This is a genomic window from Enterococcus sp. GC34, from assembly GCF_040886645.1.
Classification (GTDB): Bacteria; Bacillota; Bacilli; order Lactobacillales; family Enterococcaceae; genus Enterococcus; species Enterococcus faecalis.
The window spans coordinates 57,672-115,342 of the sequence record NZ_JBFOEF010000003.1; the positions used below are offsets into that span (position 1 = coordinate 57,672).

The 57,671-nt window shown below is 38.5% G+C and carries 51 protein-coding genes and 1 riboswitch (1 of these 52 only partly in view); of the genes, 7 read left to right on the top strand and 44 right to left on the bottom strand.

Annotated features, from left to right (window positions below; genetic code table 11):
* Positions 1-1,200: the 3' portion of a Ktr system potassium uptake protein D gene (locus AB3I72_RS03980; RefSeq protein WP_002385738.1), read on the top strand. Its footprint begins 216 nt before the window's first position; 1,200 of the gene's 1,416 nt are visible here — the last part of the coding sequence; its start codon lies beyond the left edge, outside the window; the stop codon is at positions 1,198-1,200.
* A 36-nt stretch (positions 1,201-1,236) separates the two neighbouring features.
* On the opposite strand, the gene nifJ is transcribed toward AB3I72_RS03980, so the two are convergent.
* From nifJ to ssnA, 23 genes are all read right to left on the bottom strand, one after another.
* Positions 1,237-4,770 carry a pyruvate:ferredoxin (flavodoxin) oxidoreductase gene (gene nifJ / locus AB3I72_RS03985; RefSeq protein WP_061101093.1) on the bottom strand — a complete coding sequence of 1,178 codons (3,534 nt, stop codon included), beginning with the start codon at positions 4,768-4,770 and terminating at the stop codon, positions 1,237-1,239.
* A gap of 20 nt (positions 4,771-4,790) precedes the next feature.
* A complete protein-coding gene (gene gltA / locus AB3I72_RS03990) occupies positions 4,791-6,209 on the bottom strand; it encodes an NADPH-dependent glutamate synthase (protein WP_368023597.1) in 1,419 nt (472 codons plus the stop codon).
* Positions 6,202-7,059, bottom strand: a complete 858-nt coding sequence (locus AB3I72_RS03995; RefSeq protein WP_368023637.1) for a sulfide/dihydroorotate dehydrogenase-like FAD/NAD-binding protein — start codon at positions 7,057-7,059, stop codon at positions 6,202-6,204. Before AB3I72_RS03995 ends, gltA begins: the two co-directional genes overlap by 8 nt.
* A gap of 37 nt (positions 7,060-7,096) precedes the next feature.
* Positions 7,097-7,561, bottom strand: coding sequence for a flavodoxin (locus AB3I72_RS04000; protein WP_368023598.1), 465 nt, complete (start codon positions 7,559-7,561; stop codon positions 7,097-7,099).
* Between the two features lie 235 nt (positions 7,562-7,796).
* Complete coding sequence (gene yqeB, locus AB3I72_RS04005) at positions 7,797-8,627, bottom strand: selenium-dependent molybdenum cofactor biosynthesis protein YqeB (RefSeq protein ID WP_368023600.1); 831 nt, start codon at positions 8,625-8,627, stop codon at positions 7,797-7,799.
* A complete protein-coding gene (gene yqeC, locus AB3I72_RS04010; protein ID WP_368023601.1) occupies positions 8,591-9,346 on the bottom strand; it encodes a selenium cofactor biosynthesis protein YqeC in 756 nt (251 codons plus the stop codon). Before yqeC ends, yqeB begins: the two co-directional genes overlap by 37 nt.
* On the bottom strand, positions 9,334-9,591 hold the full coding sequence (locus tag AB3I72_RS04015; RefSeq protein ID WP_002387137.1) for a DUF3343 domain-containing protein: 258 nt from the start codon (positions 9,589-9,591) through the stop codon (positions 9,334-9,336). Before AB3I72_RS04015 ends, yqeC begins: the two co-directional genes overlap by 13 nt.
* Positions 9,592-9,611: 20 nt before the next feature.
* A complete protein-coding gene (gene yedF, locus AB3I72_RS04020) occupies positions 9,612-10,199 on the bottom strand; it encodes a sulfurtransferase-like selenium metabolism protein YedF (protein ID WP_002374269.1) in 588 nt (195 codons plus the stop codon).
* A 15-nt stretch (positions 10,200-10,214) separates the two neighbouring features.
* Positions 10,215-11,237: a selenide, water dikinase SelD gene (gene selD, locus AB3I72_RS04025; RefSeq protein WP_061101090.1), complete on the bottom strand. Its 1,023-nt coding sequence runs from the start codon at positions 11,235-11,237 to the stop codon at positions 10,215-10,217.
* A gap of 15 nt (positions 11,238-11,252) precedes the next feature.
* The gene (sclA, locus tag AB3I72_RS04030) at positions 11,253-12,401 is read right to left on the bottom strand and encodes a selenocysteine lyase SclA (protein ID WP_061101089.1); all 1,149 of its coding nucleotides are present in this window, start codon (positions 12,399-12,401) and stop codon (positions 11,253-11,255) included.
* A 13-nt stretch (positions 12,402-12,414) separates the two neighbouring features.
* Positions 12,415-12,996, bottom strand: coding sequence for a molybdenum cofactor cytidylyltransferase (gene mocA, locus AB3I72_RS04035; RefSeq protein WP_002362594.1), 582 nt, complete (start codon positions 12,994-12,996; stop codon positions 12,415-12,417).
* Between the two features lie 13 nt (positions 12,997-13,009).
* On the bottom strand, positions 13,010-15,583 hold the full coding sequence (xdh, locus tag AB3I72_RS04040; RefSeq protein WP_368023603.1) for a selenium-dependent xanthine dehydrogenase: 2,574 nt from the start codon (positions 15,581-15,583) through the stop codon (positions 13,010-13,012).
* A 120-nt stretch (positions 15,584-15,703) separates the two neighbouring features.
* The gene (locus AB3I72_RS04045; RefSeq protein WP_104806288.1) at positions 15,704-16,711 is read right to left on the bottom strand and encodes an XdhC family protein; all 1,008 of its coding nucleotides are present in this window, start codon (positions 16,709-16,711) and stop codon (positions 15,704-15,706) included.
* Entirely contained in the window at positions 16,708-17,067 is a 360-nt protein-coding gene (locus tag AB3I72_RS04050; RefSeq protein ID WP_002356595.1) for a winged helix-turn-helix domain-containing protein, read from the bottom strand. The genes AB3I72_RS04045 and AB3I72_RS04050 overlap by 4 nt, the downstream gene beginning before the upstream one ends.
* Positions 17,068-17,160: 93 nt before the next feature.
* The gene (locus tag AB3I72_RS04055; RefSeq protein WP_002356594.1) at positions 17,161-18,480 is read right to left on the bottom strand and encodes a nucleobase:cation symporter-2 family protein; all 1,320 of its coding nucleotides are present in this window, start codon (positions 18,478-18,480) and stop codon (positions 17,161-17,163) included.
* A gap of 93 nt (positions 18,481-18,573) precedes the next feature.
* Positions 18,574-18,954 carry a RidA family protein gene (locus AB3I72_RS04060; RefSeq protein WP_002362244.1) on the bottom strand — a complete coding sequence of 127 codons (381 nt, stop codon included), beginning with the start codon at positions 18,952-18,954 and terminating at the stop codon, positions 18,574-18,576.
* A gap of 14 nt (positions 18,955-18,968) precedes the next feature.
* The gene (gene arcC / locus AB3I72_RS04065; RefSeq protein WP_010828946.1) at positions 18,969-19,913 is read right to left on the bottom strand and encodes a carbamate kinase; all 945 of its coding nucleotides are present in this window, start codon (positions 19,911-19,913) and stop codon (positions 18,969-18,971) included.
* 240 nt (positions 19,914-20,153) lie between these two features.
* Complete coding sequence (gene ygeW, locus AB3I72_RS04070) at positions 20,154-21,347, bottom strand: knotted carbamoyltransferase YgeW (protein ID WP_010707240.1); 1,194 nt, start codon at positions 21,345-21,347, stop codon at positions 20,154-20,156.
* A 38-nt stretch (positions 21,348-21,385) separates the two neighbouring features.
* Entirely contained in the window at positions 21,386-22,711 is a 1,326-nt protein-coding gene (locus tag AB3I72_RS04075; RefSeq protein ID WP_086279992.1) for a YgeY family selenium metabolism-linked hydrolase, read from the bottom strand.
* A complete protein-coding gene (gene dpaL / locus AB3I72_RS04080; protein ID WP_061101085.1) occupies positions 22,702-23,895 on the bottom strand; it encodes a diaminopropionate ammonia-lyase in 1,194 nt (397 codons plus the stop codon). The genes AB3I72_RS04075 and dpaL overlap by 10 nt, the downstream gene beginning before the upstream one ends.
* 23 nt (positions 23,896-23,918) lie before the next feature.
* Complete coding sequence (gene hydA / locus AB3I72_RS04085; RefSeq protein WP_010816683.1) at positions 23,919-25,292, bottom strand: dihydropyrimidinase; 1,374 nt, start codon at positions 25,290-25,292, stop codon at positions 23,919-23,921.
* 29 nt (positions 25,293-25,321) lie between these two features.
* Positions 25,322-28,327 (bottom strand): putative selenate reductase subunit YgfK, encoded by a 3,006-nt coding sequence (ygfK, locus tag AB3I72_RS04090; protein WP_368023605.1) that lies wholly within the window; start codon positions 28,325-28,327, stop codon positions 25,322-25,324.
* Positions 28,328-28,357: 30 nt separating this feature from the next.
* The gene (gene ssnA / locus AB3I72_RS04095; RefSeq protein ID WP_002381504.1) at positions 28,358-29,692 is read right to left on the bottom strand and encodes a putative aminohydrolase SsnA; all 1,335 of its coding nucleotides are present in this window, start codon (positions 29,690-29,692) and stop codon (positions 28,358-28,360) included.
* Positions 29,693-30,093: 401 nt separating this feature from the next.
* Here ssnA and AB3I72_RS04100 point away from each other — a divergent pair, with 401 nt between their 5' ends.
* From AB3I72_RS04100 to AB3I72_RS04120, 5 genes are all read left to right on the top strand, one after another.
* Positions 30,094-30,732 carry a transcriptional regulator gene (locus AB3I72_RS04100; protein ID WP_002381503.1) on the top strand — a complete coding sequence of 213 codons (639 nt, stop codon included), beginning with the start codon at positions 30,094-30,096 and terminating at the stop codon, positions 30,730-30,732.
* A 205-nt stretch (positions 30,733-30,937) separates the two neighbouring features.
* Positions 30,938-32,290, top strand: a complete 1,353-nt coding sequence (locus AB3I72_RS04105; RefSeq protein ID WP_002362254.1) for a Mur ligase family protein — start codon at positions 30,938-30,940, stop codon at positions 32,288-32,290.
* Positions 32,280-32,972 (top strand): type 1 glutamine amidotransferase, encoded by a 693-nt coding sequence (locus AB3I72_RS04110; protein ID WP_086279989.1) that lies wholly within the window; start codon positions 32,280-32,282, stop codon positions 32,970-32,972. The genes AB3I72_RS04105 and AB3I72_RS04110 overlap by 11 nt, the downstream gene beginning before the upstream one ends.
* A gap of 114 nt (positions 32,973-33,086) precedes the next feature.
* Positions 33,087-33,131: riboswitch (PreQ1 riboswitch) on the top strand.
* A gap of 77 nt (positions 33,132-33,208) precedes the next feature.
* On the top strand, positions 33,209-34,183 hold the full coding sequence (locus AB3I72_RS04115; RefSeq protein ID WP_368023606.1) for a nucleoside hydrolase: 975 nt from the start codon (positions 33,209-33,211) through the stop codon (positions 34,181-34,183).
* A 2-nt stretch (positions 34,184-34,185) separates the two neighbouring features.
* The gene (locus tag AB3I72_RS04120) at positions 34,186-34,731 is read left to right on the top strand and encodes an ECF transporter S component (RefSeq protein ID WP_002368898.1); all 546 of its coding nucleotides are present in this window, start codon (positions 34,186-34,188) and stop codon (positions 34,729-34,731) included.
* Positions 34,732-34,784: 53 nt separating this feature from the next.
* Here AB3I72_RS04120 and manA read toward each other — a convergent pair whose 3' ends face one another.
* From manA to licT, 10 genes are all read right to left on the bottom strand, one after another.
* Positions 34,785-35,756 (bottom strand): mannose-6-phosphate isomerase, class I, encoded by a 972-nt coding sequence (gene manA / locus AB3I72_RS04125; protein ID WP_002356580.1) that lies wholly within the window; start codon positions 35,754-35,756, stop codon positions 34,785-34,787.
* Between the two features lie 41 nt (positions 35,757-35,797).
* Positions 35,798-36,841 carry a serine hydrolase gene (locus AB3I72_RS04130; protein WP_104806291.1) on the bottom strand — a complete coding sequence of 348 codons (1,044 nt, stop codon included), beginning with the start codon at positions 36,839-36,841 and terminating at the stop codon, positions 35,798-35,800.
* Positions 36,842-36,970: 129 nt separating this feature from the next.
* On the bottom strand, positions 36,971-37,840 hold the full coding sequence (locus AB3I72_RS04135) for a VOC family protein (protein ID WP_002411330.1): 870 nt from the start codon (positions 37,838-37,840) through the stop codon (positions 36,971-36,973).
* A 160-nt stretch (positions 37,841-38,000) separates the two neighbouring features.
* Positions 38,001-39,869, bottom strand: coding sequence for an ABC transporter ATP-binding protein (locus AB3I72_RS04140; RefSeq protein WP_002356577.1), 1,869 nt, complete (start codon positions 39,867-39,869; stop codon positions 38,001-38,003).
* Positions 39,866-41,593: an ABC transporter ATP-binding protein gene (locus AB3I72_RS04145; RefSeq protein WP_002379719.1), complete on the bottom strand. Its 1,728-nt coding sequence runs from the start codon at positions 41,591-41,593 to the stop codon at positions 39,866-39,868. Before AB3I72_RS04145 ends, AB3I72_RS04140 begins: the two co-directional genes overlap by 4 nt.
* A gap of 20 nt (positions 41,594-41,613) precedes the next feature.
* On the bottom strand, positions 41,614-42,291 hold the full coding sequence (locus AB3I72_RS04150; protein ID WP_002367146.1) for a TetR/AcrR family transcriptional regulator: 678 nt from the start codon (positions 42,289-42,291) through the stop codon (positions 41,614-41,616).
* A 147-nt stretch (positions 42,292-42,438) separates the two neighbouring features.
* On the bottom strand, positions 42,439-43,008 hold the full coding sequence (locus tag AB3I72_RS04155; RefSeq protein WP_002367148.1) for a guanylate kinase: 570 nt from the start codon (positions 43,006-43,008) through the stop codon (positions 42,439-42,441).
* A 123-nt stretch (positions 43,009-43,131) separates the two neighbouring features.
* Positions 43,132-44,577, bottom strand: coding sequence for a glycoside hydrolase family 1 protein (locus tag AB3I72_RS04160; protein WP_002382651.1), 1,446 nt, complete (start codon positions 44,575-44,577; stop codon positions 43,132-43,134).
* A 24-nt stretch (positions 44,578-44,601) separates the two neighbouring features.
* Positions 44,602-46,482, bottom strand: a complete 1,881-nt coding sequence (locus AB3I72_RS04165; protein ID WP_010715394.1) for a beta-glucoside-specific PTS transporter subunit IIABC — start codon at positions 46,480-46,482, stop codon at positions 44,602-44,604.
* Positions 46,483-46,644: 162 nt separating this feature from the next.
* Entirely contained in the window at positions 46,645-47,487 is an 843-nt protein-coding gene (gene licT / locus AB3I72_RS04170) for a BglG family transcription antiterminator LicT (protein WP_086279986.1), read from the bottom strand.
* A 300-nt stretch (positions 47,488-47,787) separates the two neighbouring features.
* Here licT and AB3I72_RS04175 point away from each other — a divergent pair, with 300 nt between their 5' ends.
* Entirely contained in the window at positions 47,788-48,414 is a 627-nt protein-coding gene (locus AB3I72_RS04175) for an FMN-dependent NADH-azoreductase (protein WP_002367152.1), read from the top strand.
* A 61-nt stretch (positions 48,415-48,475) separates the two neighbouring features.
* On the opposite strand, the gene AB3I72_RS04180 is transcribed toward AB3I72_RS04175, so the two are convergent.
* The 11 genes from AB3I72_RS04180 to atpF all read right to left on the bottom strand — a co-directional run bounded on the left by AB3I72_RS04180 (position 48,476) and on the right by atpF (position 57,649).
* Positions 48,476-49,645: an AI-2E family transporter gene (locus AB3I72_RS04180; protein ID WP_002381494.1), complete on the bottom strand. Its 1,170-nt coding sequence runs from the start codon at positions 49,643-49,645 to the stop codon at positions 48,476-48,478.
* A 4-nt stretch (positions 49,646-49,649) separates the two neighbouring features.
* Positions 49,650-50,018 (bottom strand): PTS glucitol/sorbitol transporter subunit IIA, encoded by a 369-nt coding sequence (locus AB3I72_RS04185; RefSeq protein WP_002356567.1) that lies wholly within the window; start codon positions 50,016-50,018, stop codon positions 49,650-49,652.
* A gap of 127 nt (positions 50,019-50,145) precedes the next feature.
* Positions 50,146-50,322, bottom strand: coding sequence for a DNA-directed RNA polymerase subunit beta (locus tag AB3I72_RS04190; RefSeq protein WP_002356564.1), 177 nt, complete (start codon positions 50,320-50,322; stop codon positions 50,146-50,148).
* Positions 50,323-50,335: 13 nt separating this feature from the next.
* Positions 50,336-51,637, bottom strand: a complete 1,302-nt coding sequence (murA, locus tag AB3I72_RS04195) for a UDP-N-acetylglucosamine 1-carboxyvinyltransferase (RefSeq protein WP_002356562.1) — start codon at positions 51,635-51,637, stop codon at positions 50,336-50,338.
* A 102-nt stretch (positions 51,638-51,739) separates the two neighbouring features.
* Positions 51,740-51,976: a DUF1146 family protein gene (locus AB3I72_RS04200; protein WP_002367155.1), complete on the bottom strand. Its 237-nt coding sequence runs from the start codon at positions 51,974-51,976 to the stop codon at positions 51,740-51,742.
* Between the two features lie 188 nt (positions 51,977-52,164).
* Entirely contained in the window at positions 52,165-52,584 is a 420-nt protein-coding gene (locus AB3I72_RS04205; RefSeq protein ID WP_002356559.1) for a F0F1 ATP synthase subunit epsilon, read from the bottom strand.
* A 16-nt stretch (positions 52,585-52,600) separates the two neighbouring features.
* Positions 52,601-54,007: a F0F1 ATP synthase subunit beta gene (atpD, locus tag AB3I72_RS04210; protein WP_368023607.1), complete on the bottom strand. Its 1,407-nt coding sequence runs from the start codon at positions 54,005-54,007 to the stop codon at positions 52,601-52,603.
* Between the two features lie 73 nt (positions 54,008-54,080).
* Positions 54,081-54,989, bottom strand: coding sequence for a F0F1 ATP synthase subunit gamma (locus AB3I72_RS04215; RefSeq protein ID WP_368023609.1), 909 nt, complete (start codon positions 54,987-54,989; stop codon positions 54,081-54,083).
* 15 nt (positions 54,990-55,004) lie between these two features.
* The gene (gene atpA / locus AB3I72_RS04220) at positions 55,005-56,561 is read right to left on the bottom strand and encodes a F0F1 ATP synthase subunit alpha (RefSeq protein ID WP_002356555.1); all 1,557 of its coding nucleotides are present in this window, start codon (positions 56,559-56,561) and stop codon (positions 55,005-55,007) included.
* Positions 56,562-56,589: 28 nt separating this feature from the next.
* Entirely contained in the window at positions 56,590-57,132 is a 543-nt protein-coding gene (gene atpH, locus AB3I72_RS04225; RefSeq protein WP_002356554.1) for an ATP synthase F1 subunit delta, read from the bottom strand.
* Positions 57,119-57,649 (bottom strand): F0F1 ATP synthase subunit B, encoded by a 531-nt coding sequence (gene atpF / locus AB3I72_RS04230; protein ID WP_002362573.1) that lies wholly within the window; start codon positions 57,647-57,649, stop codon positions 57,119-57,121. The genes atpH and atpF overlap by 14 nt, the downstream gene beginning before the upstream one ends.
* Positions 57,650-57,671 lie beyond the last annotated feature (22 nt).

Below are 57,671 nucleotides of genomic sequence, written 5' to 3' on the forward strand. Positions count from 1 at the left end.
CTCACCACAGTCGATATTAATTCGGTTTTTAATGATCGTGGGATTGTCTTATTGGAGGTTCTTTTCCAAGTTGGTGGCTTAGGGATTATGATGATTTCAACGGTCTTTTTTATTTTATCAAAACGGCGAATCACATTAAAGCAACGTCAGTTAATTATGACTGACATGAATCAGCCGCGACTGAGCGGAATTGTTCGACTGATCCGCACCACTTTTTTGATTTTAATTTGGTTCCAAGTAATCTTCGGCTCGCTCTTTTCGCTTTATTTTTATATAAGTGGTTATTATACAAACTGGCGAGATGCGATATTCTATGGATTTTATCAAGCTATTTCTGCAGTGACTAATTCAGGCTTTGATATTTCAGGTGATTCAATTATTCCTTTTGCTCATGATTATCTCTTTTTACTGGCAATTATGTTCTTGATTTTTATCGGCGGGATTGGATTTCCCGTTTTACTGGAAATTCATGAGTGGTTACATTTTAAGAAAAAGAACTTTCGCAAGAAGAAACGAGGCTTGCCTTTCCGCTTCTCATTGTTTAGTAAAATTGCTTTGCTAGCGTTTATTGTGCTGTTTATTGGTGGGACTATTTTGATTTACTTATTAGAAAAAGATCACCTATTTTTGACAATGAATGAAAGTGGCCGTTGGGTAAGTTCGATGTTTTATTCGATGACTACACGAAACGCTGGCCTCCAAATTAATGATTTAGGGGACTTCCAAATTACAACGTTGATTATTTTTTCTGTGTTAATGTTTATTGGTTGTAGTCCTAGTTCTGTTGGTGGTGGTGTTCGAACAACGACTGTTGCGATTATCGGCTTATATTTGTTAGCCTTTTTAAAAAGTGAAGATGATATTAGCGTCTTTAGCCGTAAAATAGATGACGATGATGTCAAAAAATCGATTGTCGTCTTCATGTTATCTTTGATTATGTGCTTTTTCGCTGTCGTCTTTTTGTCAGCCACTGAAAATCTGCCCTTGATTTCAATCATTGTGGAAGTCGCTTCTGCCTTTGGAACAACCGGTCTTTCTTTGGGCATTACAGACGATTTAACAACAGTAGGTAAATTAATGATTGCCTTATTAATGTTTATTGGACGTATTGGTATGCTTTATACCTTAATGATTTTTGTACCAAAAGAAACACGTGACTTAGGCTACGAATACCCTTCAGAAAAAATTATTATTGGATAAAAAAAACAAAGCCTCTTACTTAAGAGGCTTTGTTTTTTATTTTTTCATATGTGTGGCTAGTTTGTTATAACTTTCAGAGCGTTCAATTGCATCTTCTTTAGTTTTATCAAGTAAATGTTCGACTACTTCTTGATTCTCTTTAATTGTATGCAACGCAGAGTAACGTGTTTGTTTTTCAAGAAAATCACGCATTTTGTCAAAATCTGTTTTCTTGTAGTCAATGACCATCGGATCTTTGCCTTTCTTAACTAACTCTGGATTATAGCGATAAAGTGGCCAATAGCCAGATTCAACGGCTTCTTTGGCTTGATCTAACGTCCGAACCATTCCGCCTTTGACCCCGTGATTAATACATGGGGTATAACCGATGATAATTGATGGGCCTGGGTACCGCTCCGCTTCGTCAATTGCTTTAATCGTTTGCATTGAGTTTGCGCCTAAAGCTACTTGTGCAACGTAGACATTCCCATAAGTGATTGCCATCATCCCTAAATCTTTTTTAGAGGTATGTTTCCCACCCGCTGAGAATTTGGCAATGGCTGAAGCTGGTGTAGCTTTAGATGTTTGTCCGCCTGTATTGGCATACACTTCGTTATCCATAACAAAAATATTAACATCTTCCCCACTGGCAAGGACATGATCAATGCCGCTAAACCCGATATCATAGGCCCAACCATCGCCGCCGACAATCCATTGACTCGTTTTCACTAGTAAATCTTTTTGTTCGTAAATTTTTGTTAAAAGTGGATCTTCATCGGCTTCTTCACTTAATGCTGCCGCTAGTTTGGTGGCTCGCTGTTGTGTTCCTTCCCCTTCAGCCATGTGTTCCAACCAATCTTTTAACAAGGCTTGTAGTGAATCTGATCCGACATTTTTAGCAAGACTTTCTTCAACCAAACTAGCTAAATGTTGACGTTTCGTTCGATTGGCAATATACATACCATAACCATATTCCGCATTATCTTCAAACAGCGAATTACTCCAAGCTGGTCCTTGGCCACATTCGTTCGTTGTATAAGGTGTCACTGGTGACGAACCACCCCAAATTGATGAACAGCCTGTTGCGTTAGCAATCATCATTCGATCACCAAATAATTGTGTCAACAACTTAATATAAGGTGTTTCGCCACAGCCTTCACAAGCACCTGAAAATTCCATCAATGGCTGATTAAATTGGGAACCTTTAACAGAATTTTTTTTGACTGGGTTGGCTTTTTGTTTAAGAGTCATCGCAAAGGCCCAATTCATCGCTTGCTCTTTTTGAGTTTCATAAGGTTTCATTAAAATCGCCTTGTCTTTCACAGGGCAAGCCTGAACACAAAGACCACAACCTGTACAATCTTCTAAAGAAACTTGGATACGATACATCAATCCATCTGTGCCACGCATTTCGCGCATGGCAAAACCTGCAGGTGCTTCTTTCAGTTCTTCTTCATCCGCTAAAAATGGTCGAATAGCCGCATGCGGACAAACAAAGGCACATTCATTACACATCGTACACTTATCCATTTGCCACTCAGGCACTTCTAACGCAATGCCACGTTTTTCATAAGCCGCAGTGCCCATAGGAATGGCACCGCCCTTCATTCCGTTTTCAATCAAATCTGAAACGGTCAGCTGATCCCCTTCTTGACGATTGATTGGTTCTAAAATGTTTGTCACAAAAGCTGGAGCTTCCGACTCTTGATTTTCTGGTTCTAAAACAATGGTGGCCCAATCTTCTGGAACTACGATTTCTTGCAGCGATTCAAAGGTAGCATCAATCGCTTGGTAATTTTTTTCAACAATTTCCATTGATTTTTTTCCATAAGTCTTTTTCACTTCTTCTTTAAGTAACGGTAAATATTGCTCTTTCGTTAAAATATCTGTTACTTCAAAAAAGGCAGTAGACATCACTGTATTGATCCGACGACCTAAGCCTACTTTGCGAGCTAACTCAACCGCATTGATAATGTAAAATTTGATTTGGTGCTCCCCAATATATTTTTTTAACTTAGCCGGTAATAAACGGTGAACCTTTTCTTGATCCCAAATAGTATTCAGTAAAAACGTTCCGCCATCTTTTAAACCTTTTAACAGGTCGTATTTATGCAAATAGGACGCATTATGACAAGCGATGAAATCTGCTTGTTCAATTAAATACGTGGAAGTAATTGGCTCTTTACCAAAACGCAGATGCGAAACGGTTAAACCGCCTGATTTTTTAGAATCATAACTAAAGTAAGCTTGTGCATAAAGGTCGGTATGATCTCCGATAATTTTAATCGCTTGCTTGTTTGCTCCCACAGTTCCGTCAGAACCAAAGCCCCAAAATTTTGCTTGGAAGGTAGTATCTGGCGTTAAATCTAAGGCAGGTTCTTCTGGCAATGATTGATAGGTTACATCATCAACGATCCCCACCGTAAAGCGTTGTTTTAATTCTTTAAATGGCAATAACAAATGATCATAGATCGCTTTAATTTGATTAGGCGCTACGTCTTTAGAGCCTAACCCATAACGTCCACCAATCACAATTGGTCGATTTTCATGTTGATAAAGAGCGCTTTGAACATCTAGCAATAACGGTTCCCCTTCGGCTCCTGATTCTTTTGTTCGATCTAAAACCGCAACCTTTTCTACTGTAGCTGGTAATTTTTCAAGAAGGTTTTCGGTAGGAAATGGACGATATAAATGAATATTGATAAAACCAACTTTGCGTCCTTGTTGATTGAGATAGTCAACTGTTTGTTTGATTACTGGCGAAGCCGACCCCATTGAAATAATGACTTCTGTTGCATCTTCACCCCCGTAATAATCGGTTAAATCATACGTTGTTCCACGAAGATTGTTAATTTTTTTCATGTATTTTTGAACAATTTTTGGCATTTCTTCGTAATTTTTATTGACTGTTTCTCTTTGTTGAAAATGAATGTCAGGATTTTGAGCGGTCCCTGAAACAGTGGGATGATTAGGATTCATGCCTCCCATTCTAAAACGAGTTACAGCTTCCTGATTCACCATTTCTTTCAGGTCATCATAATCAATCACTTCGATTTTTTGTAGTTCATGGCTCGTTCTAAAACCATCAAAAAAGTTTACAAAAGGTAAACTACCTTCTAAGCTAGCTAAATGAGCAACTGCCGACAAATCCATTACTTCTTGGACACTCGATTCTGCTAACATACAAAAACCTGTTTGGCGGGTAGCCATCACATCGCCATGGTCACCAAAAATACTCAACGCACTTGTCGTTACTGCCCGAGCCGCTACATGGAACACAGAAGGCAGCAATTCTCCTGCGATTTTATACATATTGGGAATCATCAACAGTAAACCTTGTGAAGCAGTATAAGTAGTGGTTAACGCACCTGTTTTTAACGAACCATGAACTACTCCCGCTGCCCCAGCTTCTGATTGCATTTCAATAACTTGAACTTTTTGACCATAAATATTTTTTAATCCACTTTCCGCCCATTCATCTACCAACTCAGCCATTGTTGAACTTGGTGTGATAGGATAAATAGCGGCAACTTCTGTAAACGCATATGAAATATAAGCCGCTGCGGTGTTTCCATCCATTGTTTTTTTCATTTTTTCACCTTTTATCTTTCCTAAACATTGCTTGTGACTGCTGTTTTTTGTGTTTTGACATACTGATCAATTGCATTAGCTGCGATTTTCCCAGCGCCCATCGCTAAAATAACGGTGGCAGCACCTGTAACTATATCGCCCCCAGCAAAAACGCCAGGTATTGAGGTTGCTCCTGTTTTAGGATCGGCCTGAATGTACCCCCATTGGTTTAGTTCTATTTCTGGATATGTTGATAGCAAGACTCGATTTGCTCCTTGGCCAATTGCCTCGATTACTGCATCAGCAGGAATGGTAAACGTGCTGTTTGGAATTGGTTCTGGACGTCGTCTTCCAGACGCATCTGGTTCACCTAAAACCATTTTGACACATTCAACACCGGCTAGATTTCCTTGTTGGTCATCTAAATAAGCAATCGGATTTGTCAACCAATAATAGTTAATTCCTTCTTCAAGGGAATGGTGATATTCTTCAATTCTTGCTGGCAATTCTTCTAACGAACGACGATACACAATATTCACATTTTCAGCGCCTAATCGTTTGGCTGAACGAGCGGCATCCATTGCAACATTCCCGCCGCCAATCACAACGACATTTTTAGCACGTTTAATCGGTGTATCATATTCTGGAAACTCATAGCTATGCATTAAATTGATTCGTGTTAAAAATTCACTAGAAGAATAAACCCCATTTAAACTAGTTCCTGGGATTCCCATAAAGTTTGGTGCCCCTGCACCAACCGATAGATAACAGGCATCAAACTCTGACATTATTTCTTCCATCGTAATCGTTTTACCTACTACCACATTGGTTTCTATTGTTACACCTAAGGCTTCAATACTCGCAATTTCCTGTTTAACAATTTTTTTCGGTAATCGAAATTCAGGTATGCCATAGGTTAATACACCGCCAGCTTCGTGAAGCGCTTCAAAAATAATTACTTCGTAGCCGAGCTTTGCCAAATCCCCCGCAACTGTTAACCCAGAAGGACCAGAACCGACCACTGCTACTTTCCCTTTTGTTGGTTCCGCTGTTTTCTTAGGAAACATGTGATTTTCTAATGCCCAATCGGCAACTAAACGTTCTAATTTGCCAATTGCCACTGGTTCAAAGTTTTTGGCTTTTCCTAATTTACAAACTTGTTCACATTGTTTCTCTTGCGGACAAACGCGTCCACAAATAGCAGGTAAATTCGTATATTTACTTAAAATATCGGCTGCTTGTTCCATGTTTCCTTCACGAATAGCTAAAATAAATCCAGGAATATCAATCATCACGGGGCATTTAGCAATACAAGGTGCATTTTTACATTGTAAACAACGAACCGCTTCTTCTTGCCCTTCTGCTAATGTATAGCCTAAGCAAACCTCTTCAAAATTACTCTTTCTGATAGTAGGTGCTTGTTCCGCAATCGGTGTTTTTATACGACTTTTTCTAGCCATTTTTCTCCACCTGCTCTTTCAAACGATCTGTAAAGCAAACTGCTTCTTCTTCCTGATATTGCTTCATTCGATTAATGAATTCATCCCAATTTACTTCATTGCCTTTAAACTCAGGTCCATCAACACAGGCAAATTTCATGGTGCCATCAACAGTGACCCGACAACCGCCACACATGCCTGTTCCGTCAATCATAATAGGATTCAAGGAAACATAAATTGGTAATTGATGTTTTTCAGCTGTCAAGGTACAAAATTTCATCATGATGCTGGGCCCAATCGCCCAACTGCACGCTACAGATTCACGTGCAATAACTTCTTCCATCGCTTCTGTTACTAAGCCCTTTTTACCTAATGAACCATCATCCGTTGTAATGATTAGTTCATCCGAATAACGACGGCATTCTTCTTGTAACAGAACTAACTCAGCTGTGCGTGCCCCCAAAATCGTAATCACTCGGTTGCCTGCTTCTTTTAAAGCCTTGATAATTGGATAAATAGCCGCGATGCCAACTCCACCACCGACAACCATCACCGTTCCATATTGCTTCACTTCTGTGGGCATACCTAAAGGTCCAGTGATATCTAACAAAAAGTCGGAAGTTTTAAGTTGGGAAAGTGCAGCTGTTGTCTTACCGATTACTTGGAAAATAATTCGAATACTGCCTGCTTGTGGATTTGTCTCCGCAATCGTTAAAGGGATCCGCTCTCCTTTTTCGTCAATTCTTAAAATAACAAACTGTCCAGCCTGGGCATGTGTCGCTATTCTTGGCGCTTCCAGCCAAAAATCAAATGTATTACTAGATAATTGAGTCGACTGAAGAATATTAAACATTGAAATACCTACCTTCATCATTCCTTTTCATTCTGACTCCTACTTTCTTAAATCCTTAGGCAACGCTATCAGATAAAGTGGTGGCGACACTTTTAACAAATGTTTTTAGCAGTTCGATGTCTTCTTCTTCTGCATTGTTTTCAATTTCAACTGTTTCAGCTACTTTTTTAGCACCAGCTTTTTCAAAAGCTCCTACAAAATCATGCGCTGATTTACAGAAAAATTCACCATATTCACGATCACCGGAACCAACAACGCCAAATGGCTTACCTGCTAAATCCTTTTCAGTTAATTCATCAAAGAAATCTTCAAATTCAAAAGGCAGTTCCCCATCACCATAAGTATACGTTGCGATAATACAAGCATCTGCATCATCAAAGAAGTCTACATCAACTTCTGAACATTCTTCACGTTCTACTTCAACTCCAGCTTCTTGAAACTGTTCTTCCAAAATCTCGGAAATTTCTTCTGTGTTTCCAGTCATACTTGCATAAACAATTTTTACTAGTGCCATCTTCATTCATTTCCTTTCTGTTGTCCTAAATATTTCAATGCATTCAAATGCAATTGTAACCCCTTACATTAACTACTAAAAAAATTTTTTAACAAATGATTTTATTCACAAACTAATCTAACTAAGTATGTACTCTTCTCCTTTCGAGATAGAGTATTTTTTACTACGTCTTTACTATACCACACTCCAAACCTTTTTAACAATATTTTTAAGGTAAAAAAAATATTATTTAGTTTCTTTTTTATAAAACGTTTTTCCTTCTTCCAATCATAAAAATTGCTTCTAAAACCGCTCCCCCTAATGCACGAGCTTTGTCGGAGATCGTCAAGCAATCGACTTTCTCAACTGGTCGAGGATCTACATCTGCACACTTCAACCCTTGATAACAGGTTACCCTTTCTGAAATCAATCCTCTCAAAGTCCCTGTCAGAGGCGAATAAACTGGAACCTGATCGATAAAAAATAATGCTTCCCCTTTCAACACAAAATCCCCTATGTTTTTAAGGTGGGTAACTTGTCCTGAAGCAGGAGCATGGACAACTCGTTCCGCACTTTTTCCGCCAATTTCACCTGGAATACCTGTATTAGGTAAAGCTGTTCCTTCAAAGTATAAACGTCCCAACCTATGTCCACGCATTGTCTCAATCACAACATCGACATCTTGCGGTGCTGAAAAGCCTGGTCCTAAAGCAATCGTAATCGGTGCCATTCCTCGATGCGTACCTAAATTTTTCTTAGCCAAAATCGCATCGATAACAATCAGTGGTTTCAATTGTTGAATAGCACTTGCTGTTTGATCGACAAAAACAGGCAACTTATTTTGCTGCCAACATTTCGCGCAATCCTTTAATGAAGTAATTCGAACAGCAACCAAATCTTCCACTCTTTGTTCTTTCTGGAAAATAGCATCACAAACTGAAACAGTCCGCCGAATGGCCAGAGGACATTCTGTTTCTAATACTAGTATTTTAAAGCCAACGTGCCATAATTTTTGGATAACACCTGTCGCTAGATCGCCTCCTCCACGAACAATCACTAATTTTTCTTGGATGTTTTGACTGATTTCTCCCATAAAATAAGTCCTTTCTCTAATTCCATATTGCAAGCAATAATTTTGTCTAATTTTTCAAAACAGCTTTTGGGTAACTGAAGACAGACATTCATCGCTTGAACGAACTCTCTTCGCGTATGGGTTTGATTTAAACACAAAATTCGTTTGCCTTGGCTCTCTTTAAACAATCCTTTTGGATGAGCAATGAGTTGAGCTAACAATGTTTCTGTGATTGGTTCTTGTTGTTGCGCATCGGTTAATTCCAAAAAAAGCGGCAACCGATGAATGATCGTTTCATCTATCTTTTGACCAATCACAGAAATCGGAAGCACACCAATTGTGGTGGTTGTTTCTTTTAATATCACGGGTTCATAAGAGGACCAGCCTTTCAAAGGTCGTTGTTTGGAACCATCCGCTTCTAAAAAAACTTTCGTGAAGTGCTGAAACAATATTTGAAGCGAAGTCATTGCAGGCATCGTTAGTTTTGTTTGATTGTTGATAGCGGTTCCTGCTAAAGTGATTCCGCAGATATTCGGCGTTATTTTTTCAAAATGGTTTGTATAAAAATAATCATACAATTGACGTTGGGGAAACCCAATTTTTGTAGTTGTACTAACCAGAACAGCTTCCTTTCGATATGTTTTTGCTAGCGCCCACATTAAGCTTGTTTTCCCACCGCTACCAACAATCGACACAATCTCCTTTCCTTGTAAATCAAAACACTTTTTTAAGGACTCCACAGTTGGTACCTCCTTTCCCCAAGGTCATTTTTCACAGAAAAAATAGAGGCTACGCGTACTTTTGCTTCTTCTAAAAAACATACACTGTGAGTTATTTCCGCTTCATTAATGAGTAAACCGATCCCACAGCCATCCGTCAATGATGGTGGCAAAGTAAAGACGCGAACAGCCACCTTTCTTGCCAACAGTACTTGTTCCGCCTGAACAGCATAATGTGTATTCGGAAAGGTTAGCAAATACTCCATCTTTTCACCTTCTTTTTTTGTTAAAGCGTAATTACTTTAGCCGCTTGATTCATTGTTTCAACAATTTCGTACATATTAGTAATAGAGCCGATAGCTAAGGTGTCTGTTAAATGATAAAAATCTAAACAGGCCCCACACGTTTTAATCGTGGTTCCCTTCTCCGCTAATTGTTGCAAATCAGCTAAGGTATTCGCTGCTTGATTCGTTAAAAACGCCCCTCGATTAAAGAATAATAGCTGTGTAGGAACAGTTTCTGCTTCTGATAAGGATTGAAGATAACTTTTCATTAGTAGTCGTCCTAGCTGCTCGTCTCCAGTACCTAATTGATCGGAGCCAATCGTAATTACTAAATCTGTTGCTGACTGACTTGTTTGTTGCGTCGCTTCTTCAGGTACCGTAATTTTGACAGAGAAAACCGTGGCTTCTATCTGCTTCGCAGTCAAAGTGGCCTGTTTTTTAGCAGCTAATTTTTTCAAATTTTCAACAGCTACTTCGTTATCGACTAAAACCTCGATAGTGCCTCCAGCTAAACCTAACTCCGCCAAAGCTTTTTTTGTTTCAATCACAGGTATTGGGCAAGGTTTCCCCAATGCATCTACTAATTTCATATTTGGCCCTTCTCTCTATAAAAGTACTACTGCTTGTTGTTCTTTTGGCAGAACCTCGCCAATAATTTTGGCAACAGGGTCCTCTTTTTGAATAGCTGCTAAACAGGCTGCCGCTTCGTCAGCAGCGACACTAATTAACAGTCCGCCAGATGTTTGTGGATCAAACAAAAGTTCTTGCATTTCCATAGAAATTTTTGAATAATCGATTGTCGTTCCGATTGTTTGGCGGTTTCTTTGTCCAGCTGCAGTGACTAAACATTCTGCGGCGTAGTCCAACGCTCCTGTAATGGTTGGTAATGTTTCTGTATCAATCAGTAACGTTACCTGATTATCAGCCATTTCTTTTGCATGAATTAATAGACCAAACCCAGTCACGTCAGTACAAGCATGTACTGCGTAGGATCGAGCATTTGCAGCGGCATATTTATTTAAACGTTCCATCGAATATTGTGCGATTTTTTGTTCCGTCTGCTTCGCCAATTGCCCCCGAACAGCCGCTTGAATAATTCCTACACCTAATGCTTTAGTTAAAATCAAGACATCCCCCACCTGTGGCGTATTATTATGCCACAAATTTTCTGGATGAACTTCTCCAGTTACCGCTAAGCCATACTTGGGTTCATGGTCATAAATCGAATGGCCTCCCGCCAGTAAAGCGCCCGCTTCCTTTAATTTTAAGCTGCCACCCAAGAGCATTTGTTCCAACCATTCTTTTGACATCTTTTGTGGAAAACAAACAAGATTTAACGCATAAAGGACTGTTCCGCCCATGGCATAGACATCACTTAAAGCATTAGCTACCGCAATTTTTCCAAATGATAACGGATCATTGACCATTGGTGAAAAAAAATCTACCGTTGAAATCAAAGCTTTTTCAGGCGCTATTTGGTAAACCGCGGCGTCGTCGGCATGTTCAAATCCGACGAGTAGCCGCTCATTTGCCGGTGTTTCGGGTAAGTGTTGCAACAATTGATTCAGTACACGGGATTCAATTTTTGCCCCGCAGCCACCTGATGTACATTGTGATAAAAAATCCATGCTGTCCGCTCCTTCTCAAATTAGTAGTTCTTGTAAAGCGTGAATTGTCCAAGTAATTTCTTCAGGCGTTGTCTGCCAACCAAAGCTAAAACGTAAGGTGCCAGTTGCTAAAGTCCCAGCTGTTTCATGGGCTAATGGTGCACAATGCAAACCTGCGCGCGTCATAATGCCATATTGTTCTGCTAGTTGCTGTGCCACCACTGTTTCTTCCTGATTCCACAGTGTGATAGAAACAACAGGGACAGTTTGTGCCACGTCCTTGGTTCCTAAAATTGTGACAGGTAACCTTGATAAACCATTTAAAAAATTCTGCATTAAGGTTCGTTCGTGCTTTTGAATCGCTGCTAAACCAATTTTATTCAACTCTTTAACAGAACTATTTAAGCTTAAAATGCCTAAACTGTTTAACGTACCAGCTTCAAATTTATCTGGTAAAAAAGAGGGTTGATCAAAGGAATTAGAATGGCTACCAGTGCCGCCCGTTATCAGTGGTTTGACCGCTTCAGCCCCTCGTTCACTAAAAGCTAACCCACCAATACCTGCTAATCCATATAAGCTTTTATGTCCAGTAAAGGCTAACACATCAATGGCCATCTGAGTCATTTTTATTGGTAGAAAGCCCGCCGTTTGAGCCGCATCCAAAACGGTTAATAATCCTTTCTGTTGGGCCCATTGAAAACATTCTTCAATGGGTAAAATGGTGCCTAAGACATTCGACGCGTGTGTCATCACCAATGCTTTTGTATTCGTTCGCCAGGCTCGCTGAATATCTTCTACATCTAACAGGCCCGTTTTTTGACAAGCAACATACGTCACTGAAATACCTCGTTCTTTCTCAAGTAAGTGAAGAGGTCTAGCTACTGCATGATGTTCTAGCATGGTCGTAATCACATGGTCGCCAGGTTGTAAAATCCCCGCTAATGCAAGATTTAAGGAAGTTGTTGCGTTATTCGTAAACGTAATCTGAGCCGAACTGGGTGCCTGAAAAAAGTCTGCTAACAATTGACGTGTCTCTAAAAGAGGAAGCTCCTCTCTAAGCAAAGGGGCATTTCTTCCGTAATTCATGAACTGATTTTCTGCTAAATAGGCAGTCAAAGCCTCAATGGTTGCTGGAAATTTTTTATAGGAAGTCGCTGCATAATTTAAATAAACCAAGTCCTTCATACGTTTTTCCTCTCTAACTATTGGTTTCTTGAATTAATTTTTGGTACTCTTCTGGCGTATCGATATCTTTTAAACGGCCAGGAGTCGCTATTCTCAACATCTGAACTGCTTCTGGAAAGCGTTCATAAATCATGCGTCCGCCTGTTTCACCAGTCAATGTTAATAGTTCTTGTCGAAATTGATTACCGAATAATACTGGACTACTAGGACAACCATCTTTTTGTAACGGCACTATAATTTTATTTCTCTGACATTTATCTAACACGGGTTGTAGCATTTTAGGTGTTAACAATGGTTGATCACTAGGTAAGTATAAATAGCCAGCTCCCCGAGCTTGTTCAGTTCCTAAACGAATACTGCTACTTTGCCCTTCTTGCCATTGATGATTGAGAATCAACTGAATGTTCTTAGGTAAAGGAAACGCTGGCTGATTCTCAGGCGAAACAACTAAAATCCGTTCTAATACGTCTAATTGATTCACTAAGGTTAACGTGTGCTCTAAAAATGTTTTTCCTTGATATTTTAAGAACAATTTATTTTGGCCCATCCGTTGTGAATTGCCCGATGCTAGAATAATGACACTAACGAGTGACATGAGTTGTCTCCTTTTATCTTTTTTTCTTTTGATAAGGGGTATTTTCTAAAGGCAGACTTGGTCGGAGCTGACCATCCAAGGCGAAATATGCGCCTGCTAAAGCTGGTGCGGTAGGGATCGTTGCTAACTCACCTACGCCTTTAATTCCATAGGCTAAACCTTCGTGAAGATTGTCAGCATGAACCAAAATTGTTTCGATTGGTGGTACTTGAGTGGCGTTCACTAATCCTAGCGTTGCATATTTTGCTTTAACATAGCCTTCTTCTAAGGCAAATTTTTCAGTTAAAGCATACCCCATGCCCATTGCAATCCCACCTTCAATTTGACCTTCAGCAGCTCGTGGATTCACCACTTGCCCCATATCATACGCAGCCACAAATTTAGCTACTTTTCCTTTGTCATCTAGAATAGCTACTTCAGCAGCATAACCATAACCAGCATGACTAACTGGACTTTTTTTATCATTAATTAATGGATCCGTTTTCGCTGAATATTCCCCATAAAATTCTTCACCTTCCAAATCACTTAAAGCACGTCCCATATCAAGTTCATACCGTAATTGCATTGCCGCTCTTCTAGTTGCTTCTCCTGTGAAGAGTGACTGCCTCGAAGCCGTTGTCGTTCCTGAATTCGGTGTTCTTCTCGTATCAGGGGCTTCCGCAACAATCATTTCTGGTGGTAAATTTAATGTTTCACAGGCAATTTGCGTCGTAACGGTTGCCATCCCTTGACCGATACAAGCAGCACTTGTGCGGACATGTATTTTTCCTTCTTCAACAGAAATAATACAACGCCCTGTATCAGGTAGCCCCACACCCACGCCACTATTTTTAAAGAAACTAGAAATTCCAGCAACTTCCGCTTGTTCATAGACGTCTTTAACTGCTAACAAGACTTCTTTTAACGCCGCATTTTTTGAGACCAATTGTCCATTCGGTAAAGTATCTCCTGGGGCGACGGCATTTTTAAAGCGTATTTCCCATGGTGATAGTCCGACTTTTTCTGCTAACAAGTTTAAATTACTTTCAATTGCAAAAGCCGTTTGGCAAACACCAAATCCACGAAATGCACCTGCTGGCGGATTATTAGTATATACAGCAAACCCTTCCACATCAATCGTTTGATACTTGTAAGGACCTGCCGCATGTGTACAAGCCCGTTGCAATACTGGTCCTCCTAAAGAAGCATAGGCCCCAGTATCCGCATAAATCACTGCTTTCATTGCAGTTAAATTGCCTTCTTCATCACAGCCGGTCGTAAAGTCCATTTCCATGCCATGGCGTTTGGGATGAACCATCAAACTTTCTTCACGGCTTAGCAGTACTTTTACTGGTTTCTTCAATAACCAAGCGACTAAGGATGCATGATGCTGAACACTCATGTCTTCTTTCCCACCAAAACCGCCACCAACAAGTTTTGATTGAACATGAATTTTTTCCTTATCCAGTCCTAACATCCGAGCCACTTCCCGTTGTTCATCATAGATACTTTGACCCGCACTAAAGAGTAAAATGCCCTCACCTTCAGGCTGTGCAATCGCACACTCGGGTTCCATAAAGGCATGTTCGTTAATTGGTACGGAATAATGTTCTGTCACTACAAACGCAGAATTTGCTAATACTTCATCTGCGTTGCCACGTACCAAGTGTTCATGAGACAAGATATTGCCCTTTTCATGAATAGCTGGTGCACCTTCTGCTAAAGCAGCTTCACAAGAAGTAAGCGGTATCATTTCTTCGTAATCAACTTCCACTAAATTTTTTATCTCTGGTAAGGTTTCTTTTCTTTTTGAAACAACGAGTGCCACTGCATCCCCAACATACCGTGTTATTTCTCCTTCTGGAATCATTACATCCCAATCGGAAATAAATTCTAAATGACCAATTTTATTATTTCCTGGAACGTCTTTAGCTGTGAACACAGCCACACAGTCAGGATGCGCCAATGCTTGGGTACTATCGATTGATAGAACTTTTGCGCGAGGATAGGCACTCCGCAAAGCAGATGCATGAAGCATTCCTTCTATGTCAATGTCATCTACATAAATCCCTGTTCCTAAGGTTTTCTCCACTGCATCGACCCGTTGGAAGTCTTCCCCTAATTTACCATTTGAATGTTCTTCCGGAATGCTCGTTTCTTCACAAAACATTTTAGCAGCTAACTGAATGGCTTCTATTATTTTCACATATCCTGTACAACGACAAATGTTCCCGCGTAAAGCTTTCTGAATGTCTTCTTTTGTGGGTTCGGGTTTCTTGTTCAATAATCCTTGTGCCGAAATAACCATCCCAGGGATGCAATATCCGCACTGAACTGCACCCGTTTTTGCAAACGCATAGGCGTAGACATCTTTTTGCCGTTGGCTTAAACCTTCGATTGTCGTGACTTCTTTACCAGCTAATTTTTCTAAAGTAAACAAACACGCTTTGGAAGCCTTTCCATTTACTAGCACCGTACATGCGCCGCAAGAGCCTTGGTTACAGCCATCTTTTGTTCCAGTTAGGCCCAGATCCTCCCGCAAAAAGTCCATTAATTTTTTGTTTGTTTCACAGGTTTCACTTTGACCATTTACAATAATTGAATACATTTCTTGCACCTCGATTTCTGATATAGTTTAGTGTTCAATCATCTAGATTATACCACAAATCTTCGTTCTAAAAATTATTTTTTAGCAAAAAAACTTTTTTATTTAACTTAAAGGTCCTCATTATTGATAGCGCTGTTGAATTAATTCTCCCGCGATGCTAATCGCTAACTCTTCTGGTGTTTCGGCTGCAATGTCTAAGCCAATTGGCATGAAAATTCTTTCAATTTCATTCATTGTATAACCGACCTCTTTTAACCGTCGAACTTGTGAAGCAATTTTGTGTTTGCTCCCCATCACACCAATATATTTGGCTGGTGTTTCCAATAACTGTTTGGCAACGATGAAATCAAAATTGTGTCCTCTGGTAATTACTATACCATAATCATCCGCCGTTATTTCAATAAACGCAGCTAAATTTTCTAAAGGAATAACCCGTAGTTCCTTAGCTTGTGGAAAAGCTTGTGCCGTCAAAAATTCTGGACGATCGTCCACTACAACGCAATAAAACGATAAATAGTTTAAAATAGGTACCAATGCGCGTGCGACATGTCCACTTCCAAAAATATATACTTTCCCTACTTGGAGGATTGCTTCTGTTAAAAAAGTTGTTTCCTCTTTTTGCTCACAATGGATACCTTTAGGTAGCAAACTTAATTCCCCCTCCCAAGAAGTGGAACCAATCAATTCGCCTGTTTCACTATAAAAGGATACTTTTCCTAAATTGTTTTGATCTAGTTCAGTCATTAACCAACCTTGTTGATTATTTTGAAAATGCGTTTCTATGGACTCACACAACTCTTTTAAAAATGGCGTTTCCCATGAAAGATAATGGAAAAAAATCGTGACATTTCCGCCACAGACCATGCCTAAATCAGCAATATTATTCGGTGCTAAAATAAATTGACGTTGTGCATTTTCTTTCTCAATAAGTAGCTTTTTTGCCACTTGTTCAGCCTGAAATTCAACCGCGCCACCACCAACAGTTCCGGCTATTCTACCTTCGGCGGAAACCAGCATTCTAGCCCCTTGACTTCGTGGTGTAGATCCTGAACTTGTACCAATCGTTAATAACATCGTGTCTTGCTTTTCCAATATTGCCTGTTTCAAACGCTGAAATACTTCTCTCATTTCAGTTCCTCCGATACTACATCCTGTTCTTTAAATATTTCTTCAAAGCAAGCCTCTACCTGTTGATACACTTTTTTCTCAAATAAAAGATATTGATCAATCAACTCTTTTCCTTGATCCGTAACAATTGACCCGCCACCATTACAACCACCAACACTTTTGATAATTAATGGAAAAGATAGCTCTTCTTCAGCTACCCGCACAATCCGCCATGCCTTATTATAAGACATTTTCATCTCTTTTGCCGCTAAGTTTAGTGACCCAGTTTGCTGAATTTTTTGTAAAACTTCGACAACGCCAGGACCAAAAAAGTTCCGATCTGTTTTTAATTTTAAGTTTAAGGAATACGTAAACATCTTCTCCTCCTTTATTCGTTCATTTTTTTATAGATAACGTAAGGGAAAAAGGATACGAAAGCTTACTCACTTTCGTATCAAAAAAAGCAATCTTCACTCAAGTGCTACGCGCTTTTTTGGTTTTAAAATGACATTTAAAAGGACTGCTACCAAAGTGGTTAAGATAACTTCCGAATTACCGAAAATCGTTGTTACCCAAGTTGGAAAACCAGCTAAGCTTCCAGTAGACAATGTGACACCAATTCCAAATGCTAGAGCTGTTCCGACAACCCCAGTATTTCGAGGAGTCATTTCCTGCGAAGCAATCATCCGAATACCTGTCATAGAAATAGAAGCAAAAACTGAAATCGTTGCGCCACCAATTACTGCGTAAGGAATCGTAGTTAATAACGCAGCTACTTTCGGAACAAAACCAGCAATTAATAATATAACTGAAGCGAAAACCAGAACATACTTATTAATCACTTTTGTTACCGTAACCAGACCAACATTTTGTCCAAAAGTTGCCACTGGGATTGATCCAAATAAACTGCCAATAAAGTTAGTGAAACCACTCCCCATAATTCCGCCAGATAATTCTTCATCCGTTGCATCCCGATCCATTGCCCCAACCGTTGTTGCTGTAAATTGACCGATGGCTTGAACAGCATCAACAATAAACATCACTACAAGCGTAAAGATAGGTACCAGTTGAAAATCCAGTCCAAAATGAAACGGGGTAATTACCTGAACGATTTTAGCATTTTGAACTGGTTCAAAACTAACCATCCCTAAAGCTAAAGAAATCAAATAACCAATAACCATTCCGTTTAAAATTGCGGATAACTTCAAAAATCCTTTTGCAAAATAATTGAAGTAAAAGACAATCGCAAAGGTTAATAATGCAACTAACCAATTCCGTGCTGAACCAAAATCAGCACTACCAGCTCCTCCTGCCATATATTTAATCGCAACTGGAAACAAGGATAGTCCAATGCTTAAAATAACCGTTCCTGTTACTAAAGGCGGAAACAACACACGGATTTTTTTAATGAACAAACCAACAATAATAACAAGAATACTGCCAACTAATTGGGAACCAAAAATTGCTGCAATCCCAAAATCAGCTCCGATGGCCATCAAAATCGGTACATACGCAAAACTTGCACCCATCATAACTGGCAACCGTGAACCCACTTTTCCAAAAATAGGGAAAAGTTGAATTAACGTGGCAACTGCTGAAAAAATCAATGATGTTTGAATCAAAATAGTTGTATCACTAGGACTTAATTGGCAAACTTTGGCAATCATGATTCCCGGTGTGACAATCCCTACTACTGCTGCGACAACGTGTTGCAATCCCATCGGAATTGCTTCAGAAATTGATAGTTTCGCATCATATTCAAATAATGCTTGCTCTTTTTTTTCATTCATAGGATCGTTTCCTTCTTCTTTTTATTCTAAAAGGATTGTTCCCCTTAATCAGTAAAGAATGCAATCCTTTTTCCCTCAGAAACATCTTAAAAATTATCCTTTGACAGCAACTGCTTCAATTTCAAATAAACCATCTTTTGGCAACTTGGCTACTTCTACACAAGAACGTGCAGGCAAAACTTCTGAAAAGTAATTCCCATAGATTTCGTTAATTTTGCTAAAATCAGACATATGTTGTAAAAACACCGTTGTTTTCACAACATTATCATAGGTCATCTCGACCTCTTTTAAAATCGAACCTAAATTGATAAAAGCTTGTTTTGCTTGTTCTTCCACTGTAGTCTTCATTTCGCCCGATTGCGGATCTAATCCTAGTTGTCCAGAAATGTACAACGTATTTCCCGCTAAGACAGAATGTGAATAAGGACCTACAGCAGCTGGTGCCTGTGCAGAATTAATCATTTTGTTTGTCATCGTTTTCCTCCATTCTATGATTCTTTATTTTCAATTAAAGTCCCTGTTTTTCCAGATAATCCTTCTTTGGCTTTTTCTAATAACGTAATCAATGTTTTTCGACCTGTCTTAGATTCAGCAAACTTAATCGCTGCTTCAACTTTTGGTAACATTGAACCTGGAGCAAACTGACCTTCTTGCGCATATTGTTTCATTTTTTCTGTTGAAATATTCCCTAGGGCTTCTTGATTTTCTTTACCAAAATTAATACAAACTTTTTCAACTGCTGTTAAAATCACGAGCAGATCAGCATCCACTTGTTCAGCCAGTCGTTCACTACAAAAATCTTTGTCGATAACTGCATTTACACCTTTTAGTCGGTTCCCTTCTTGAATGACTGGGATGCCACCACCGCCGCCAGCAATGACTGTTTGGCCAGCATCAACCAATGTTTGAATCGTGAGAAGTTCGACAATATTTTTTGGTTTAGGAGAAGCGACGACTTGGCGATAACCACGGCCAGCATCTTCCATCACTTGTATATTTTTTTCTTTGACTAATTGTTCTGCTTCTTCTTTTGTCATGAAGCGACCAATTGGTTTCGTTGGTTTTTTGAACGCCGGATCATTTTCATCCACGACCACTTGAGTGACTATGGTGGTGACGGCTTTACTTATATTTCGTTGACGCAACTCTTCTTGTAGCGCATTCTCTAAATCATAGCCAATGTAACTTTGACTCATGGCTACGCACATGGATAACGGAACAACTGGATATTGTGGATTATTAAAGGAAAATTCTTCCATAGCTAATTGAATCATCCCCACTTGAGGACCATTGCCATGAGATAAAATAACTTCATATCCTGCTTCAATCAAATCTGCAATCGCTTTGGAGGTCTGTTTTACGGCAGTCATCTGCTCCGTCAAATTATTTCCTAAAGCATTGCCACCTAAAGCTACTACGACGCGTTTGCCCATTGCTTCACCTCATTTTCTGTTTTATAAAAAGGACGATGCTTTTTCTTTTTCACAACGAGTTTTCGTATTAACTGTCTGTTGTCGTTGCATGAAGTCAACGCACATGACTAAGCGTTCTTGACTCGAGACAATCACACATTCATGAATAGACTTGGGAAGGTCTTATTTGTTCATGTTGAAGAGGCAACTTCTAATGATTCATTGTGTAAAGAAAAAGCATCTGTCTTCATGCCAAATTCATTATTTTACTTCTCTTGGTATCGCTTTATCCGCTAAGTCTGTTAAGGTTTTTTGCGGATTTTTTACTTTACTTAAGAAAATCATAGCCGCAATAACATACGGTTTGTAGCTAGCTTCTTTGTAAAGTTCGACCCGATAACGATCGAAAACAGAAGCTTCCACTTCGCCTTCTTCACAACTAACGCCAGTAATATCAGCTGGTAGACAATGCATATACAAAGCTTTGCCGTCTTTTGTTGTTTTCATCAATTCTTCTGTACATTCCCAATCTTTGTGCTTTTTATTTTGAGAAAGTAATTCTTGTTCTAATTGATCAATTCCTGCTTGGTCACCATTGCCATATAATTCAGTTCGCTTTTCCATTGCCGCAAAAGGTGCCCAGCTTTTCGGATAAACAACATCCGCATCTTTGAATGCTTCTGCCATACTATTCGTTTTAGTAAAGTTTCCACCAAATTCTGCCGCATTTTTCTTCGCAACTTCTTCTACTTCTGGCATAATTTCATAACCTTCTGGATGTGCTAAGACGACATCCATTCCTAAACGGGTCATTAGACCAACAATTCCTTGAGGAACAGATAATGGTTTTCCATAAGATGGTGAATACGCCCAAGTCATGGCAACTTTTTTCCCTTTCAGGTTTTCAATGCCACCAAATTCATGAATTAAATGCAACGCATCTGCCATTGCTTGTGTCGGATGGTCAATATCGCATTGTAAATTCACTAACGTTGGACGTTGTTCTAATACCCCATCTTTATATCCTTCTTGGACAGATTCTGATACTTCGTGCATGTAAGCATTGCCTTTACCAATGTACATGTCATCACGAATACCAATGATATCAGCCATAAAAGAAATCATGTTTGCTGTCTCACGAACAGTTTCTCCGTGAGAAATTTGACTTTTTCCTTCGTCTAAATCTTGAACTTCTAAGCCCAAAAGATTACACGCTGAAGCGAAACTAAAACGTGTTCTTGTAGAGTTGTCGCGGAATAAAGAAATTCCCAAGCCACTATCAAAGATTTTAGTTGAAATATTATTTTCTCTTAAATAGCGTAATGTATCGGCAACTGTGAAAACAGCTTCTAATTCATCTCTTGTTTTTTCCCAAGTTAGGAAAAAGTCATTTTCGTACATTTTTTCAAATTCTAATTTATCTAATTTCTCAATATATTCTTTAAACGTTTCCATTCCATCTGCTCCTTTTTTCTTGTCTAATAATCCTTTACTTAACCACAATAGACCGTTGGTAATGCCGCATAAACGGCTGCACAACGAACCAAATCATCTTTCCAAGTTTTTTCATTTGGTGCATGTGCTTGTGCTTCGGCCCCTGGCCCGAAACCAATACAAGGAATGCCATTACGTCCCATAATTGAAACGCCATTTGTTGAGAAGGTCCACTTATCTAACAATGGGCGTTCTTCACGCATTTCCACTGTTTCTACAGAGCCTTTCCGTGTTTCTCCATAGAGATTTTTATGCGTTTCCATCAAGGCTTTTGTTACATCATGATTTTCTGGAATTACCCACGTTGGGAAATAACATTCAATTTCATAAGTTAAATCAGTATAAGAAGGACGATCATAGTTGTACATTGAAACCGTCACATCATCTCCATATTTTTTAACAGCTGGTAAATTGCGAATTTCTTCCAAACAACTTTCCCAAGTTTCTCCAGCAGTCATTCGACGGTCTAGTGAAACGGTACAGCCATCCGCAACAGCACACCGACTTGGTGAAGAATGGAAAATTTGCGAAACAGTCACCGTACCACGACCTAAGAAACGGGCTTCTTGCCACTCTGGATTGTACTTAGGATCTAACATACGAACTAAACCACGAATCGCTGTGCTTTCTGTATCTCCATTGTTGTTTAAGGCACGAACATCTTGTAAGATATCCGCCATTTTGTAAATGGCATTATCTCCACGTTCTGGTGCTGAGCCATGACACGAAACGCCTTTGACGTCAACTTTAATTTCCATTCGGCCTCGTTGACCACGATAAATCCCACCATCTGTTGGCTCTGTTGAAACAACAAATTCTGGACGGATACCGTCTTCTTTGATAATGTACTGCCAACATAAGCCGTCACAGTCTTCTTCTTGGACAGTAACTGTTACTAAAGCAGTATATTTTTCTGATAATAGACCTAAATCTTTCATGATTTTAGCGCCATAAATAGCCGAAACAATCCCGCCTTCTTGGTCAGACGTACCGCGACCACCGATCTCAGTTTCTGTTTCATAGCCATCGTAAGGATCAAATTTCCAGTTACTCATTTCACCAATTCCGACAGTATCCATGTGCCCATCAAAAGCAATTAATTTTTCACCAGACCCCATATAACCAAGTAAATTCCCTTGAGGATCAATGTCAATTTTATCGAAACCTAATTTTTCCATTTCGGCTTTTGCTCGCGCAATTTTGTTGCCTTCTTCTGCACTTTCTCCTGGAATTTTGACAAGGTCTCTTAAAAATTTGACCATATCTTCTCTGTAACTTTCTGCTGCTGCATTTACTGCATTAAAATCCATTCCTTTTACCTCCATAAAATTTTTTTATAATTGTCTGGATCAGTGTCCCCTTCGGTAGAAAACATTAAAACGTTTGACGTCTCATCCAGTTGCAATGCCTCACGTAATTCTTGATAGTCGGGATCTTGCATCACTGTAGCTACTAAGCCCATTGCTACTGCCCCAGATTCGCCTGATACAACTTGCGGATCCCCTTTTAATGGTGCGCCCAACATACGCATTCCTTTTTCAGAAACCCAATCTGGTGCTGAAACAAAGAAGGATGTATGATTTTTTAGAATATCAAAAGAAATTGTATTAGGCTCACCACATGCTAAGCCAGCCATAATTGTCTGTAAATCACCATCGACAAAGCGAATTTCTCCGTCTTTTTTAATTGCTGATTGATATAAACAGTCAGCGGCCTGTGCCTCAACTACGACCATAATCGGTGGGTTTTCTGGAAAAGCATTAGCAAAATAACCAATCACTGCACCAGCTAAACTGCCGACACCAGCTTGAACAAAAACATGACTAGGTCGTTCAGAGCCAAATTTTTTTAATTGCTGAGAGGCTTCTAACGCCATCGTTCCGTATCCTTGCATAATCCAAGTCGGAATTTTTTCATATCCGTCCCAAGCGGTGTCTTGAACCATGACACCGTTTTCAGTTTCTTCGGCCATTTTATTAGCCATTCGCACACATTCATCGTAATTAACTTCTTCAATTGTGACGATTGCGCCTTCTTTTTCAATATTTTCTTTTCTCGTCTGTGTTGAACCCTTCGGCATGAGTACAACTGATTTTTGACCTAATTTATTCGCAGCCCAAGCGACTCCTCGTCCGTGGTTGCCATCAGTTGCTGTAAAAAACGTAGCTTGTCCAAAAGCTGATCGTAATTGATCAGAAGTTAATTCATCATATGTTAGTTCCGAAACATCTTTCTTTAATTTTTCGGCAATATAGTTAGCCATGGCAAACGAACCACCTAAGACTTTAAAAGCATTTAAACCAAAGCGATAAGATTCATCTTTAACAAAGAAATCATTTAACCGCAGATACGCGGCCATATGATTCAATTCTGCTAATGGTGTTTCTGAATACTGTGGAAAACTTTTGTGAAAAGCCAAAGCTTTCTCAATTTTTTCTTTAGACATCAGAGGTAAGTACTTATCCTCCGTCTTCGGCATTTCATTTGCTGTCCATTTAATTTTTTCCAAAAATACTTCTCCTCCTTCTATTTTTAAGTTGCTTTACGAAAAACAAATTTTCCTTGATTTGCCAAGATGACTTGCCCAGCTTCAGCAACTTTTTGACCTCTTAAATAAACCATTCGAGCCTGTCCTTGTGTTTCAAATCCTTCATACGGCGTATAATCGACATTTTGTAACTGCGTTCTCGCAGCAATCACGCCGGTTGTTCTAGGATCCCAAACAACTAAATCGGCATCACTGCCTTCTTGCACCACACCTTTTTGTGGATACATCGAGAATTGTTTAGCAATATTTTCAGAAAGCAGAGCAACCATTTTTTCCAAGGTGATTCGGCCCTTCGCCACACCTTCCGTGTAAATTAATTCTGGTCTCGTTTCAACACCTGGCATCCCATTTGGAATTTTACTAAAATCATCTTTGCCAACTGTTTTTTGTCCGTGAAAATTAAAACTGCAGTGATCTGTCGATATTGTATTGATTGCCCCCTCTTTAATCCCTTGCCACAAAGCCTGTTGATCCTCTCGTTTGCGTAGTGGCGGTGAGCAGACATATTTTGCTGCTTCAAAATTAGGCGCATCATACAAGTGATCATCTAGTAAAAGATATTGAGGGCAAGTTTCTACATAGACTGATTGTCCTCTTTGACGAGCCCGTTCCACCGCTTCTAATGATCGTTTTGTGCTTAAATGCACAATATTAACCGGCAAATTAGCCATTTCTGCTATCATCAAATATCTTGCTACCGCTTCTGCTTCAACAGCCGCCGGTCTTGATAACGGATGATAGTGCGGGGTTAGCTTTCCTTGAGAAACATATGATTGGATTAATTCATCTACTAAATCACCATTTTCACAATGAACGCCTAACATTCCATTAACTTTTTTTATTTCTTTCATCGCTTCAAAAATTTCCGCATCTGTGGTCCGCAAGTTATCATAAGCCATATACATTTTGAAGGAAGTAATACCTGCAGCAATCATTTCCTGAATTTCAGCAGCTATCGTTGGGTTCCATTCGATCATGGACATATGGTAAGTATAATCACATGAACTCTTGCCTTCAGCCAATTGATTCCAAGTAGCTAAACAGTCTTTCAATGAGCCACCTTTATTAGGTGTAGCCATATCAATAACCGTAGTCGTACCTTTGGCCACCGCCGCTTGGCTTCCAGTAGTAAAGTTATCCGCCGTACTTAACGAACCTTTGCCATTATTTAATTCCAGATGCGTGTGCGCATCAATAAAGCCTGGTAATACATAACACCCCGTAACATCCTCAATCTGAGAATTTTCTACTGGTAAATTTGCCCCCATCTCTACAATTTGCTCGCCGTCAATTCGAATATCCAATTGACGACGATTATATGCAGATACGACGGTTCCACCTTTGAGCAGAATAGACATCTATTTATCCCCCAGTCGTAAATTTCCTTTTATGCTTGCATACAATAAGCATATTCTTCAATCATAGTTACCATTAATGCGATTAAATCTTCTGGTACATCTAATCCTTGATCCGTTAATTGAATTGTTGACACCGTTCCCCATAAACGCAGTAAACAAATTTTATCCACAGGATTTTGAACATAGAAACCTGAATTAGTACTGTCATAAAAATCAGATTCACTGTTAAATAAGGTAAATTTGTCTTTGTAAGGGGCACTTGCATAAGGGCAAAATGTTTCACAGTTGCCACATTCGTTACACATCCGATCAACATGGACAATTTGTGGTTTTCCTTCGACGTACACAACAATATTTGCTCGGTTTGGACAGACATCCATACAAGATTCACAAATTGTGGAGCATTCTAAGCAACGACTAGCTTGACTACAAGACATCTCGTCTGTCACAAGGATACCCCGTTTGTTTCTAACAAATGCGACATCACTATTTAAATTATCTTTTTCATAGTGATGATTGTGGACAAGACAAATATTATTGGCCGCTTTGGTTGCATCAGCGATTGCTTCAACAATTGTGGCTGGTCCTAAATTAGCGTCACCAATGACATAGACGCCTGGTATATTTGTTTCCAATGTTTCTTGATTTGAAACGACTTTCCCATAGTTGTCTGTGTGAATGCCTAATGCTTGGTAAAATTCTGTATCTACTTTTTCACCAACAGCGGCAATCACTGTATCAGCAGGAATATCAATCATTTCTCCTGTACCAATCGGACGACGGCGTCCAGAAGCATCTCGTTCACCTAGGACCATTTTTTCACAAGTTAATTGTTGATTTTCATGTTTAATTGGCGAAAGTAATTCTAAAAAGTCGACACCATCTTCTAAGGCTAAATAAAGTTCTTCTTCATCTGCTGGCATATTGCGTTTATTCCGACGATAAACCACTGAGACTTTTTTAACACCAGGCAATGTTGTGGCTGCACGAGCACAGTCCATGGCTGTATTTCCGCCACCAACGACGACAATCTGTTCCCCGTAAGGATTAATCGTTGGATTTTCTCGGTTTGCTTTTAAAAATTCTAACGAGTTCAATGCTCGCCCAGATTCTAAACGAAGGACCCCATGTTTCCATGCACCAATGGCATAAATAACATTCGTATAGCCTTGGTTTTTCAATTCTGCCAATGATGGCGCCTCTTGTCCTGTACGGAATTCAGCTCCCATAAATTCCGCTAACTGAACGTCTTTTTGAACAGATTCCATAGAAATTCGAAATTCTGGTACAATCTGGCTACAAACGCCCCCAATTGTCTCGGATTTTTCAAACACAGTAACAGGCATGCCTTCACGTGCTAATAAATACCCAGCAGAGATCCCTGCAGGACCTCCACCCACAACAGCTGTTTTAGGTGCATTTTCTTTTGGCTGTGGCTTTTCTAGTGTCGTCAATAATTCATCATAGGCATGTTCAGCTGCTTCTAACTTCACTTCCCGAATATGAATAGATTCTTCATAAAATTGACGTGTACATTTAGTCATACAAGGATGTGCACAAATGGTTCCAGTAATAAAAGGCAATGGATTTTTATCGACAATTACTTGCAAGGCCTTTAAATAATTGCCTTCACTTACATAACGAAGGTAAGCAGGAATATCCTGATTGATTGGACAACCACTGTCACTTCGACAAGGAGCAATATAACAATCTGTTAACGGAACTGTTTTTCTTAGTTTGGTACTTTCTGGTAATTTAATTGATTTTTGGTAACGCGCTTGTGTTTTAGCTTTCTCAACAACTTGGGCTAATTTATCCAAGTTGATATGAACCATCTGAGGATATTCTGCTGCGCTTAATACATTAGCAACTTGATTCATTCGTTGATAGCCACCAGGTTTCAATAGCGTCGTTGCCATAGTGATTGGCCAAATCCCAGCATCAAATATTTCTTTACTATTGAAAATATCTGCACCGCCAGAATAAGAAATTTGTAGTTTCCCATCAAATGCTTCTGATAATTTTTGTGCCAATGAAATACTAAGAGGAAATAGCGAACGTCCTGACATGTACATTTCATCACCAGGTAATTCATTTGCTGCAATCGTTACTGGGAAAGTGTTCGTAATTTTAACTCCGAAGCTTAGATTTTTACTATTGGCTAATAATTGCAGACGTTGTAACATCGGTACTGCTTCTTCAAATTGTAAATCTTCTTTAAAATGGTGATCGTCAAAAACCATATAATCAAACCCTAGCTCATCCATCGTTTGACGCGCATATTCATAACCTAACATGGTTGGATTACATTTAATAAAGGAATGGAGCCCTTTTTCACTTAATAAATAGGCCGCAATTCGTTCAATTTCATCTGATGGACAGCCGTGTAAAGTCGACAGCGTAATAGAATGACAGACTTTAGGACTAATTGCTTCGATATATAAGTCATCTACTTTTTTAAAATAAGATAGATATTTTTTGGCAGCTGCTTGGCATTCCGCCCAAATCGGCGTTCCTTCTGCGTTCTGCATTTCGTTAATATAACGATCAATTTTTGGCGATTGAATCCCTGCCAAATCATAGCCAACACTCATATTAAAAATGAAACCATTCGGATCACCTAGCTCGAACTCTTTACTCAGTAACTTCAAAACGAACCATGCTTTGACGTATTCATCATAGGCTTGGGGAACGCGCAATTCTGTGGACCACTCAACGTTGTAACATTCATCTGCTGCTGCGATACATGGTTTACTCACTGGTAAATCTTCTCCATCCAGTATCTGGACTGTCTTAACTTCAAAAAAACGAGAACCTGTTAAATAGGCCGCAATAATATTTTGTGCTAATTGTGTATGAGGACCTGCTGCTGGACCACAAGGGGTTTCCATTTTTTCTCCAAATAACGAAATCGTTTTTGTAGGATCCGCATGATAAAATTTACGAATGCCAAAAATTGTGCCATCTTGTTGATACTCACTAAAAATCCAATTTAATAAAGCCTCAATTGAGATGGGATGCATAATATCACTCATTAACGTCACTCCTTTTATTTATAATGAAAGCTATTGATTTACTCGTTTCCAGAAAGATTGTGCTTGCGTTTGCGCATCATGCCAAACTTTCTCTTCATCAATTCCTTGAACTTCACGATTACGCATCCGAATTTCTCCATTAATCACCGTGTCAGTAACCATCCCACCATTCATGCCGAATAAAATGTGCATGTTATAATTCTCTTTTGTCATTGGCGTCGGGCCATGATAATCAACAATAATGACGTCTGCTGCTGCATCAGGTTCTAAAACGCCTAGCTTTGTTTTAAAATAGCGATTAGCCATTTGCGGATTATTATCAAACAGCATTGCGGGAATTTCTGCCCAAGCTGCATTTGGATCAGCTAAATGATGTTTGTGGATAACATTTCCTACCTTATAAGATTCCGTCATATCATTCGTATAACCATCTGTGCCAAGACCCATCAAAATACCATACTCATTAAACATGCGCATCGCAGGTGGGCAACCGACCGCATTCCCCATATTCGACTCTGGATTCGTGACCACCATTGTGTCTGTATCTCTTAGTAATTCCATCTCATGAGGGCCAATATGGATGCAATGGCCTGCCATTGTCTGTTTTCCTAAAATTCCTAAATCAAATAATCGGTTCACAATCGGCTTCCCATATTTTTTCAAAGAATCATGAACATCGGCTAAATCTTCTGCAATATGAATATGATAACCAATCCCATCTGGCGTATTGGCTGCACATAATTCTAAAGAAGCATCTGATAAAGTAAAGGCTGCATGCATACCCATCATCGCTTTTTGCATATCATCCTTTCTTAAGGAACTGGCTTTAATAAAGGCGGCATTTTCTTGAACTGCTTCCCGCATTTTCTGCTCACCATCGCGATCAGAAACTTCATAACAAAGGCAGGTCCGAATCCCTAACTCGTCCGCTGCATTAGATAATTGGGTTAAACTCCCTGTAATTTCTCCGTAACTAGCATGATGATCAAAGACAGTTGTAACACCGTTGCGAATACTATCTAAATAAGCAACCTTACCACTTTGATAAGTGTCTTCTAATGTCAAGGCACGATCAATTCGCCACCATTGATCTACCAAAATATCCATGAAATTTTTAGGATGATAATTCGTTAAACTTAACCCACGTGCAAAGGTACTATAAATATGATTGTGCATGTTAATAAAGCCTGGCATAATCACTCCACCTTTAGCATCAATAAATGTCGCTTCTGGATAAGCTTGTTTTAAATCTTCTGTCGTTCCGACTTGTTTCACAACTTGACCATCAATCGCCACACACCCATTTTCAAAAAAATGATTCTGCGCATCCCGAGTGATTAAACGCCCATTTCCAATTAATAACATGTATTCTCCTCCTATTTTTCAACCTATTCCCCACAAGTGGCAAACGCTTACAAATCTATCGCTCAATCATTCACGAATATAGCTTGACTAGCTTGGCTAATCTATATCCCTACGAAAAGCATTTGAAGCGCTTGCATTTTTTACTAACGAACTCATTAACTTGATTAAAGTATATCACCTTACCTTAAAAAAAACAATGCTACCTAAAAAATATTTTTTAGAATTTTGACAGCCGTTATCTTGTATTATTATTTTTATCATGCTATCATTATTTTTCAGAACAGGTAGTACGCGACATTAAAGGATTTAGCCCTGCCTATTCCATTTAAAAATATTATGTTAAATTTGACACAATCTTATAAAAACTGTTTGTGCCAGGCACATTAGAAAGGAGCTTATTTATGTTATCCGACGAAAAACTTACTTTTTTAACACAAATTGCTAAAGGTTTAGCTGGTCAATTTGGGGAAAACTGCGAAGTCGTTATCCACCAAATCAATGAAGACAATATTAACAACTCTATTGTTTCCATCGAAAATGGTCATGTCTCTTCTCGTCATCTGGGCGATGGACCTTCTCAAGTAGTCTTAGAAGCCTTAAAAAAAGACCCTAGTGAGTTGAATGATCATATTAACTATCTGACCCGCACCCATGATGGTCGTATTTTAAAATCTAGTACAATGTATTTTAAAGATGAGAATGGTCAACTCGATGGTATTTTTGCTATTAACTACGACATCACTACATTGATTGCTGCAGAGTCGAACTTAAAATCTTTGATTTCCACTGCAGAACCTGAAGAAGATAAAGACCCTGATTACATTCCTCAGGATGTTAATGAGTTGTTAGACGATTTAATTCACGAATCAGTCAAATTAGTTGGCAAGCCGGTCCCATTAATGACGAAGGACGATAAAATCAAGTGTATTCAATTTTTAAATAATAAAGGCGCCTTCTTAGTCACTAAATCTGGAGACAAAGTCTCTAACTTCTTCAATATTTCTAAATATACGCTATACAGTTATATTGATGCGAAATAAAAATGGAAATCGATGGACGATTTGTTGTTAAGACAAGTCGTCTATTCTCTTTTTTCCTTCACTATTCTACTTTTTCTAAAAGACTTTTTAAATAATAGTAAGAAAAAGTAAAAGGAATTAATTTTTTATTTTAGTTATGGTATGATAGATTGAGTTTAATTTAAAATAACGAAAAATTAAAGATATAGAAATTGGGGGACAACAAATGGGGATTCGAAGTCATTTAGCAATTGCTGCAGGAAAAACTTCGCAATGGGTTTTACAAACATTTTTTAAAGGCGGCAGTAGCTACCCAGGGAAATTAGCCCTAAAAATCGATCCTAAAATTTTAGATACATTGGCAAAAGACTATGAAATTGTCGTAGTCACTGGAACGAACGGCAAAACATTGACAACTGCTTTAACTGTTAACATTTTACGCCAAGAATTTGATGAGGTATTAACAAATCCAACGGGTGCTAACATGGAGCAAGGAATTGTCTCTACTTTTTTAAATGCCAAGGCAAAAAAAGGACAAAAGAAATTTGCGGTGTTAGAAATTGATGAAGCAAGTTTAAGCCGTGTCACTAAATATATTCAACCAAAATTATTTGTTTTTACGAATATTTTCCGCGACCAAATGGATCGCTATGGCGAAATTTATACGACGTATCGCTTAATTATGGAAGGCGCCGCTGCTGCTCCTGAAGCAACTATTTTGTGCAATGGTGATTCGCCAATTTTTAATTCAAAAGAAACTGTAAATCCTCGCAAATACTATGGATTTAATCATTTACCACCGAAAGAGCAATTGGCTCATTACAATACAGATGGGGTTTTATGTCCAAAATGTAATCATATTCTTCATTATAAAATGATTACGTATGCTAATTTAGGTGATTACTATTGCCCAAATTGTGGCTTCAAACGGCCTGAGTTGGATGTGCAGTTAACGGAAATGGTCCGGATGGATAATACATCTGCTGATTTTGTGATTGATGGCGAAGAATATGGCATTGCTGTTGGTGGGATGTATAATGTTTATAATGCGCTAGCGGCCACAGCGGTAGCAGAATATTATCAGGTGGCACCAGATAAAATCCGAGCAGGCTTAGCTTATGATGAAAAAGTTTTTGGGCGTCAAGAAACCATTAAAGTTGGCGATAAAGAATGTACGTTAGTTTTAGTAAAAAATCCGGTTGGTTTAAATCAGGTCATTGATATGATGGGCTTAGCCCCTTACTCTTTCTCGCTGGTTTCATTATTAAATGCCAATTATGCAGATGGAATTGATGTCAGTTGGATTTGGGATGGTAATCATGAAGCCTTTGCTGATATGGACATTCCAAAAGTAATTGCTGGCGGTGATCGCCATGAAGATATGGCCTTGCGTTTAAAAGTTGCGGGTATTCCTGAAGAAAAATTACTAGAAATTCCTGATTTGGAGCAAGTAATTTCAGAAATTAAAACGTTGCCGACAGATCATGTCTATATTTTGGCAACCTATACTGCTGTTTTGCAATTAAGAAAATCATTAACAGCCCAAGGGTATATTCAAGGGGGAATGAATGGTGTCTAAAGAATTAGTCGTTTGTCATTTATATGGCAACTTATTAAATACTTACGGAGATAACGGAAATTTATTGATGCTTAAATATTTAACCGAAAAAATGGGCGTTACCTTCCGATCAGAAATTATTAGTATCTACGAACCGTTTGATCCCGAAAAATATGATTTAGTCTTTGTTGGTGGCGGTCAAGACTTCGAGCAATCGATCATCTCAGAAGACATTCAGAATAAAAAAGAAGCTTTGACTTCTTATATTGAAAATGACGGCGTCTTGTTAGCTATCTGTGGTGGTTATCAACTTCTAGGACATTACTATGTCGGCGCACAAGGCGAAAAAATTAAAGGAATCGGTGCATTAGATCATTACACTTTGAGCCAAGACAACAATCGTTTCATTGGTGATATCGAAATTTATAATGAAGAATTTGATGAAACGTATTATGGTTTTGAAAATCATAATGGCATGACTTTTTTAGGCGAAGGTGAACGACCTTTAGGAACAGTCAAACAAGGCAAAGGCAATAACGGTCAAGATAATGGCGAAGGCGTTGTCTATAAAAATGTGTTTGGCTCCTACTTCCACGGTCCAATCTTAGCACGCAACAAAAATCTAGGGATCCGGCTAATTCGGACCGCTTTAGAGAAAAAATATGGTGAACCGATCGCTATTCCTGAAACGCTTTATAAATAAAAGAAGAATCTAGTTCCTACATATAGGACTAGATTCTTTTTCATTTCTCCGACAACTATTTACATCTTTACAAAATATAGTAAGATAAAGAGGTGCATTTAAAATCGAGAATTTCTCGGACTGGTTCGGAAACTTCCCAGAATAAAAAACTAAGTATCTCTCAATACTAACTCAAGTCATAGCTTTTTTAACAAGAGTTATCATTTGCAGTTAACGAAAAAGGAGGATTGGAAAAAATGCAAAAAGTAATTATTGATTGTGATCCTGGAATTGATGACACGCTTGCTCTCTTGTATGCACTTGCTTCACCAGAGCTAGATGTCCAAGCGATTACAGTTGTTTGTGGAAATGTCCCTGTGGAGATTGGCGTGGGAAATGTTTTTAAATGTTTAGAAAAAGTTAATCGCTTAGATATTCCTGTCTACCAAGGGGCTGCTAGCCCTTTAAAACGGCCATTTGTTAGTGCACAAGATACACATGGCATGGATGGTTTAGGTGAAACTTATTTCCCCAGAACTAGCAAAATCCAAGCACAAGCGCTTTCCGCTGCTGACTATTTAGCACAAACCTTTCAACAAGCTACCGATTGCTCAATCATTGCCCTTGGTCCTTTAACAAACATTGCATTGGCTTTAAAAAAAGAACCTCTTCTGGGGCGAAATCTTCAACGTTTTGTCTCAATGGGTGGTACCTTTAAAAGCCACGGCAATTGCTCTCCTGTTGCAGAATTTAATTATTGGTGTGATCCTGATGCAGCAGCTTGGGTTTTTGAGGAATTAGGTGCAAAAATCGAGATGGTCGGCTTAGATGTCACACGAGAAATTGTTTTTACACCAACAATTCTCAACTATTGTCAACGACTCAACCCCAAAATGGGAAATTACCTCGGTGAGATTACTCAATTTTATTTTGATTTTCATTGGAAATATGAACGTATTTTAGGGTGTGTTATCAACGATCCCTTAGCGGTTGCTTATTTTATTGATCCTACGCTCTGCCAAGGCTTTTCCAGTTACGGACAAATTGTTCCTGACGGCATTGCTATGGGGCAATCAATGATCGATCAGTATCATTTCCAGCAGCAACCAGCCAATTGTCATGTCTTGACTACGGTTGATAGTCAACAGTTTTTCGTGAAGTTTCTATCCATTCTTTTAAATGTACAAATAGATGAGATCGAAAGAGATTTCAAAAATTTAAGGATGGGATAACCATGAAAAAAATAACACCACGAATCATTACAATTATCGCTTTTAGTGTTGCTTTAAATTACCTTGGCAGTACCATTGCGTTACTCCTTCGTTTACCAATTTATCTTGATAGCGCGGGAACTATTTTTACAGGTGCGTTATTAGGCCCACTCTTTGGCGCACTGACAGGTATTTTAACAAGTCTACTAACTGGATTGACAACGGATATCTTTTCTCTGTATTATTCACCTGTCCAACTCTGCACAGGAATTTTAGCAGGTTTGCTCCTTCATCAGCAGTTAAAAGTAACCAAATTACCATTTAAAACGTTGTGGTTAACGATACCAGGAACAGTAATTTCTTCCTTGATTACAGTTTGTTTATTTGGTGGAATTACTTCTGCTGGCTCCAGCATAATTGTCCAATTTTTATATGGTTTAGGCTTCAATCAGTTAGCAAGCGTCCTGTTGGTTCAATTGATAACAGATTACGGGGATCGTCTACTATCAGTCATCATCGTCACAGCTGTTATCGCTGCCTTACCTAAACGTTCCTTTATAACAAAATAAACTGTTTTAATGCTAAAAAAGAGGAAATCATCTGTTGATGATCTCCTCTTTTTTTAGCGACTACCAGGTTCTGAAGCTATAATCGTTAGATCACCTTCAAAACGCCAGCTCGGAATATCTGTTGGAAAGATAAAGCTATCGCCTTTTTTCAAATCAAAAGTAGCCACATCTGCTTTTGCAGCATCTTCTGTAATCAATCGACCCACACCTTCAATAACTGTTGCTAATGTATAAGGTGCTTGTTTTTTAACTTTTAGAATCCCACTGACACGCCACTCATAGACATTAAAGAAATCTGTTTTTACATAAGTAACAATGCTTGATTGTCCTTGATTTTCTTGTTGAATAGAGAGGTCAGGATCCTTCGCCGGAACGGTTGTCACATCAATGGATTGTTGAATATGCAATTCCCGGGTCTTTCCTTGATCATCTGTTCGATCATAATCATAAACCCGATACGTAGTATCACTGCTTTGTTGCGTTTCTAAAATTAAAATACCCGAGCCAATGGCATGAATAGTGCCGCTTGGTACATAATAAAAATCGCCTTTTTTCACTGGTACTTTTCTTAAAAGATCGTCCCAACGACCTTCTTCAATCATTTCAGCTAGTTCTTCTTTTGTTTTCGCGTGATGTCCATAAATGATTTCAGCGCCAGGTTCTGCATCAATAATGTACCAACATTCAGTTTTGCCTAGCTCGCCTTCATGTTTTTGGCCATATGCATCATCGGGATGAACTTGCACGGATAAATCATCTTCAGCATCTAAAATTTTCGTTAATAATGGAAAGACAGCGCCACCTGCATGGCCGAATAGCTCTTGATGGTCTGCCCACAATTCATCTAATTTTTTTCCTTTAAATTCGCCATTTAAAACAGTACTAACGCCATGTGGATGTGCACTGATGGCCCAATCTTCACCAATTTTATCGCTCGGTAAATCGAAACCAAATAGCGTGTGTAGACGATTGCCGCCCCAAATTTTTTCTTGAAAAACAGGTTGTAAAAATAATGGTTCTTGCATTGACTGTGACCTCCCAAATTGAATTCGCTCTCATTATATCACTAAAAACTAGTCATTTCATCTGAAACTGATGATTTCTCTTTTAAATAGGTTGCCAACAACTGATCTCTTTCTTCGATATAAGTGTTCCGGTGGTCCTCTGGATGGACTCGATTAGATAAAAAGATAAACGCTGATTGTTGTTGCACATCAATTAGCAAAAAAGTGCCTGTATAGCCTGTATGGAATAATAATGGCCGTTGCGTAGCTACATCATATTTAAAATCCCAGCCTAGAGAACGTGGTTTATCTGCAGCTGGCACTTGGTTAACTAGTAACAAATCAATCGTCTCTTTTTTTAAGAATTGGAGATTGTGATAACTGCCTCGATTTAAATACATTCGAACAAATTTTGTTAAATCATAGACATTGCTAAACAAGCCAGCATTCCCTGCATGTTCCCGTAAAACAAATGCCTTAGGATCATGGGTTGCACCTCGAATCAACCCTCTTTGTTCATGTAATTCTGTTGGCACACAGTTTAAAGGATTCTTTGGTAGAAACGTACTTTCGTTCATCCCTAAAGGAAGCAATACTCGTTCAGATAAAATTTCTATCATTGATTGCTGGAACATTTCTTCTAACATAAAGCCTAATAAAATAGTCCCTGCATCTGTATAAACAACTTTTTTACCTATTGCTTTGCCTGCGTGAAAGGAATGATTGTAGGCGTCTTTTAATTCTTGGGCATTCAGCTGATCACGATTAGGAATATAGCCTTGTAAATCTGCCGTATGTGTCAACAAATGCCGGATTGTAATATTAGAATCTTGAAAAGAGGGATAATAAGTTTGTAATGATTGATCTAGAATAATTTTTCCTTCTTCCACTAATTGCAAAATAACGGTGGTGGTGCCGACTACTTTGGTTAAAGAAGCCACATCAAACAGCATGGCCGAGGTTAATTGTTCTTTGATGGGTTTTACTTGTGCGAGTCCCCAACAATTGCTCTCCTCTTTTTCACCTTCAATGAAACAAAAACTAGCCCCCGAAAAAACACCTTTTTTCATCATATTTTGAATTTTCCACTTTGTTTTTTCGTACATTTTTTCACCTACTATTTTTAATATTAAAGGAAAAGTCTAGAATAAGTCCCGAACAAAAGCAGCGTTAAACTTTTATTCCGACTTTATTCCAGACTTGCTAAAACAAGCTTATTTTGTCTGTCTAAGCGTTTATTTTAAGACAAACCACCATTCCAAGCCAATTGGATCAAACACAGTGACAATCGCTTTTTTCTGGTCAATAAAGAACTCTTGATTTTTTGCCGTTAATTGTTGCTCCATTGCTAAAATATGGTCTTGATCAGAGAGCTTAATGGTAAAGAAATCTAAACCTAAGTGTGGATCAGGTAATTGATCCACTTCACTTGTTTCAGGTTTTTGGAATCCAATAGTTGCTTTGCCATCTTCTAAAACAAATTGATCTTTTTCATTGTGTTTTAAACCCAGAACTTCCTCATAGTATGCTTTTATTTCTTTTTGATTGTTTGTTTTTAATTGCACATGCGCTAAATATGACCCAGCGGCTAACCCTTGATGTGGCTCTAAGTCCTCACTGATAAGATCTTTAAGCACAATCGGTTGCTTTTCAGAAGTCGAATTTGCTGTTGCTTCATCGTGAAAAATCTCAAATTGATTGCCTTCAAGATCAGTAATGAACATGCTTTGACGTGTGCCAATTTGGAAACTTTCATCAATTGGATAGTCTTGTTCAAGCACTCGTTGAGCAATTTGTAAAAATTCTTTTTCCGTAGGAACTTTAATTGAAAAATAAGCCATTTGCTTTTCTTCATTATGAAAATCTTCGGCTTTTCTAGTTTCTTCTAAAATTAATAATTGCGTTCCTGCTTCACGTGTACCCCAGATAGACAGGTTATTTTCTTCTGACTTTAAAACAAAACCCATTACTTTTTTATAAAAGTCGACCATTTCGCCAACTTTTTTCGCACGAATGGCAATTGTTTTTAATGTCGCAGCTTTTTCTAATTGAAATTCAGTCATTTTTTCTGTTACCTCCATTTTCTTCTCTCCCATTTTATACATCTCTTGCTATTTCATCAAGTAATATCCTGTTTTTCTCAAAAGAAAATAGAAATTTTTCAATTTCGCTAACTTTTTGTTAAAAAATAAGGCTTCAGGAACCAGTCTTTACGACTATGGCTCCTTCAGCCCCATCATGAATTACTATTTTTTTCTTCGCCTTTTAGGCTACTTCTTCTGAAAACTGACTGTTATATAAATCAGCATAAAAACCGTTTTTCGCCATTAATTCATCGTGGGTTCCTGTTTCTACAATTGAACCTTCTGCCATAACGATAATCGTATCGGCATCACGGATAGTCGACAAGCGATGAGCGACTACAAAGCTGGTCCGATTCTCCAATAAACGATTCATTGCTGCTTGAATCAGTATTTCTGTTCGAGTGTCCACACTTGAGGTGGCTTCATCCAAAATTAAAACGTCTGGATTTGCTAAGAATGCTCGAGCAATTGTAATTAATTGTCGTTGACCTTGAGAAATATTGCTGGCTTCTTCATTTAGAATCGTTTGATAGCCTTCTGGTAATTTTCTGACAAAATCATCCACATGGGCTGCTTTCGCCGCACGGATCACTTCTTCTTCGCTCGCTTGGTCATTACCATAATGAATATTGTCATAGATACTTCCAGTGAACAACCAAGTATCTTGAAGAACCATTGAAAAGTGTGCTCGCAACTCTTCGCGAGACAAATCGCGCGTATCTACGCCATCATATTTGATGCTGCCGCTACTAATATCATAGAAGCGTTCCAATAAGTTAATTAGGGTTGTTTTCCCAGCACCTGTTGGGCCCACGATTGCGACCATTTCCCCAGGTTTAACATTTAAATTGAAATCTTTCATTAATAATTTCTCTGGTGAATAGCCAAAAGCAACATGTTCAAAAGAAACACGATAAGGACTATCTGTTTCCACTGGTACGCCAGAAGGTTCATCCACCATTTCTTCTTCATCTAATACTTCAAAGACACGTTCTGCCGAAGCCACCGTAGCTTGGATTGTATTCATTAAATTAGCGATTTGAGTAATCGGTTGTGAAAATTGATTGGTATATTGAAGAAATGCTTGAACATCCCCTAAATCCATCATACCATTCGCTACTTTTACGCCACCAAGGACTGCAACAAACACATAGCCTAGATTTTTGATAAAGTTCATTAAAGGCATAATGATCGCTGAAATAAATTGTGCTTTGCGACCAGCATGATATAATTTTTCATTTTCTTTTTCAAATACTTCTTGATCACTTTCTTCGTGGTTGAAACTTTTTACTACTACGTGACCACCGTAGGTTTCTTCGACTTGGTTATTCAATAATCCTAAGCTTTTTTGTTGAGCCGCAAAATGTTTTTGCGAGCGAGGCGCCACAACCATCACAACAATTAAACTTAATGGCACTGTTGCTAAAGCAATTAGTGTTAACTGCCAGCTAATGGTCAGCATCATCCAAAGTACACCCACAAATGTCACGATACTGGTAATTAATTGGGTTAAGTTTTGCTGTAAAGTACTCGCAATATTATCCATGTCGTTAATTGCCCGCGACATGATGTCCCCATTACTATGAGTATCATAATAGGAAATTGGAACTTTGTTCATTTTCGCTTCTAATTCTTGACGTAATTCATAAACTGTTCTCTGTGAAACACGTGTCATAATTACTTGCTGCAAGAAATTAAAGACAGCAGAAATAAGGTACATGGCAATAACAATTAATAAAATTTGACCGATTTTGTCAAAATCAATTGGAAAAGAAGTTATTTTTAAGCCTTGTTTCATTTCAGCAGCGCCTTTCATGACGCCTTTAAAAATTTCAGTTGTTGCCTGTCCTAATACTTTTGGTGTTTGAATTTGGAAAACGACGGCTGCGATTGCTAACACTAAGACAGCAATAATTGACAGCATTCGTTTAGACATGTACCGAAATAAACGTTTCACTGTTTTCCAGAAATTTTTTGGTTTTGGCCCTTTTGCGCCAATGTTGCGTCCTGGTCCACCGCCCATTGGTCCGCCTTTTGGTCGACTACTCATGCAAGGTCCTCCTCTCTCAATTGAGAATGTACAATTTCTTGATACGTTTGGTTGTTCGCTAATAACTCTTCATGCGTTCCTTTACCAACTAATTTCCCTTCGTCTAATACTAAAATTGTCGATGCTTCCATAACCGTACTTACACGTTGGGCTACTAAAACGACAATTGCATCCGTCATCTGCTCTTTTAAGGCTTTTCTTAAATTAGCATCTGTTTTGAAATCCAATGCAGAAAAGGAATCATCAAAAACATAGACATCTGCTGGTTTTACTAAAGCACGAGCAATAGCCAACCGCTGGCGTTGTCCGCCAGAAAAATTACCGCCGCCTTGTTCGACATGACTATCCAAACCTTCTGCCAATTCTGAAACAAACGCCTTCGCCTGCGCGATTTCTAAGGCTTGCCAAATTTCTTCATCGGTCGCATTTGGGGCGCCGTATTGCATATTTTCACGAATCGTTCCTGTAAATAAAACAGCCTTTTGCGGTACAAAGCCAATCATTTCTCGTAAATTATGCTGTGACGTATCTTTAATGTTTTTACCATTTAGCAAAATTTTGCCAGATTCAACATCATAAAAACGTGGTAAAAGATTAACCAGCGTTGTTTTCCCAGAACCTGTCCCACCAATAATCGCGACCGTCTCCCCAGATTTTGCTGAAAAATCTATATCTTCCAGTGCTAAGTTTTCAGCATGCTGGTAACGATAATTAACATGTTCAAACGCCAATGTTGCTTTGTCGCCTTTTAGAGAGAGTAGTTCTGGATTGGGTACATCTTTGATTTCTGAATCAGTATTTAGCACCTCATTAATCCGATCAGCAGAAGCTTGCGCCCGCGGTACCATGACAAAAATCATAGATAACATCATGAAACTCATCAGAATTTGCATGGCATAAGTCATAAAGGCAATTAAGTTCCCTACTTCTAGTTGCATTTCCGCAATATAATGACCGCCAAACCAGGTGATTGCAATATTGGTACCGCTCATAATGAGTGTCATTAAAGGAATCATCAAAGCGACAATCGTATTCACTTTAATCGCCGTTTGTGTATAATCCTTATTGGCTTCATCAAAACGTTGTTCTTCATAGTTTGCTTTGCCAAAGGCCCGAATCACACGAACCCCTGTCAGTCCTTCACGAAAAACTAAATTTAAACGGTCTGTTTTCTTTTGCATGCTTTTAAATAACGGAACCGCTAAAAACATGATACCTCCCACTAAAACAGCCATAATTGGTAAAACATATAGAAAAATTTTCGTTAATTGTGGGTCCTTGTTATACGCCATAAAACTTGCACCAATTAACGTTAAAGGTGCGTTAATCATTAAACGTAAAAACATTTGCATAACCATTTGAATCTGATTGACATCATTGGTTGTTCGTGTAATTAGCGAAGCTGTCCCGAATTTGTCAAATTCATTATTAGAAAAATTTTCAACTTTTCGATAAATATCAGTCCGTAATTTTTTACCTAAACTTTGTGATTCTTTGGTGGCAAAAAAGGTATTTCCAATAGAAGCGACAATGCTAATCAAAGAAAAGCCTAACATGACAACTCCTGTACTCCAAATATAGTTAATATCTCCTTTAGCGACACCGTCATTAATGATATTAGATGTTAATGTGGGCAGATATAAATCTGCGATAATTTGTACGATCATAAATACAACCGCTGCAAAGACCGACCATAACGACATCCGTTTGACTAGTTTAATCAACTAACTTCTCCTCCTTTTTGCTACTTATAAGCGCCATTTTTCAACCAATTTAATTTCATTTTTAATTGTTTGACTGCTTCAGTTGAATCATAGGCAGTATTTTCTCTTTGTTGACGATACCCATCAACAATTGTTGAGAAAACGGCATGCATCGCCGTCTGCATGAACCATGTGAATTCTTTTGGCGTTTCAATGGTTAATTTCGAACGATCAATTATTTGATAAAGATGTTCTGCATAGGCAGCATGGCCTTTTCTTCCTCTATGCTTATGACAGTGCTGTTTCCTATTTTTTTCCTCTTCTCCAGTCGCTAAATTATCCGTCACCCGACGTGAAGCACGATAATCCATGTTGACAAATAAATTCCGATAGAAAGAAGCATTCTCTCCAGTTAGCACTTCGACAATCATTTTGGAGAAATAGACATCCATGGCTTCGATTAAATCACCATTTTCTGCAATAATTTGTTTCTCTAAATCTCGTTCACTATTTTTTCTTAATGTCGCAAAGTAATAAAAATACAAATCTTCTTTGTTCTCAAAATATTGATAAAAGCTACCGCGAGGAATTTCCGCTAATTTAACAATATTTGCAATTGACGCTTCTTGTAAAGAATGGCGTGAAAATTCAATTTGCGCAGCATCTAATAAGCGTTGTTGCTTTTCTTCTGGCAAATGAAAAAACGTATTCGTAGGCATATTTGTGTTCCTCCCTTTTATGACACATTGTCATATGACACCATGTCATTATAGCACTCTCTATTCAGAACGCAAGTTTTTTACAAAAAAAATCAAGCACCTAGCAAGACAAAATTGATGTTAGATTCTGTCTCACCAGTTGCTTGATTAATAATAGTGTTTGATGCATTCTTGTAACAAGCCAGCGACCTCTTTTATAGGTCCATTGGCATCTATTCGTTGATAATTAGGATATTGTTCCAATTGGTTTTTGATAAGAATTTCTTGATCATAAAGGTTTAAACGTTCTTCAATAATTTTAGGATCAGATTCTCGTTGCTTTAAACGTTGATAAATATTTTCTTTTGAAACGTCAAAAAAAACTGGAATGACGGACTCGCCGAAACGCTCAAAGACCGCTTGAAAGCCTGGAAAAGTTAACGCATTATAGGCTGGATGCTCTTTCGTTGTTTCAACGATGGCAGCTACACCGACACCGTAATAGTTTCCATGGTAAAAATCATACTCCACTAACTGATTGGTTTCAATCAAGGTTTGAAAACTTGCTTTTGTTTCAAAATAGTAATCCACACCATCCACTTCATCCAACCGTTTTTTCCTCGTAGTATGCGAGATAACTTTATAGTTTTTCGGAAAAACCTTACTTGTAATTGCGGTCTTGCCAGAACCACTAGGTCCCATAATAACAAAAAATGGATGTTGTAATTGCTTAATCATTAGAAACGCTCCTCTCAGTTGTTTCTATTATAACGTATTGTGCACTATTTTTAAAAATTAATAGACGGCGGGAACAGAAGCAACAACCTGCTACGCTTATCTTGTTTTGTTTAATTACAATAACTAGTCTAAGTTTTGTCCATTAGTTTCGATAACTTGTTTGTACCAATTAAACGATTTTTTTTCATAACGGTTTTTAGTACCATTTCCTTCATCGTCTAAATCAACGTAAATAAACCCATACCGTTTACTCATTTCACCTGTGGAAGCACTGACTAAATCAATACAGCCCCACGGCGTATAGCCCATTAAATCGACGCCATCTGCAACTGCTTCTGCCATTGCTTCAATATGACGACGTAAATAATCAATCCGATAGTCGTCTGCCACATAGAAATTTTCGTCTACTTTATCAATTGCACCTAAGCCGTTTTCCACAATAAATAAAGGTTTTTGATAACGATTATATAATTCATTTAGGGCAATTCGTAAGCCTTCGGGATCAATTTGCCAACCCCATTCACTTGCTTCTAAGAAGGGATTTTTAACGCCGCCTAAAAGATTCCCATTTGCTGTATCGTTGGTAGTACCAGTAACATCGACAGCAGTCGACATATAATAACTAAAGCCAATGTAATCCACTGGGTATTCTTTTAATAATTCTAAATCGCCTTCTTCAATGACTAAGTCTTTCACAGCATATTTTTGATATATGCGTTCTGCGTATGCTGGATATTCACCACGAACTTGAACATCTGTACAATAATAATTAAACTCTTGGTTTTCAATCATTGTAGCAACTTGATTGACTGGATTCGAATCAATGCCATACGTTGTTGCATAAATAATCATACATCCAATTTTTAATTCTGGATTTAATTCATGGCCAATTTTTACAGCTTTACTACTTGCAACAAATTGATTATGCCATGCTTGGAAAATGTTTTGATAATCATTGGCTCCATTGCTTTTTACCAATCCTTGACTAAGTGCTGGAAAATGAAAAGCTGAATTAATTTCATTGAATGTCATCCAATAGTTAACTTTTTGGTGGTAACGTGTTAAAACAGTTTCCGCAAAACGTTCATAAAAGTCAACTAATTGACGATTTTTCCACCCGCCGTATTCTTTCGCTAAATGCAGTGGCATTTCATAATGAGAAATCGTAATTACTGGTTCAATGTTATAGCTTAAACATTCATCGATAACCGCATCATAAAATTTCAAGCCGGCTTCATTCGGTTGTGTTTCATCTCCTTGTGGAAAAATACGCGACCACGCAATTGAAAACCGATAACATTTGAAGCCCATTTTAGCAAACAACGCAATGTCCTCTTTAAAGCGATCATAGTGATCAATTCCTGTATGATTAGGGTAGCGATATTTCGTTTCGTCAATCGTCCAATCAAACGCTTCATCTCCTAAAATAGCGAAACGTTGTTTTCCTCCCGGCATCGCATCTGCCACAGATAAACCTTTACCGTCGGCTAAGTAAGCCCCTTCTAATTGATTGGCTGCGGTCGCACCGCCCCATAAAAATCCTTTTGGAAATTTTGTCGTTGTTGTCATACTTGTTCCTCCTCCAATTGTCTTTTATTTAATAATGGCTAAAAAGTCTTCACCATGTAACACGTCTGTTTGGTTCATATCCAAAACATCTAAATAATCATTCGTATTCGTTACCACAATCGGTGTAACTACTGGATAACCAGCTTCTTTAATGGCAGCAATATCAAAAGTAACCAGCAAATCTCCTTTTTTAACAGAATCACCTTGTTTCACTGATAATTCAAAGCCTTTACCATCTAATTCGACCGTATCCATGCCAATATGCATTAATAATTCAACGCCCTCTGTTGTCGTCAAGCCAACAGCATGTCCTGTCGGAAATAATGTGGTGATTTCACCATCTGCGGGTGCATACAGTTTGCCTTCAGTCGGCTCAATTGCAACACCTTTTCCTAAAGCACCTGACGCAAAAACAGGGTCTTGTACTTTTTCTAGCGGTAAAATTTCACCTTGAAGTGGACTTGCTAAAATAATTTTGTCTTCTTGATTCGTTTTTACAGGTGCCACCATCTTATCAGTTGCTGTTTTTTCAGTTGCTGTTTCTGGATTAGGTTGATCTTCAAAACGTAAGACAAACGTTAAGACAAACGCAATGATAAAGGCAATTCCGGCACCAATTGCACCAGTAATCATCGGTGCAGTATCTTTTGTCTCTGCAGGAATAAAGCCAGGCAAGCTCAACATACTAACCAAGCCAAACGTAAAGTTTTTCACGTGATTCATAGCCACAAATGCTCCACCGATACCGCCACCAATACAAGCTGCAATAAATGGTTTTTTCAATGGTAAAGTCACGCCATATACAGTTGGTTCAGTAATTCCAAAAATAGTCGTAATACTTGAAGACAAAGCCAAACCTTTTAATTTCACATTTTTTGTTAGGAAAAAGACAGCTAAAGCAGCCCCGCCTTGTGCAATAACGGCTGGTAATAACATTGGTACCATCGTATCGCCACCTTGTGTTAAGTTTAACATCATAATTGGTACAAAGCCCCAATGCATACCAAACATTACCAAGACTTGCCACAACGAACCCATTAATAACCCTGCGATAATTGGACTAAAAGCGTAAATTGCGTTGTATCCTTGTCCCAACCAATCGCCGATGACCGTCCCGATAGGACCAATAGCTAAGAAGGTAACAGGTGCCATAATAAGGAAAACAGCTAACGGAACGCAGATAATTTGTAGAAAACTCGGAATTACTTTTTTGAAGAAACGTTCCACATAACTTTGTGCAAAAACAGCCAAAATAATTGGTAAAACCGAAGAAGTATAGCCACTTGGCCCAATAATCACTGGAAGACCAGCAAAGCTAATTGTTTTGCCTGCTAAAGCAGTAATGCTGGGATGAACTAAGGCCATCGCCAAAGCAACCGCTAAAAAGGGATTAGTATTGAATTTTTTAGCAGCCGTAAACGCTAACATAATTGGTAAGAAAGTAAATAAGCCATCTGCAATCGAAAAGAGAACAAGATATACGCCTGAAGTGTCAGCTAACCAGCCCATAGTTACAGCTAATGTTAAGAAGCCTTTTAGAACCCCAGCGCCGGCCATTGCACCTAAAAACGGTGTAAAAATAGAAGAAATAATATCAATTAAACGGTTAAAGATATTTCCGCCACTTTCTTTTTCTCTATTATCAGAATCATTACCTAGTCCACTGTTGGCCATCAAATCCTTATAAACATCACTAACGTGACTGCCAATAACCACTTGATATTGTCCTGCACTTTGAACTACCTGAATAACATCTGGGTCAGCATTCAATGCAGCAGTATCTGCTTTATTTTCATCTTTTAATTTAAAACGTAAGCGCGTAGCACAGTGAACAACACTATTAACGTTGCCTTCGCCCCCGACAGCTTTTAACACACGTGCTGCAATTTCTTGATTTTTACTCATCTCTAGATCCTCATTTCCATTAATTTTTAATATCAAAAAAACCTACATTGAAAAAGAGCCAGATCCTTCTCTTCACAGCTGCGCAGTCTGCGAAAATCGTTATCGGTTTTTTCAATCTAGGTTTTGCCTGCATTATCAGTAACAATCCGCGATTATTGGTTGTTATGCTTTTTTATCATTGACCACTCTTTGGATATGAATGGTTAAATAAATCATTTCCGCTTGATCAATTGGTCGATCATAGCTTTTTAATAAATACTCATTAATACGTTGGACCGCTTGAAACGCCTTAGGATACTTTCCTTGGACCAATGCAAAAAGAAATTCGTCCTCCTCATCATGCGCTTCTTGTTTTAAATAACGTTGCGCAAAATATTGAAGATGTGTAACAATTCGTTGATAGTTCAATGAATCTTCATCAAACACCTGTCCAAAGTAGCGACTAATAATCGTTAAAATATCACGAACCATCTTGGTTGCTTCCATGGTAACTTCCATATTGCCATTTCCTTGTTCAGCATTCACAATATGAAAAGCAATGAAGCCCGCTTCATTTTCTGAAAATTGAATCCCTAGCTTTTCAGCAATAATCGCTAATGCTTGCTTTGCGATTTCAAATTCTTTAGGATAAAATTTGCGTGTTTCGAATACAAGAGGATTCGGAATATCAATTCCTTCTTTGGCTCGAAGTAACGCATAGTGAATATGATCCGTTAAAGTTAAATAAATATTTGATGAAAGCTCAATCGCTAGCGTTGTTTCTGCTAAATCAACGATTTGTTTGACGACTTCTACTTCTTTGGTGGGGACGTCTTCAAACAGCTGTTGGAATTGCCCTGCCATAGCGGAGTCCTTTAACACGAATTCCTTTTCAACATAATCTGGATTGATCGTGTCTCCAATCTTCTTTTGAAAGGCTAAGCCGCGTCCCATATAAACAATTTCTTCGCCTTGCTCATTTCTTGAAAGCACGACATTATTATTTAAAACTTTTTCAATCCTCATGATGAATGCAACCTCACTTTTTTATAAAAAAAGCCCAGAATCCCTCCACTGATTGTGTTAATGGAAGACTCTGGTTTTGCCTGCAAAGCAGTAACAATCCTTATTTACAAAGTAATAATAGCATGCTTTTTTTTAATATGCAAGCCTTTCCAAAAAATATTTTTATTTATTTTTTACTCTTTTGATCCATTTTAAAAAAAAGTTTACTAAAAGTAAAAAAAAGACTTGCTTTCTCTTACTTTTTATTAGTAAAATAGAGATGTTGAATTTTTAAACTATTTATTTTAAGGAGATTACACAATGTCAAAATTATTAGTTGTTAAAGCACATCCATTAACAAAAGAAGAATCACGCTCAGTTCGTGCGTTAGAAACATTTTTAGCTTCATACCGTGAAACAAATCCATCAGACGAAATCGAAATTTTAGATGTTTATGCACCAGAAACAAACATGCCGGAAATCGATGAAGAATTATTATCTGCTTGGGGTGCACTTCGCGCTGGCGCAGCATTTGAAACATTAAGCGAAAACCAACAACAAAAAGTGGCTCGTTTTAATGAATTAACTGATCAATTTTTATCTGCAGACAAAGTAGTAATTGCTAATCCAATGTGGAACTTAAACGTACCGACACGCTTAAAAGCTTGGGTAGATACAATCAACGTTGCTGGAAAAACATTCCAATATACTGCAGAAGGACCAAAACCTCTAACAAGTGGTAAAAAAGCCTTACACATCCAATCAAATGGCGGCTTCTACGAAGGAAAAGATTTTGCTTCTCAATACATTAAAGCGATTCTAAACTTTATTGGTGTTGATCAAGTCGACGGATTATTCATCGAAGGAATCGATCATTTCCCTGATCGTGCGGAAGAACTTTTAAATACTGCTATGACCAAAGCAACTGAATACGGTAAAACATTCTAAATTTTCCGAGTGATTTACAGCAAAAAGAGACAAGCAGTTCGTTCACTGCTTGTCTCTTTTGTTACGTAGATTCTTGTTGATCTGGCTTATCTTCATCATACAAACCAGAAACAATTTGGTACCACTCAAAAATGTGTGTAATTATCACCTTAGCTGCGGCATAAACAGGAATTCCTAAAATTACCCCGACAATCCCAAATAATTTACCAGACGTTAATAAAACAACCAAAATGGTGACTGGATGAATGGATAACTGACTGCCTAGGACAAGTGGTGAAATAAACCGACCTTCGACCGTTTGCTCAATGGCAAAAACAATCAAGACTTTAATTAACAAAGCTGGCCCGCTGACAATTCCTAAAAAGACTGCTGGAATCATGGCTAAAAATGACCCTAAATAAGGGATTAAATTTAAAAAGCCTGCTGCAATACCTAAAGTGACTGCATAATCTAAGCCAATGACAGAAAAACCAATCATAAACATAATTGCCACTGCGAAAGCGACAGTTAATTGTCCTCTAATATAAGAAGAGACTTGATCATTGACTTCTGCAAGAACTTTTAAGGTTGGTTTACGCATCTTCACTGGTAAAAACTTCATTAAATATGGCGCTAAGTTTTTGCCATCTTTCAGTAAATAAAATAGAATAAAGGGCATCGTAATGATGGCGACAAAGATCGTAGCCACCGCCCCAAAGAAATTACCAATTCCTTGTACTGTGAACGTTGAGACGTTTTTAATAATAGTACCTAACGAACTGACAACTTTATCGCCTGCCGCTTCAAGTTGTTCTCTAAATTGCGCGAAAAGTGGATCACTTAATATTTCCTGCGATTTTTGATCAATTGTATCAATATATTGAGGAAAATGATTTACAAAGCTGACAGATTGCTCACGAATTTTAGGAACGATTACAATACCACCCCAAATGAGTAGTGCCACAATTAAAATAAATAGGCCGATAATACTCCAGACACGTGAGATTTGTTTTTTCTCTAAATAATCGACAATCGGATTTAATAAATAATATAAAATTCCCGCCATAATTACTGGTAAGCCGACAACGCCGAAAAACTGCCAGACGGGCTTAAATAAATAAGAAACTTTCGTAAAAGTTAGAATAATTAACAGCACCAATAAGACAATCAGTAAGGCTGTTACTACTTGATTATTTAAAAACCAACGCCAAAACCAAGACAGGCGTTTATCAGTCGTTTGTTTTTTATCCATTGATTCACGCTCCATTTACTAAATAATCAATTGTTGTTCCAATAGTTATCTTTGGTAACTGATGGGGCGTTAAATAAACACCATTTCGGATAACATCATCCTCATCGGTTGGTGCATCAGCAAAGATTAAAGTGCTGTGAGCGATACTTTGCAAGTTACTATTGGCAAAAGAACCCACTTTTGTGATTGTATAATTTGTATCGCCAATTTTCAGATGATCTCCTTCTGCCAAGGTAACTTGGTCTTTTTCTGGGAATGATTGAATAACTGCATGTTGCTTCAAGGTATCGGTAGCAGTTTCTCCAAAAAGAATAATCATTTTTTCTGAATCATCGATTGCATGTTTGCCTATTTCTGTTACGGTTGCTTGCATCTTCCATCCCACTCCTTCATTATCTTACTTCTATTATTATAGCATAGAATAAAATAGATATTCAGGAAAAAGAAAAGGCGATGAACAATCGTCAATTGACTTTTGTTCACCGCCTTAAAATAAGTTTTTATTTAAAGAAGTTCATAATATGAGTCCAAATTTTTTCATCAAAGACATCCATTGGATTCCCATTTCCAATCAAACCATAACCAATCATTGTTCCCACAACAAATAAGATAATGACTAACGAAATGACCACTAGAATTTTCAATAATGTTACTAAAATATAACGAAATGAACTCATACGTTTGACTCCTTTAGATTACTGTCGTTGCTTGTTTTTCTTCAATTTTTTCATCATTGACGCGTTCAACGTTCGCGCCTAATTTTTGAAGTTTTTTATGGAACTCATAATAGCCACGATCTAAATATTTCAAATTAGAGACACGTGTAATGCCATTTGCACGTAACCCTACTAAAATCAATGCGGCAGCTGCCCGTAAATCAGTGGCTTCAACTGCTGCTCCTTGTAACTCGTTGCCACCATTAATAACGGCAATGTTGCCGTCAATTTTTAAGTCAGCGTTCATTCGACGCATTTCCTCTAAGTGTTGGTAACGATTTTCAAAGACTGTTTCTGTCACGATGCTTGTTCCTTCAGCAAACATTTGGATCGCTGTCATTTGCGCTTGCATGTCTGTTGGGAAACCAGGATGCGGCATTGTCTTAACATCTGTTGGTTTTAGATGTTTTGGTCCAATTACACGGATGCCGTTTTCTTCTTCTTCAATGATTGCACCCATTTCAGTTAATTTAGAGATTAGCGGACGATTATGTTCAGAAATTGCTTCTTCAATTAAAACATTGCCCTCAGTCATTGCTGCAGCTACCATGAACGTACCTGCTTCAATTCGATCTTGAACGATTGAATGCTCTACGGCATGTAATTTATCGACGCCTTCGATACGCATCGTTTCTGTCCCAGCACCGATAACATTGGCACCCATTTTGTTTAAAATGTTTGCTAAGTCAACGATTTCAGGTTCACGAGCGACGTTTTCAATGATGGTTGTTCCTTTCGCACGAACAGCAGCCATCATAATATTTTGCGTAGCGCCGACACTTGGGAAGTCTAAGTAAATAGTGTTACCGATTAGTTCATCCGCAATTGCTTCAATGTAACCATTTTTTTGGATGATTTTTGCACCTAATGCTTGGAAGCCTTTTAAGTGTAAATCAATTGGTCGTTTGCCAATGGCACAGCCACCTGGCATTGCCACTTTGGCATGACCATTACGAGCCAATAAAGGTCCCATTACAACGATAGAAGCACGCATTTTACTAACGTACTCATAGTTTGCTTCGATCCCTAAAGGTTGTGTTGCGTCTATTGTTACTTCATTCGCGTCTTCATCAAAATCAATGGCTACATTCAAATGCTTAATTACTTGATTCATTGTAAATACATCAGATAAAATTGGTACATTTTTTAAAGTAGTAACGCCTTCTTCAGCTAAAAGAGTAGCTGCTAAAATTGGTAAAACAGCGTTTTTGGCGCCTTCAATTTTTACAGTTCCTTCTAATTTTGTATTACCACCATGAACAATAATTTGTTCCATTTTGTTCCCCCCAAAAAAATGAGAATAGGTATTCCTATTCAAAATCTTTACTATTATACCATTATTCAACTAAAAATTGTACCTTTTTTTATTTTTCAATTTTTAAGGAAAATACACAATGAAAAGATTTCGACAAAGCGCAATCAATTCTAAAGCAAAAGAGCTAACTGTGTATCCGATAGCGATGGCTAAAAATACCATCAGCATTCTAATTTGCGGTGTAAATTGGGTTTTGAAAAATTGCTCAATACGCAATGATTGCAACGCCCAAAAACTTATGTAAATGAACATAAGATGACTAACGATTCGAACAATAGCATCTACTCCATAGTATTGCATAAGGAGCCTCCTTTTTTCTAACGTAGGAACATTTTATCACAAAATAATAAAAACCGATAATTAATCCACTTGAAATGCCAAAATTTGACACTATTTATTAAAAAATACGAAGAAATAGAGTTTAAGGCACCTGACTCAATAGCAAGCGCCTTAAACTCTACAAAAGTGACTGAATCCTTCAGCCTTTTTTACCCATGTTTCGATACGTTGATCCGGTTGATTGCACGATGCAAAGCAACAGTCGCACGACGTAGTTGATCGCGGTCGTCTTTTGCTTTGGCTTCTTCAATTAAACGTTCTGCTCGTTGTTTTGCTCGTTCAGCACGAGGTACATCGATATCTCGTTCACGTTCGGCACTATCGGCAATAATAGAAACGACATTATCACGGACTTCCATGATACCACCATTTACAGCTACCCAGTCAACATGTGTATCTGAATCGGTCCGTTTGATGCGGACTTCATCAATCGCTAGCGGAACGATGATTGGCGCATGTTTTGGTAAAATACCAATTTCACCATCTGTTGTTTTCGCCACAACGATTTTTGCATGGTGGTCATAAACTAGACCATTAGGCGTTACTACATTCACAGTAAGACTATCCATTGTGTTTGCCGCCTTTCTAGTAGTTTAATTGTTTCGCTTTTTCGATGGCATCTTCAATTTTACCGACACTACGGAAGGCTTCTTCTGGCAGATTATCATGTTTACCTTCAAGAATTTCTTTAAAGCCACGAACTGTTTCCGCAACTGGTACATAAGAACCAGGTTGACCTGTAAATTGTTCAGCAACGTTAAAGTTTTGAGATAAGAAGAATTGAACACGGCGTGCGCGACCAACAAGTACTTTTTCGTCATCTGATAATTCGTCCATCCCTAAAATAGCGATGATATCTTGTAATTCACGGTAACGTTGTAAAATATGTTGCACTTCGGTAGCCACTTCGTAGTGTTCTTCTCCAACAATTTCAGGAGCTAAGGCACTAGAAGATGAAGCTAACGGATCTACCGCTGGATAAATCCCTTGTTCGGTTAATTTACGTTCCAAGTTAGTTGTTGCATCCAAATGGGCAAACGCTGTTGCTGGCGCTGGATCGGTATAGTCATCGGCTGGAACATAGATTGCTTGAATAGAGGTAATTGATCCTTTTTTCGTTGAAGTAATCCGTTCTTGTAATTGTCCCATTTCAGTCGCTAAGGTTGGTTGGTAACCAACGGCTGACGGCATCCGACCTAAAAGGGCAGAAACTTCTGAACCGGCTTGGGTGAAACGGAAAATGTTATCAATAAATAATAGCACGTCTTGTCCTTCCACATCACGGAAATATTCAGCAATCGTTAACCCAGTTAAGGCCACACGCATCCGTGCACCTGGTGGTTCGTTCATTTGACCAAAAACCATGGCTGTTTTTTCAATAACGCCTGAATCTTTCATTTCATAGTACAGGTCGTTCCCTTCACGTGTCCGTTCACCAACACCAGTAAAGACGGAAATCCCCCCATGTTCTTGGGCAATATTATGAATTAATTCTTGAATTAAGACGGTTTTACCAACACCGGCACCACCGAAAAGTCCGACTTTACCACCTTTTAGATAAGGTGCTAATAAGTCAATAACTTTAATCCCTGTTTCTAAAATTTCATTACTGGTACTTAATTCATCAAATGCTGGCGCTTTTTTATGAATCCTACTACGTTCAGCATCTGCAGGGAATGGCGCTTCTAAGTCAATTGTGTCTCCTAAAACGTTAAACACACGACCCAATGTATCTTTACCAACAGGAACTGAAATTGATTTTCCTGTATCGATAACTTCCATTCCACGTTGTAAACCATCTGTCGATTCCATGGCGATAGAACGAATCACTCCATCACCTAGTTCTAAAGCGACTTCAAGTACTACTTTTTGTTTTGCTTCGCCATTTTTATAAACGACTAAAGCGTTGTTAATATCGGGTAAGGATTGATCTAATGAAAATTCCACGTCAACAACGGGACCGATTACTTGAACAATCTTTCCTGAACTCATAATTTCTTTCCTCCAGTCTTCATAAAGTCACACGCTTTGAACGTTTTTATAAACGTTCAAACGTAAGACTAGATTATTCTAGTGCAGCTGCACCAGCAACAATTTCTGTAATTTCTTGGGTAATCGCCCCTTGACGAGCACGGTTATAAGAAATTGTTAAATCGCTAATAATATTTTGCGCATTGTCAGTGGCTGTTTTCATGGCGGTCATCCCAGCAGCATGTTCTGCTGTTTTCGCATCAATGATCGCCCCATAAATTAAGCTTTCTGCATATTGTGGTAATAATTGATCCAAGATTGCTTCAGGTGAAGGCTCTAAAAGATATTCTTGTTCGTAAGAGGTCGCCTCTGATGGATCTAAATCAGTAATTGGCAACATTTTTTCCACACGAAACTGACTTGTTAGTGAGTTAACGTGGTGATTATAACAAACATACAATTCATCAAACACTTCGTTTTGGTACATAGTCGTTGCCGTTGTCACAATCTTACGGACTTCTTCAAACGTTGGTTGATCCGTTAAGCCTCTGAGCTCATAGGAAACATCGATTCCGCGTGCTTTAAAGAACTCCGCCCCTGTACCACCAATGGCGATTAAGGCATATTCTTTATTAGAATCGTGGTCTTCTTGAATCATACTCATGGTTTGTTTTAAGATTGAGCTATTGTAGCCACCAACTAACCCTTTGTCAGAAGTGATAACGATATAGCCTGTTTTTTTAACAGGTCGTTGTGCTAACATCACATGATAGTTCCCTTCACTAAGAGAAGATTGTTCTGTTTCACGTAATTCACTTAACTGAGCAGCTACTAAATGCGTAACGACACTACGAATTTTTGAAGAATATTCTTGAAAGCTTTTAGAGGCACCTTCTGACTTGGTCAATTTGGCTGCAGAAACCATTTGCATCGCTTTGGTAATTTGGCTTGTCTTTTTTGTTGATGCAATGCGTTGTTTGATTTCATTTAATGAAGCACCCAATGTTGCTCACCTCTCTTATGCGTTATCGATTTTTTCTAAAGCTTCTTTGGCTGAATCTCCGCTATTGTTTGCCGCTGCAAACATTTCAGAAAACTCTGTAATCGCTGCATCTAATGCATCAGTATCTGGTAAGTCTTTCGTAGTACGAATGGTTTCCAATAAGTCTGCATGTTTGCCATCAAAATAATCGAATAAATCTTGTTCAAAGTGTAAAATTTTATCTACGCTCACGCTATCTAAAAAGCCGTGTGTTAACGCATATAAAATTAAGACTTGTTTTTCTACAGGCAGTGGCGCATGTAGTTTTTGTTTTAAAATTTCTACCGTACGACGGCCACGGTTTAATTTAGCTTGTGTTGCCGCATCTAAATCAGAGCCAAATTGTGTAAAGGCTTCTAACTCACGGTAACTAGCTAAGTCTAAACGAAGCGTTCCGGCAACTTTTTTCATTGCTTTGATTTGCGCTGATCCTCCGACACGAGAAACAGATAACCCAGCATCAACGGCTGGACGAGTGCCTGCATAGAACAAGTCGCTTTCTAAGAAAATTTGTCCATCAGTGATTGAAATAACGTTTGTTGGAATATAAGCAGAAATATCGCCTGCTTGTGTTTCAACGAATGGTAAGGCTGTCATTGAACCGCCACCTAATTCATCACTTAATTTAGCTGCACGTTCTAATAAACGTGAGTGTAAATAGAAGACATCCCCTGGATAAGCTTCACGACCTGGTGGACGGCGTAATAGTAGAGAAAGTTCACGATAAGCCACGGCTTGTTTTGATAAGTCATCAAAAATAATTAAGACATGTTTGCCGTTATACATGAATTCTTCACCCATTGCAGTTCCTGCATATGGTGCAATGTAAAGTAATGGTGCTGGTTGTGAAGCCCCTGCAGTCACAACGATTGTATAATCTAAGGCACCAAATTTACGAAGTGTTTCTACTTGGTTACGAACAGTAGATTCTTTTTGACCAATCGCTACATAAATACAAATTACATCTTGTCCTTTTTGGTTAATAATTGTATCAATTGCAATCGATGTTTTCCCTGTTTTACGGTCTCCAATAACTAATTCCCGTTGTCCACGACCAATTGGTACGAGGGCATCAATGGCTTTTAAACCAGTTTGCATTGGTTCAGCAACAGATTGACGTTGCATAACACCGGGAGCTGTTGCTTCCACAGGACGTGTTTTGTCTGTTTTAATTTCGCCTAAACCATCTAATGGTTGACCTAATGGATTAACAACACGGCCAATCAAAGCTTCCCCAACGGGTACTTCCATGATTTTGCCTGTGCGTTGTACTTTATCTCCTTCACGAATGGTTTCAAAATCGCCAAGGATAATAATCCCTACATCATTTGTTTCTAAGTTTTGTGCCATTCCGTATGAACCGTTTGAAAACTCAACAAGTTCTCCACTCATGGCATTTTCTAAACCGTGGGCGCGGGCAATTCCGTCACCGACGTAAGTGACTGTTCCAACTTCTTCAACAGCAAGCTGTTGTTGATAGTTTTCGATTTGTTCTTTAATCAAGGCACTGATTTCTTCTGCTTTGATAGCCATTCAATTCACCTCTTTGTAGTCCTAAAGATTATTTTAATAACTTCTGCTGCATATGTTCTAATTGTTTGCGGATGCTGCCATCGATTACTTGATGGTTTGCTTCAATAACCACTCCGCCAACAATTGACGGGTCAATTAAATTGACTAAATGCGCTTGTTCATACCCTAATAATTGGGCAGCTTTTTCTTCCATTGCTTGATGTTGTTCTTTTGATAAAGGAATGGCTGTTGTCACTGAACCCAAAATTAGTCCTTGGTGCTCATCATAACGTCGTTCATATTCATCAATCATCAAGAGCAGATCGTACATGCGACGATATTCGTAAACCACTCGCAAAAAGTTTTGCATCATTTCACTAAAACCTGTTACTAGTTTTTCCATGATGCTGTCTTTTTCATAAGGTTCTAAGCGATCATCACTTAAAATATCGCCAATACCAGGTACTTGGTGATAGACTTCGCGAAGCGTCAATAATTCTTGATAAATTGCTTCAGCTTGGTTCTTTTCAACTGCCAACTCAAACAAAGCCTTGCCGTAGCGTTTACCAACTGTATATTTATCTAGTTTCATTTGCTTTACCTAAACTTTCAATATAAGAATCAATCAATGCTTCATGTGCATCTGGTGTTAATTCTTTATTTAAAATTTTGGCTGCAATTTGAAGAGAAAGATCTGCCACTTCATTTTTTACTGAAGACAATGCTTCTTCACGTTCTTGAGAAATATCTGTCCGAGCTTTTTCGCGTAAGCGAGTAACTTCCGCAGTTGTTTCTTTTAATGTTTTTTGGCGAGTCTGTTCTCCACTTTCTTTCGCGTTTTTAATAATTTCAGCTGCTTCTGATCTGGAAGAAAGTAATTGTTGTTGACGTTCTTTTTCCATTTTCGCTGCTGCTACGCGAGATTGTTCTGCAGAGTCTAAATCGTTGGCAATTTTTTCTTCACGTTGTGTCAAAATATCTACGATTGCTCCCCATGCATATTTCTTTAATAAGAGCATCAAGATTAAAAATGCACCACTGACAACAATCATCGTGCCTAGTGTGGTACTAGGAGCCGTTTCACCGACTACCAATATAGTAAGTAGCATGAAGTCTCAACTTCCTTTCTTG

Coding starts and splice junctions, on each gene's coding strand:
- gltA (WP_368023597.1), bottom strand. CDS start 6,209: ATGGCTAGAAAAAGTCGTATAAAAACACCGATTGCGGAACAAGCACCT.
- AB3I72_RS04110 (WP_086279989.1), top strand. CDS start 32,280: ATGGTGTCTAAAGAATTAGTCGTTTGTCATTTATATGGCAACTTATTA.
- AB3I72_RS04120 (WP_002368898.1), top strand. CDS start 34,186: ATGAAAAAAATAACACCACGAATCATTACAATTATCGCTTTTAGTGTT.
- AB3I72_RS04075 (WP_086279992.1), bottom strand. CDS start 22,711: ATGGAGGTAAAAGGAATGGATTTTAATGCAGTAAATGCAGCAGCAGAA.
- AB3I72_RS04175 (WP_002367152.1), top strand. CDS start 47,788: ATGTCAAAATTATTAGTTGTTAAAGCACATCCATTAACAAAAGAAGAA.
- licT (WP_086279986.1), bottom strand. CDS start 47,487: ATGAGGATTGAAAAAGTTTTAAATAATAATGTCGTGCTTTCAAGAAAT.
- AB3I72_RS04115 (WP_368023606.1), top strand. CDS start 33,209: ATGCAAAAAGTAATTATTGATTGTGATCCTGGAATTGATGACACGCTT.
- AB3I72_RS03995 (WP_368023637.1), bottom strand. CDS start 7,059: ATGAAGGTAGGTATTTCAATGTTTAATATTCTTCAGTCGACTCAATTA.
- AB3I72_RS04015 (WP_002387137.1), bottom strand. CDS start 9,591: ATGGAGTATTTGCTAACCTTTCCGAATACACATTATGCTGTTCAGGCG.
- selD (WP_061101090.1), bottom strand. CDS start 11,237: ATGGATTTTTTATCACAATGTACATCAGGTGGCTGCGGGGCAAAAATT.
- atpA (WP_002356555.1), bottom strand. CDS start 56,561: ATGGCTATCAAAGCAGAAGAAATCAGTGCCTTGATTAAAGAACAAATC.
- manA (WP_002356580.1), bottom strand. CDS start 35,756: ATGCAAGAACCATTATTTTTACAACCTGTTTTTCAAGAAAAAATTTGG.
- atpF (WP_002362573.1), bottom strand. CDS start 57,649: ATGCTACTTACTATATTGGTAGTCGGTGAAACGGCTCCTAGTACCACA.
- AB3I72_RS04160 (WP_002382651.1), bottom strand. CDS start 44,577: ATGACAACAACGACAAAATTTCCAAAAGGATTTTTATGGGGCGGTGCG.
- yqeB (WP_368023600.1), bottom strand. CDS start 8,627: ATGGGAGAAATCAGTCAAAACATCCAAGAAAAATTAGTGATTGTTCGT.
- AB3I72_RS04050 (WP_002356595.1), bottom strand. CDS start 17,067: ATGTTTACGTATTCCTTAAACTTAAAATTAAAAACAGATCGGAACTTT.
- sclA (WP_061101089.1), bottom strand. CDS start 12,401: ATGAAGGACTTGGTTTATTTAAATTATGCAGCGACTTCCTATAAAAAA.
- xdh (WP_368023603.1), bottom strand. CDS start 15,583: ATGTATTCAATTATTGTAAATGGTCAAAGTGAAACCTGTGAAACAAAC.
- yedF (WP_002374269.1), bottom strand. CDS start 10,199: ATGAAATTAGTAGATGCATTGGGGAAACCTTGCCCAATACCTGTGATT.
- AB3I72_RS04045 (WP_104806288.1), bottom strand. CDS start 16,711: ATGAGAGAAGTATTTCAGCGTTTGAAACAGGCAATATTGGAAAAGCAA.
- AB3I72_RS04190 (WP_002356564.1), bottom strand. CDS start 50,322: ATGAGTTCATTTCGTTATATTTTAGTAACATTATTGAAAATTCTAGTG.
- arcC (WP_010828946.1), bottom strand. CDS start 19,913: ATGGGCAAACGCGTCGTAGTAGCTTTAGGTGGCAATGCTTTAGGAAAT.
- AB3I72_RS04150 (WP_002367146.1), bottom strand. CDS start 42,291: ATGCCTACGAATACGTTTTTTCATTTGCCAGAAGAAAAGCAACAACGC.
- AB3I72_RS04205 (WP_002356559.1), bottom strand. CDS start 52,584: ATGGATAGTCTTACTGTGAATGTAGTAACGCCTAATGGTCTAGTTTAT.
- AB3I72_RS04140 (WP_002356577.1), bottom strand. CDS start 39,869: ATGAGTAGTCGACCAAAAGGCGGACCAATGGGCGGTGGACCAGGACGC.
- murA (WP_002356562.1), bottom strand. CDS start 51,637: ATGGAACAAATTATTGTTCATGGTGGTAATACAAAATTAGAAGGAACT.
- atpD (WP_368023607.1), bottom strand. CDS start 54,007: ATGAGTTCAGGAAAGATTGTTCAAGTAATCGGTCCCGTTGTTGACGTG.
- AB3I72_RS04165 (WP_010715394.1), bottom strand. CDS start 46,482: ATGAGTAAAAATCAAGAAATTGCAGCACGTGTGTTAAAAGCTGTCGGG.
- mocA (WP_002362594.1), bottom strand. CDS start 12,996: ATGTCACTCGTTAGTGTCATTATTCTAGCATCGGGCAATTCACAACGG.
- AB3I72_RS04060 (WP_002362244.1), bottom strand. CDS start 18,954: ATGACAAACAAAATGATTAATTCTGCACAGGCACCAGCTGCTGTAGGT.
- ygeW (WP_010707240.1), bottom strand. CDS start 21,347: ATGGAAACGTTTAAAGAATATATTGAGAAATTAGATAAATTAGAATTT.
- ygfK (WP_368023605.1), bottom strand. CDS start 28,327: ATGAGTGATATTATGCATCCCATCTCAATTGAGGCTTTATTAAATTGG.
- AB3I72_RS04155 (WP_002367148.1), bottom strand. CDS start 43,008: ATGATTAAGCAATTACAACATCCATTTTTTGTTATTATGGGACCTAGT.
- AB3I72_RS04135 (WP_002411330.1), bottom strand. CDS start 37,840: ATGTATAAAATGGGAGAGAAGAAAATGGAGGTAACAGAAAAAATGACT.
- AB3I72_RS04130 (WP_104806291.1), bottom strand. CDS start 36,841: ATGTACGAAAAAACAAAGTGGAAAATTCAAAATATGATGAAAAAAGGT.
- ssnA (WP_002381504.1), bottom strand. CDS start 29,692: ATGTTATTAATTGGAAATGGGCGTTTAATCACTCGGGATGCGCAGAAT.
- AB3I72_RS04055 (WP_002356594.1), bottom strand. CDS start 18,480: ATGAATGAAAAAAAAGAGCAAGCATTATTTGAATATGATGCGAAACTA.
- atpH (WP_002356554.1), bottom strand. CDS start 57,132: ATGAAACTAGATAAATATACAGTTGGTAAACGCTACGGCAAGGCTTTG.
- AB3I72_RS04000 (WP_368023598.1), bottom strand. CDS start 7,561: ATGAAGATGGCACTAGTAAAAATTGTTTATGCAAGTATGACTGGAAAC.
- AB3I72_RS04105 (WP_002362254.1), top strand. CDS start 30,938: ATGGGGATTCGAAGTCATTTAGCAATTGCTGCAGGAAAAACTTCGCAA.
- AB3I72_RS04200 (WP_002367155.1), bottom strand. CDS start 51,976: ATGCAATACTATGGAGTAGATGCTATTGTTCGAATCGTTAGTCATCTT.
- AB3I72_RS04100 (WP_002381503.1), top strand. CDS start 30,094: ATGTTATCCGACGAAAAACTTACTTTTTTAACACAAATTGCTAAAGGT.
- hydA (WP_010816683.1), bottom strand. CDS start 25,292: ATGTCTATTCTGCTCAAAGGTGGAACCGTCGTATCTGCATATAATCGT.
- nifJ (WP_061101093.1), bottom strand. CDS start 4,770: ATGAAAAAAACAATGGATGGAAACACCGCAGCGGCTTATATTTCATAT.
- AB3I72_RS04185 (WP_002356567.1), bottom strand. CDS start 50,018: ATGCAAGCAACCGTAACAGAAATAGGCAAACATGCAATCGATGATTCA.
- AB3I72_RS04180 (WP_002381494.1), bottom strand. CDS start 49,645: ATGGATAAAAAACAAACGACTGATAAACGCCTGTCTTGGTTTTGGCGT.